Annotated in this window: 51 protein-coding genes, 4 tRNA genes, 1 rRNA gene and 2 pseudogenes (1 of these 58 running past the window's edge); 25 read left to right on the top strand and 33 right to left on the bottom strand. The window is 48.9% G+C overall.

The window, feature by feature from the left end; translation table 11 throughout:
• From hflC to nnr, 9 genes are all read right to left on the bottom strand, one after another.
• A protein-coding gene (gene hflC / locus DRI82_RS03185; protein WP_114192066.1) for a protease modulator HflC crosses the window boundary here: on the bottom strand, nt 1–9 show its 5' end (the start). It extends 990 nt beyond the left edge of the window; the window shows 9 of its 999 coding nt (coding positions 1–9); the start codon lies at nt 7–9; the stop codon falls past the left edge of the window.
• Between the two features lie 3 nt (nt 10–12).
• Nucleotides 13–1,275, bottom strand: coding sequence for an FtsH protease activity modulator HflK (gene hflK, locus DRI82_RS03180; RefSeq protein ID WP_114192065.1), 1,263 nt, complete (start codon nt 1,273–1,275; stop codon nt 13–15).
• Between the two features lie 58 nt (nt 1,276–1,333).
• Nucleotides 1,334–2,614, bottom strand: a complete 1,281-nt coding sequence (gene hflX / locus DRI82_RS03175; RefSeq protein WP_114192064.1) for a ribosome rescue GTPase HflX — start codon at nt 2,612–2,614, stop codon at nt 1,334–1,336.
• Between the two features lie 98 nt (nt 2,615–2,712).
• Nucleotides 2,713–3,024, bottom strand: a complete 312-nt coding sequence (hfq, locus tag DRI82_RS03170; RefSeq protein WP_114192063.1) for an RNA chaperone Hfq — start codon at nt 3,022–3,024, stop codon at nt 2,713–2,715.
• A gap of 114 nt (nt 3,025–3,138) precedes the next feature.
• The gene (gene miaA, locus DRI82_RS03165; RefSeq protein ID WP_114192400.1) at nt 3,139–4,080 is read right to left on the bottom strand and encodes a tRNA (adenosine(37)-N6)-dimethylallyltransferase MiaA; all 942 of its coding nucleotides are present in this window, start codon (nt 4,078–4,080) and stop codon (nt 3,139–3,141) included.
• Nucleotides 4,073–6,013 carry a DNA mismatch repair endonuclease MutL gene (mutL, locus tag DRI82_RS03160; RefSeq protein ID WP_114192062.1) on the bottom strand — a complete coding sequence of 647 codons (1,941 nt, stop codon included), beginning with the start codon at nt 6,011–6,013 and terminating at the stop codon, nt 4,073–4,075. Before mutL ends, miaA begins: the two co-directional genes overlap by 8 nt.
• A gap of 19 nt (nt 6,014–6,032) precedes the next feature.
• Nucleotides 6,033–7,838: an N-acetylmuramoyl-L-alanine amidase AmiB gene (gene amiB / locus DRI82_RS03155; protein ID WP_170138663.1), complete on the bottom strand. Its 1,806-nt coding sequence runs from the start codon at nt 7,836–7,838 to the stop codon at nt 6,033–6,035.
• 16 nt (nt 7,839–7,854) lie between these two features.
• Nucleotides 7,855–8,316, bottom strand: a complete 462-nt coding sequence (tsaE, locus tag DRI82_RS03150; protein WP_114192061.1) for a tRNA (adenosine(37)-N6)-threonylcarbamoyltransferase complex ATPase subunit type 1 TsaE — start codon at nt 8,314–8,316, stop codon at nt 7,855–7,857.
• A 13-nt stretch (nt 8,317–8,329) separates the two neighbouring features.
• Nucleotides 8,330–9,841, bottom strand: coding sequence for a bifunctional ADP-dependent NAD(P)H-hydrate dehydratase/NAD(P)H-hydrate epimerase (nnr, locus tag DRI82_RS03145; protein WP_114192060.1), 1,512 nt, complete (start codon nt 9,839–9,841; stop codon nt 8,330–8,332).
• Between nnr and queG the strand changes: the two genes are divergently transcribed.
• Nucleotides 9,840–10,979 (top strand): tRNA epoxyqueuosine(34) reductase QueG, encoded by a 1,140-nt coding sequence (gene queG / locus DRI82_RS03140; protein WP_114192059.1) that lies wholly within the window; start codon nt 9,840–9,842, stop codon nt 10,977–10,979. The genes nnr and queG overlap by 2 nt on opposite strands.
• A 300-nt stretch (nt 10,980–11,279) precedes the next feature.
• Here queG and DRI82_RS03135 read toward each other — a convergent pair.
• From DRI82_RS03135 to orn, 4 genes are all read right to left on the bottom strand, one after another.
• Nucleotides 11,280–11,355, bottom strand: a tRNA-Gly gene (locus DRI82_RS03135).
• A gap of 46 nt (nt 11,356–11,401) precedes the next feature.
• Nucleotides 11,402–11,477, bottom strand: a tRNA-Gly gene (locus DRI82_RS03130).
• A 53-nt stretch (nt 11,478–11,530) separates the two neighbouring features.
• Nucleotides 11,531–11,606 (bottom strand) — tRNA-Gly (locus tag DRI82_RS03125).
• 204 nt (nt 11,607–11,810) lie between these two features.
• Nucleotides 11,811–12,356, bottom strand: coding sequence for an oligoribonuclease (gene orn, locus DRI82_RS03120; RefSeq protein ID WP_114192058.1), 546 nt, complete (start codon nt 12,354–12,356; stop codon nt 11,811–11,813).
• A gap of 187 nt (nt 12,357–12,543) precedes the next feature.
• Between orn and rsgA the strand changes: the two genes are divergently transcribed.
• From rsgA to mscM, 3 genes are all read left to right on the top strand, one after another.
• Nucleotides 12,544–13,587, top strand: a complete 1,044-nt coding sequence (gene rsgA, locus DRI82_RS03115; protein WP_114192057.1) for a small ribosomal subunit biogenesis GTPase RsgA — start codon at nt 12,544–12,546, stop codon at nt 13,585–13,587.
• 218 nt (nt 13,588–13,805) lie between these two features.
• Nucleotides 13,806–14,687 (top strand): archaetidylserine decarboxylase, encoded by an 882-nt coding sequence (asd, locus tag DRI82_RS03110; RefSeq protein WP_114192056.1) that lies wholly within the window; start codon nt 13,806–13,808, stop codon nt 14,685–14,687.
• Between the two features lie 38 nt (nt 14,688–14,725).
• On the top strand, nt 14,726–18,064 hold the full coding sequence (gene mscM, locus DRI82_RS03105) for a miniconductance mechanosensitive channel MscM (RefSeq protein WP_114192055.1): 3,339 nt from the start codon (nt 14,726–14,728) through the stop codon (nt 18,062–18,064).
• Nucleotides 18,065–18,119: 55 nt separating this feature from the next.
• Here the strand turns inward: mscM and epmA are convergent, their stop codons facing one another.
• Entirely contained in the window at nt 18,120–19,097 is a 978-nt protein-coding gene (gene epmA, locus DRI82_RS03100) for an elongation factor P--(R)-beta-lysine ligase (protein WP_114192054.1), read from the bottom strand.
• A 374-nt stretch (nt 19,098–19,471) separates the two neighbouring features.
• On the opposite strand from epmA, the gene frdA reads away from it, so the two are divergent.
• The 5 genes from frdA to blc all read left to right on the top strand — a co-directional run bounded on the left by frdA (nt 19,472) and on the right by blc (nt 23,475).
• The gene (gene frdA, locus DRI82_RS03095; RefSeq protein ID WP_114192053.1) at nt 19,472–21,268 is read left to right on the top strand and encodes a fumarate reductase (quinol) flavoprotein subunit; all 1,797 of its coding nucleotides are present in this window, start codon (nt 19,472–19,474) and stop codon (nt 21,266–21,268) included.
• Complete coding sequence (locus tag DRI82_RS03090; RefSeq protein ID WP_114192052.1) at nt 21,261–21,995, top strand: succinate dehydrogenase/fumarate reductase iron-sulfur subunit; 735 nt, start codon at nt 21,261–21,263, stop codon at nt 21,993–21,995. The genes frdA and DRI82_RS03090 overlap by 8 nt, the downstream gene beginning before the upstream one ends.
• 16 nt (nt 21,996–22,011) lie before the next feature.
• Nucleotides 22,012–22,404 carry a fumarate reductase subunit FrdC gene (gene frdC, locus DRI82_RS03085; protein WP_114192051.1) on the top strand — a complete coding sequence of 131 codons (393 nt, stop codon included), beginning with the start codon at nt 22,012–22,014 and terminating at the stop codon, nt 22,402–22,404.
• Between the two features lie 13 nt (nt 22,405–22,417).
• A complete protein-coding gene (gene frdD, locus DRI82_RS03080; protein WP_170138670.1) occupies nt 22,418–22,777 on the top strand; it encodes a fumarate reductase subunit FrdD in 360 nt (119 codons plus the stop codon).
• A gap of 173 nt (nt 22,778–22,950) precedes the next feature.
• On the top strand, nt 22,951–23,475 hold the full coding sequence (blc, locus tag DRI82_RS03075; protein WP_114192049.1) for an outer membrane lipoprotein Blc: 525 nt from the start codon (nt 22,951–22,953) through the stop codon (nt 23,473–23,475).
• A gap of 55 nt (nt 23,476–23,530) precedes the next feature.
• Here the strand turns inward: blc and sugE are convergent, their stop codons facing one another.
• The 4 genes from sugE to efp form a co-directional block, all read right to left on the bottom strand.
• Entirely contained in the window at nt 23,531–23,848 is a 318-nt protein-coding gene (gene sugE, locus DRI82_RS03070; protein ID WP_114192048.1) for a quaternary ammonium compound efflux SMR transporter SugE, read from the bottom strand.
• Between the two features lie 205 nt (nt 23,849–24,053).
• Complete coding sequence (locus tag DRI82_RS03065) at nt 24,054–24,185, bottom strand: entericidin A/B family lipoprotein (protein ID WP_114192047.1); 132 nt, start codon at nt 24,183–24,185, stop codon at nt 24,054–24,056.
• Between the two features lie 140 nt (nt 24,186–24,325).
• On the bottom strand, nt 24,326–24,457 hold the full coding sequence (locus tag DRI82_RS03060) for an entericidin A/B family lipoprotein (protein ID WP_114192046.1): 132 nt from the start codon (nt 24,455–24,457) through the stop codon (nt 24,326–24,328).
• An 80-nt stretch (nt 24,458–24,537) separates the two neighbouring features.
• On the bottom strand, nt 24,538–25,104 hold the full coding sequence (gene efp, locus DRI82_RS03055; protein ID WP_114192045.1) for an elongation factor P: 567 nt from the start codon (nt 25,102–25,104) through the stop codon (nt 24,538–24,540).
• A gap of 36 nt (nt 25,105–25,140) precedes the next feature.
• Here efp and epmB point away from each other — a divergent pair, with 36 nt between their 5' ends.
• Nucleotides 25,141–26,169, top strand: a complete 1,029-nt coding sequence (gene epmB / locus DRI82_RS03050; protein WP_114192044.1) for an EF-P beta-lysylation protein EpmB — start codon at nt 25,141–25,143, stop codon at nt 26,167–26,169.
• A gap of 70 nt (nt 26,170–26,239) precedes the next feature.
• Here epmB and DRI82_RS03045 read toward each other — a convergent pair whose 3' ends face one another.
• The 4 genes from DRI82_RS03045 to DRI82_RS03030 all read right to left on the bottom strand — a co-directional run bounded on the left by DRI82_RS03045 (nt 26,240) and on the right by DRI82_RS03030 (nt 29,548).
• Complete coding sequence (locus tag DRI82_RS03045; RefSeq protein WP_114192043.1) at nt 26,240–26,584, bottom strand: DUF4156 domain-containing protein; 345 nt, start codon at nt 26,582–26,584, stop codon at nt 26,240–26,242.
• Between the two features lie 259 nt (nt 26,585–26,843).
• A complete protein-coding gene (gene groL, locus DRI82_RS03040; protein WP_114192042.1) occupies nt 26,844–28,493 on the bottom strand; it encodes a chaperonin GroEL in 1,650 nt (549 codons plus the stop codon).
• Nucleotides 28,494–28,539: 46 nt separating this feature from the next.
• Nucleotides 28,540–28,833 carry a co-chaperone GroES gene (locus DRI82_RS03035; protein ID WP_114192041.1) on the bottom strand — a complete coding sequence of 98 codons (294 nt, stop codon included), beginning with the start codon at nt 28,831–28,833 and terminating at the stop codon, nt 28,540–28,542.
• Nucleotides 28,834–29,062: 229 nt separating this feature from the next.
• The gene (locus DRI82_RS03030; RefSeq protein WP_114192040.1) at nt 29,063–29,548 is read right to left on the bottom strand and encodes an FxsA family protein; all 486 of its coding nucleotides are present in this window, start codon (nt 29,546–29,548) and stop codon (nt 29,063–29,065) included.
• A gap of 364 nt (nt 29,549–29,912) precedes the next feature.
• Between DRI82_RS03030 and aspA the strand changes: the two genes are divergently transcribed.
• The 6 genes from aspA (at nt 29,913) to DRI82_RS03000 (ending at nt 35,803) form a co-directional block, all read left to right on the top strand.
• Nucleotides 29,913–31,349 carry an aspartate ammonia-lyase gene (gene aspA, locus DRI82_RS03025; protein ID WP_114192039.1) on the top strand — a complete coding sequence of 479 codons (1,437 nt, stop codon included), beginning with the start codon at nt 29,913–29,915 and terminating at the stop codon, nt 31,347–31,349.
• Between the two features lie 139 nt (nt 31,350–31,488).
• Nucleotides 31,489–32,790, top strand: coding sequence for an anaerobic C4-dicarboxylate transporter (locus DRI82_RS03020; RefSeq protein WP_114192038.1), 1,302 nt, complete (start codon nt 31,489–31,491; stop codon nt 32,788–32,790).
• 145 nt (nt 32,791–32,935) lie between these two features.
• Nucleotides 32,936–33,259, top strand: coding sequence for a divalent cation tolerance protein CutA (gene cutA, locus DRI82_RS03015; RefSeq protein WP_114192037.1), 324 nt, complete (start codon nt 32,936–32,938; stop codon nt 33,257–33,259).
• On the top strand, nt 33,235–34,971 hold the full coding sequence (locus DRI82_RS03010) for a protein-disulfide reductase DsbD (RefSeq protein WP_114192036.1): 1,737 nt from the start codon (nt 33,235–33,237) through the stop codon (nt 34,969–34,971). Before cutA ends, DRI82_RS03010 begins: the two co-directional genes overlap by 25 nt.
• Before the next feature lie 43 nt (nt 34,972–35,014).
• Entirely contained in the window at nt 35,015–35,590 is a 576-nt protein-coding gene (gene dicD / locus DRI82_RS03005; protein WP_114192035.1) for a division control transcriptional repressor DicD, read from the top strand.
• 137 nt (nt 35,591–35,727) lie between these two features.
• Nucleotides 35,728–35,803 (top strand) — tRNA-Phe (locus tag DRI82_RS03000).
• A gap of 175 nt (nt 35,804–35,978) precedes the next feature.
• Here DRI82_RS03000 and DRI82_RS24645 read toward each other — a convergent pair.
• Nucleotides 35,979–36,047: pseudogene (locus DRI82_RS24645) on the bottom strand (hypothetical protein); the annotation flags it as partial.
• 53 nt (nt 36,048–36,100) lie between these two features.
• Nucleotides 36,101–36,562, bottom strand: a complete 462-nt coding sequence (locus DRI82_RS02995; RefSeq protein WP_114192034.1) for an Lrp/AsnC family transcriptional regulator — start codon at nt 36,560–36,562, stop codon at nt 36,101–36,103.
• 154 nt (nt 36,563–36,716) lie between these two features.
• On the opposite strand from DRI82_RS02995, the gene DRI82_RS02990 reads away from it, so the two are divergent.
• The 6 genes from DRI82_RS02990 (at nt 36,717) to DRI82_RS02965 (ending at nt 44,563) form a co-directional block, all read left to right on the top strand.
• A complete protein-coding gene (locus DRI82_RS02990) occupies nt 36,717–37,103 on the top strand; it encodes a RidA family protein (RefSeq protein WP_114192398.1) in 387 nt (128 codons plus the stop codon).
• Between the two features lie 28 nt (nt 37,104–37,131).
• Entirely contained in the window at nt 37,132–38,334 is a 1,203-nt protein-coding gene (gene dpaL / locus DRI82_RS02985; protein ID WP_114192033.1) for a diaminopropionate ammonia-lyase, read from the top strand.
• 116 nt (nt 38,335–38,450) lie between these two features.
• Nucleotides 38,451–39,857, top strand: coding sequence for an alanine/glycine:cation symporter family protein (locus tag DRI82_RS02980; protein WP_114192032.1), 1,407 nt, complete (start codon nt 38,451–38,453; stop codon nt 39,855–39,857).
• A 143-nt stretch (nt 39,858–40,000) separates the two neighbouring features.
• A complete protein-coding gene (locus tag DRI82_RS02975; protein ID WP_114192031.1) occupies nt 40,001–41,164 on the top strand; it encodes a M20 aminoacylase family protein in 1,164 nt (387 codons plus the stop codon).
• 261 nt (nt 41,165–41,425) lie between these two features.
• Entirely contained in the window at nt 41,426–41,857 is a 432-nt protein-coding gene (locus tag DRI82_RS02970) for a Globin (RefSeq protein WP_114192030.1), read from the top strand.
• Nucleotides 41,858–41,866: 9 nt separating this feature from the next.
• Nucleotides 41,867–44,563 carry a response regulator gene (locus DRI82_RS02965; RefSeq protein WP_114192029.1) on the top strand — a complete coding sequence of 899 codons (2,697 nt, stop codon included), beginning with the start codon at nt 41,867–41,869 and terminating at the stop codon, nt 44,561–44,563.
• A gap of 5 nt (nt 44,564–44,568) precedes the next feature.
• Here the strand turns inward: DRI82_RS02965 and DRI82_RS02960 are convergent, their stop codons facing one another.
• The 7 genes from DRI82_RS02960 to gltP form a co-directional block, all read right to left on the bottom strand.
• Nucleotides 44,569–45,021, bottom strand: coding sequence for an ATP-binding protein (locus DRI82_RS02960; RefSeq protein WP_157967999.1), 453 nt, complete (start codon nt 45,019–45,021; stop codon nt 44,569–44,571).
• 30 nt (nt 45,022–45,051) lie between these two features.
• Nucleotides 45,052–45,396, bottom strand: coding sequence for an STAS domain-containing protein (locus tag DRI82_RS02955; RefSeq protein WP_114192027.1), 345 nt, complete (start codon nt 45,394–45,396; stop codon nt 45,052–45,054).
• A gap of 95 nt (nt 45,397–45,491) precedes the next feature.
• Nucleotides 45,492–46,763, bottom strand: a complete 1,272-nt coding sequence (locus DRI82_RS02950) for a PP2C family protein-serine/threonine phosphatase (RefSeq protein WP_245956760.1) — start codon at nt 46,761–46,763, stop codon at nt 45,492–45,494.
• 38 nt (nt 46,764–46,801) lie between these two features.
• Nucleotides 46,802–49,243, bottom strand: a complete 2,442-nt coding sequence (locus DRI82_RS02945; protein ID WP_245956759.1) for a glycogen/starch/alpha-glucan phosphorylase — start codon at nt 49,241–49,243, stop codon at nt 46,802–46,804.
• A gap of 205 nt (nt 49,244–49,448) precedes the next feature.
• Nucleotides 49,449–50,042, bottom strand: coding sequence for a pentapeptide repeat-containing protein (locus DRI82_RS02940; protein WP_157967998.1), 594 nt, complete (start codon nt 50,040–50,042; stop codon nt 49,449–49,451).
• A 37-nt stretch (nt 50,043–50,079) separates the two neighbouring features.
• Complete coding sequence (locus tag DRI82_RS02935) at nt 50,080–50,802, bottom strand: 4'-phosphopantetheinyl transferase family protein (protein WP_114192025.1); 723 nt, start codon at nt 50,800–50,802, stop codon at nt 50,080–50,082.
• 141 nt (nt 50,803–50,943) lie between these two features.
• Complete coding sequence (gltP, locus tag DRI82_RS02930) at nt 50,944–52,260, bottom strand: glutamate/aspartate:proton symporter GltP (RefSeq protein WP_114192024.1); 1,317 nt, start codon at nt 52,258–52,260, stop codon at nt 50,944–50,946.
• Between the two features lie 855 nt (nt 52,261–53,115).
• On the opposite strand from gltP, the gene acs reads away from it, so the two are divergent.
• From acs to actP, 3 genes are read left to right on the top strand one after another with little or no spacing between them, the layout of a single operon-like run.
• Nucleotides 53,116–55,074: an acetate--CoA ligase gene (gene acs / locus DRI82_RS02925; protein ID WP_114192023.1), complete on the top strand. Its 1,959-nt coding sequence runs from the start codon at nt 53,116–53,118 to the stop codon at nt 55,072–55,074.
• Between the two features lie 54 nt (nt 55,075–55,128).
• Entirely contained in the window at nt 55,129–55,440 is a 312-nt protein-coding gene (locus tag DRI82_RS02920) for a DUF485 domain-containing protein (protein WP_114192022.1), read from the top strand.
• A complete protein-coding gene (gene actP / locus DRI82_RS02915; protein WP_114192021.1) occupies nt 55,437–57,092 on the top strand; it encodes a cation/acetate symporter ActP in 1,656 nt (551 codons plus the stop codon). The genes DRI82_RS02920 and actP overlap by 4 nt, the downstream gene beginning before the upstream one ends.
• A gap of 42 nt (nt 57,093–57,134) precedes the next feature.
• Here actP and DRI82_RS24200 read toward each other — a convergent pair.
• Both DRI82_RS24200 and rrf read right to left on the bottom strand, forming a co-directional pair.
• Nucleotides 57,135–57,269 (bottom strand): annotated as a pseudogene (locus DRI82_RS24200) (hydrolase); the annotation flags it as partial.
• Between the two features lie 280 nt (nt 57,270–57,549).
• Nucleotides 57,550–57,665, bottom strand: a 5S ribosomal RNA gene (rrf, locus tag DRI82_RS02905).
• Nucleotides 57,666–57,671 lie beyond the last annotated feature (6 nt).

Genomic DNA, 57,671 nt, shown 5'->3' with positions numbered 1-57,671 from the left:
CTTACGCATTGGTTATTCTCTCCCTACGCGAACGTTATCGTCACGCTGTGCGTTGGCACGGCGCTGGTCCATAATAGTCCCACGTGTATTGCTGGCACTGCCTGGCGTCGCGCTATTGGCCGCAGCCGCAGCGGAGTTGGCAGAATTCAGGCGAATCAGACTGTCCGAATCGTCATTTACTGCATCACCCGCTTTTGCGCCACGGAACATCTGCTCCAGCGGCAACACCATCAGACTATTGCCCTTGTCATTCACCAACACCTTACGGGTATGGCTCAGGACTTTTTCCATTGTTTCGATATACAAACGCTCGCGGGTAATTTCCGGGGCGGCTTTGTATTCCGGCAACAACTTGGCAAAACGCGCTACTTCACCCTCTGCTTCCAGAACGGTACGTGAACGGTACGCTCTGGCGTTTTCAAGCAGACGCTGCGCCTGACCATTTGCCCGAGGTTGAACCTCGTTCGAATAGGCTTCGGCTTCACGGATGTATTGCTGTTCGTTTTCACGTGCGGCAATCGCATCATCAAATGCGGCTTTCACTTCTTCAGGCGGACGTGCGGCCTGGAAGTTGACGTCCAGAAGAGTGATCCCCATGTTATAAGGACGGATCGTCTCTTCAAGTACACGCTGCGTATCACTACGGACGATCGTACGACCTTCGGTCAGGATCTTGTCCATCGTGTATTTACCAATGACACCACGCAAGGCGCTATCGGTAGCCTGACTCAAACTATCGTCGGCATTGGTCACACTGAACAGATACGCCCTTGGATCGGTCACGCGGTACTGCACGTTCATCTCAACGCGTACCACGTTCTCGTCAGAGGTCAGCATTACGCCTGAAGCAGCAAGTTCGCGCACTGATTCGACGTTAACCGGAATCACTGCATCAATGAAGGTAGGTTTCCAGTTCAGACCCGGTTGAACCAGGTGACTAAACTGACCGAAACGCAGTACCACGCCCCGCTCTGCTTCTTTGATGGTATAGAAACCGCTGGCTGCCCAGATCACCACGACAGCAACAGCAGCAATACCGACGATCCGGCCGCTGAAACTACGTTGAGGTCCTGGGATGTTACCGTTCCCGCTGCCTGAGCCTTTCCCGCCGAAACTACTCAGTTTTTTACTGAGTTTGCGGAAAATGTCGTCCAGATCCGGTGGCCCAGGATTACGGCCACCTTTATTATTACCGCCAGAGTCGCCGCCATTATTATTGCTGCTCCCCCACGGGTCGCGGTCCTGTCCGTTATTACCGGGCTGATTCCACGCCATGTTTTAGCTCCATTCTTCTATGATTGGTGTTCTTCAGGCTAAATCTAACAGGCTCTGATCAAACGATAAAGTCGATCAGTTCCGGTTCTTGTTTGCAGAGGCGACGCCAGTCAACGATGGGCATTCGCACCACCAGACCCACACTTCCATCCTCTTCAATCCACTCTTTTTCAATCGCCTGAAGCTGGTAAAAACGGCTGCGAAGACGGCCAGCCTGCGGTGGCAGGCGCAATTCATACTGCGCAATCTCACCGGAAAGACGCTCCGTCAACGCCTGTAACAGCAACGGGATCCCTTCACCAGTGACGGCTGACACCCACACCCTGACCGGTAAATTCTCATCGTTGCGATCAATACGTGGAACAAAATCGTCCAGCATATCAATTTTGTTCATTACTAATAGTGTAGGTATTTCATCGGCTTCGATCTCTGCCAACACCGTGTTCACCGCGTCAATATTCTCCTCGACACGTAAATCGGCAGCATCAATCACATGCAATAGCAAAGCAGCCTGTCGCGTCTCCTGGAGGGTCGCTTTGAATGCGGCCACCAGGTCGTGCGGCAGATGACGAATAAAGCCTACTGTATCCGCCAGAACCGTATCCCCCACGTCAGGCACATTGATGCGGCGTAACGTAGGATCCAGTGTGGCAAATAGCTGATCGGCAGCATAAACTTCCGCCGACGTCATTCGGTTAAACAGGCTGGATTTACCGGCGTTGGTATACCCTACCAGTGAAACAGTGGGAATGTCCGCTTTAGTACGGGAACGACGGCCTTGCTCACGTTGTTTCGACACGCGCTCGAGACGGGAAAGAATCAAACTGATGCGATCGCGTAACAAACGGCGGTCAGTTTCAAGCTGGGTTTCACCCGGCCCACGCAAGCCAATCCCGCCACCCTGGCGTTCAAGGTGCGTCCAGCCACGAACCAATCGTGTGGCTAAATGACGTAGCTGAGCCAACTCGACTTGCAGCTTACCTTCATGGGTACGGGCACGCTGGGCAAAGATGTCGAGAATCAACCCGGTGCGATCGATAACGCGGCACTCGCACAATGCTTCAAGATTTCTCTCTTGGGCAGGCGAAAGCGCATGATCAAACAGGACAACAGATGCGCCACTGGATTTAACAGCATCTGCAATTTCTTCGGCCTTTCCTTCACCAACAAAGTATTTGGGATGCGGGGCTTTGCGGCTACCAGTTACCACTTGCAAAGCGTCCACGCCCGCAGAAGAGACCAGCGATTCAAATTCACTGAGGTCTTCTGTATCTTTGTCGCGCGAGAAATAGATATGAACCAGTACGGCCTGCTCACCGGCTTCATAACGGTCAAACAAGCGTGCAACCTCTCAAACGGATCAATACCGCTAGTTCGGGGGGCATAAGCAGAGTTTCTCTACTTATGAACCCCGTCATGGTTGACTGGCAATGCGCTTTATTCAGCGTCATCGCTATCCTGCTGCGGCTGTTGCTGCGCAGACGGTGTACTACCATGATGATAATTACTGGTGGTGCCAGCGCTCGGATTATTACTATGATGCGACACCGGGCGTGAAGGCACAACGGTAGAGATAGCGTGTTTATACACCATCTGGCTGACCGTGTTTTTCAACAAAATGACAAACTGATCAAAAGACTCAATCTGGCCTTGCAGCTTAATACCATTCACCAAATAAATAGAAACCGGAACACGTTCGCGACGCAATGCGTTCAGGAACGGATCTTGCAAAGATTGCCCCTTAGCCATTCTATCTTTTCCTTATTTGCTTGTTGTTTGTAACTAAGAACCTGACGGCTCTAAAATAAACTACTTAAAAAAAATGCGCGATGAGTACTCATCAATTGTACACAATCACTCAACCTATGCACTAACAACCTGAATTACAGTGTCCAAAGCCTCTCCCGGCTTTTCGGTGTCGAGCCAATTCACCGAGCTCCAGCCACGTAACCAGGTCATTTGGCGCTTGGCCAACTGACGTGTCGCGCAAATACCACGATAAACCATTTCATCGTAACTTATCTCACCAGTGAGATATGACCACATCTGGCGATAACCCACGCAGCGAATGGAAGGCAAATCCGTATGTAAATCACCACGTTTTAACAGCGCCTGAACTTCAGCCTCAAAGCCAGCCGCCAGCATCTGGTGAAACCGTAACTCGATGCGTTGATGCAACAACTCACGATTTTGAGGTGCTATCGCAAACTGATGAACCTGATAAGGCAACGTTTCGCCCGAAATTTTAGTCAGTTCCGATAAAGTTTTACCCGAAATAAAAAAAACTTCCAGTGCTCTGGAGAGTCTCTGGGGATCATTCGGATGAATACGTGCTGCCGAAACTGGATCTATGTCACGTAACTGCTGATGTAACGCCTCCCAACCCTGCTCGGCAGCCTGCTGCTCTATGCGCTCACGCACAGCGGCATCGGCCGAGGGAAGAGGTGATAAACCTTCCAGTAACGCTTTGAAATATAACATCGTACCGCCAACAAGCAGCGGAATTTTTCCTTGCGCCGTGATCGCGGCCATCTCTTTTAGTGCATCTGCACGAAAGTCAGCGGCGGAATAGGCATCTGAAGGATCACGGATATCAATTAAACGGTGGGGAGCCTGGGATAATTCAGCAAATGTCGGCTTGGCGGTGCCGATATCCATACCCCGATAAATCAGCGCAGAGTCAACGCTTATCAGTTCCACGGGCAAACGCTGGCGAAGTGCCATTGCAAGGGCCGTTTTCCCAGAGGCTGTTGGCCCCATGATAAAAATCGCCGCGGGTGCGGTCTTGTCTGTTGTCTCAGTCATCATTCAAAGCTGCAATAGCAGCATGTAACTCAATAGGTTGCAGCAAGCCCGATGGCGGTGAACTCACCAGATGCGGGCAAAGCCGCTCAACATCGGTCAATAATTGTATGGCCTGCGAACTGTTCCATATTTGATGCTCGCTGCCCAGATGCCGTGCCAACCATGTTGCCACACTTTCCACCTGAATTGTCTGATGCAAGCTCAGATAGCCTAACAGTTCCGGTATCAGTTTTTGTAAATTTTGTTGGCGTAATGGTAAAGGTACCGCACTCAGGGTGGTTCGGCCCTGCTCGGTCACCAGTGTAATCCCTAAGCTTCCCAATAGGGACTGATGACGTGCCAGTGCGGCAGTTTCAGATTTTTCCAGTGTCAGTTTTACCGGGATCAGCAATGGTTGTGGGCGTAAACCCTCTGCTGGGGGAATAAGTTGGCTCTGTTTCAACCAGCGTTCCGCCACGGGCAGTGACAGCAGACAAATCTGATCCTCACGTTCGAGCAGTGCATAGCTGGGTGGATAAACGGTCAGAACACGCCCAAAACTGTGGCTGTGCCCTTTTAGCGCATCGGAGCGCACAGGTTTGGCGGACGGCGCTGATTCTTCTTTCGCCGGGCTGACCATCCGTTCTTCAACCACGGCGGGTTGTAACAGTTTCCGATACAACTCACCCTGTGGCCGGGTATAGGCTGGCGAATCTGCCGGACCACGGCCACCAGGAAAGGGCTCACGCGCCTGGCGACGTTGACCCGCTGCTGCGGAGGCACTGATGTTGTCACGTGCTTTGTCATGGGCATCACCGCGCCCAGTTTCACGCGATGCCCCAGAAGGCTGGGAAAACTGATTGCCGCCCGCGGCCTGCCGATTTTCAGGCTGCCAGCGCGGTGCCGGTTCCTGAATTTCGCCTGTCGCCTCATCCACCAGCGGCAGTGCAGGCGATCCGGCCTGCTGCAAAACAGTCATTACCGCCTGATAAATAAAGTCATGCACCAGACGGGCTTCATGGAAGCGGACTTCATGCTTGGCGGGATGGACATTGACATCGACCTGATGCGGGTCGATCTCCAGATAGAGCACGTAAGCGGGCAGTTGCTCGTCTTTCAGTTGATCCTGATATGCCTGACGGATCGCATGATTGATGAGACGATCTTTCATCATCCGACTGTTAACGTAGCAATACTGCATTTCGGCCAGCGCACGCGACCCGGCAGGATCGGCAACCCAACCCCGGATCGTTAAATCCCCATGTTGCCAGGAAACGGCCAATGCATGCTGTAGGAACGCAGGTCCACAGATTGATCCCAAACGGCGCTCATGCTGCGACGGATCACCGGCAGCACGGTACTGACGCATTAATTTGCCGTTATGGCTGAGATTAATCGCCACATCAAAACGCGCCAATGCAATGCGCCGCACGACTTCGTCGATATGACCAAACTCGGTTTTTTCGGTACGCATGAATTTGCGGCGTGCAGGCGTGTTGTAAAACAGATCGAGCACTTCAAGCGTTGTGCCAACGGGGTGGGCGGCAGGTTTGACGGTGACGGCCATATCGCGCCCTTCAGCATACGCCTGCCAGGCCTCTGGTTGTTCGGCGGTGCGGGATGTCAGGGTCAGGCGAGATACAGAGCTGATACTCGCCAGTGCTTCGCCACGAAACCCCAGGCTAACAATGGCCTCGAGATCGTCCAGCGTACTGATCTTGCTGGTCGCATGGCGGGCCAGAGCGAGCGCCAGCTCATTTTTACCGATACCGCAGCCATTGTCGCGGATGCGAATCAGTTTTGCGCCACCTCGGTCGATATCAATATCGATCCGCGTGGCTCCGGCATCCAGGCTATTTTCCACCAGTTCTTTCACTACTGAAGCCGGTCTTTCGACCACTTCACCAGCGGCGATCTGATTCGCTAACTGTGGCGGTAACACCTGAATGGGCATGGCGACTCCTGTATACCGGTTACTGCGTAATGGTTAGCGTCTGGCCGAGCGGGACGTTATCCGACTTTAATTTATTGATGCGTCTGATCTCACTCATACTGACACCGTAGTTCGCGGCGATAGCCGATAATGTATCCCCACGTTTAACAGTATGCCTGATCGGTTTTTTCACTGCCGTTGATGCTACCGCTGTTGATACAGTTGTGCCGGATGCCGGTATTTTCAACCGCTGTCCCACCCATACGCCGTCTTTTTTCAGTTTATTCAGATCGCGGATGGCCGTCATCGTGGTGCCATACTGCTGGGCGATGCCTGATAATGTTTCCGCACCCTTCACTGTATGAACTGTCCCCGTATGGACTGTCGCCTTGCCGCTGGCTGATGAGCGCGCAGTGGAGGACGTATTCATGATAGGTCCCGGTTGCGAGAGGCCGCCAGACAATGAGCTGGAATCAACCACCGTTGATGCCATAAGCGGACGGTTTTCGACCTTTGGGTCGGATTGTAACGGATGCGTCAGGAAATAACTGCGCAGCCCATTGTAAATGGACGTCGCAATTTTATCCTGATATGCGTTGCTGCCGAGCAGTCGCTCCTCCGTACTGTTACTGATGAAGCCGGTTTCCACCAGCAACGAGGGGATATCTGGCGAGCGTAATACGCCCAGACTGGCATGCTCAGGCCGACGCTTGTGCAGTGATCCGACGCGTTGCATTTCACGCAGCACCTTCACCGCCACATCATATCCAACCCGTTGGGAGTGACCGAACTGCAAATCGAGAACAGCCTGGCTGAGATATTTATCCGCCGAACTGTTAGCCAGCAGATCACCCGCGCCACCCAGTAATTCGGACTGTTTCTCATGCTGCTCCAGCCAGTTACCCATTTCGCTGTTGGCACGACGGTTTGACAGAACCCAAACCGATGCGCCATTGGCACTGCGGTTTGGCGCGGCATCCGCATGAATGGACACCAGCACGTTCGCGCCCTGTTTACGGGCAACATCTGACCGGCCCATAACAGAAATGAAATAGTCTCCAGTCCGGGTTAAAACGGGCTTGAACATGGGATCGCTATTCATTTTGTCTTGCAGCTTGCGCGCAATGGCGATCGTGACATTTTTCTCTTTCAGGCCGTCCTGCCCGATGGCACCGGGATCCTGTCCACCGTGACCGGCGTCGATCGCCACAACGATACGATCGCCCGATGATGATGACGCACTGGTACGCAGGGTGCTATTAGCACTGCTTGCTACATTGCTGGTAACCGTACTGGTCACAGCCGTCGTTTTATCGTTATTGAAAGGATTGCTCACACTGGAACTGGCTGCCGCAGTGCGGCGCGCAGGCGTGGTGGCTTTGGTGGCAGGTGCAGCCTGTTTGGCTACCGTATTCGAACTCAGGGTAAACACTACCGTCGATAGACTGCCATTTTTCTGCGTTGTCGCGCGGGTTTTCGCACCCTGTGTCAACTCCAGAACCAAACGGATGCTTTGCGCATCTTGCGCTGTACTGGAGCGGATGCGACGCAGCAGATTTTGGCCATTGAAGTCAAGGGGAAGTCCGGAAATAACCCCGGTCTGGCGGATATCTATCACAACCCGTTCAGGGTTGTGCAACGGGAAAAATGCGTAGACTGGCGCGCCGTCAAAACTGAGATTTACTGTCGATTTCGTCGCACCGTTGGTGACCTGAATATCTTTAAGATTGGCGGCGACAGCCTGTCCAGTCACGATCAGTCCGGCAATGAGTGCCAGCACGGAAACCATCCCCGCCGCGACATTTTTTATCTTTTGCCATCTGCTGATGGAGAAATGTTTCATCATCGCGTGATTATCCTTGTTACGTGGCTACACGATGTAAAAGTTGCATGCCATACTCAGAAAGCGCGTTCAATCTTGCCTGTCGCCCCTCAGAAACGTACGCCAGATGCAATTCAATATCCGGCTGCGGGAGAAATCCTTCGCCCTGCTGCGGCCACTCAACCAGACAGACTGCATCTTGCTGAAAATAATCGCGAATTCCCATGAACTCCAATTCTTCCGGATCGGCCAGACGATAAAGATCAAAGTGATAGACAGCCAATGGCGTCAGCATATAAGGCTCGACCAGCGTATACGTCGGACTTTTAACGTTCCCTTGATGACCCAGCGCCTGCAGAAATCCGCGGCTGAAGGTCGTTTTCCCGGCACCCAACTCCCCCAAGAGATAGATAACGGTGGAACGATCGCATACGCGGGCGAGTTTGGCGCCCAGTTCAACGGTTGCTGCCTCATCTGGCAGAGATAAAACAAGTTCATTCATGCTTTTATATCTGTTATTGCAACTCTGGATTGACACATCTTGTGATTACTGGCAGCAGATCTGTTGCCAGTAATCCGCGGGTTCCCTGTTCGTCAGCGACGATATCCGCCGCAGCGCCGTGTACAACGCAGCCGATACAGGCGGCAGGGTATAACGTAAATTTTTGCGCCAACAACGCGCCAATGATTCCTGACAGCACATCGCCCATTCCACCCGAGGCCATACCCGTATTGCCTACGTCAGCAATGCTCAATTCGCCCTCTTCGCTGGCGATAACCGTACCTGCCCCTTTAAGCACCACCGTGCCGCCGTAGCGCTGCACCAGCTTCCGGGCTGAAAGTAAGCGGTTACTCTCAATGTCTGCCACGGAACAGTTTAACAGACGCGATGCCTCACCGGGATGCGGCGTCAGGACGCGATTCTGACGCTTCTGCTGATTGATTGCCAGCATGTTTAGCGCGTCTGCGTCCCATAAAGCGGGTTTATCGCTGTGTGCAAGCTGCCCGAGGGCATTTTTACCCCATTCACCTTGCCCCAGTCCCGGCCCGATAACGACGACATCCGCCCAGGATTCCCCTTGCGCCAGCGAAGAATCCGTCAGCTCCTGCACCATTAATTCAGGTCTGGCTGTCAGTAACGCGGAAATATTCTGTTTGTGAGTAAGTACTCGCACCATTCCTGCACCACTGCGCAATGCGGCTTCTGCCGCCATTCTGATTGCGCCTGCGTAGCCATGATCGCCCCCCACCACCAGCAATCGCCCATGTTCACCTTTATGCGAGCAGGGGCGTCTCGGTTTCAGCCATTCACTCAATTGAGACGCATCAAGCCGCTCCAGCAGAGGGGTTTGTTTATGCAGCCAGTCATTCAGACCCAAAGATGAATGATGAAGTTCCCCGACACAATCACGCGCCTGCCCAGTAAGCAGTCCCGGTTTCAGCGCCACGAAGCAAAGCGTCACTTCCGCTTTCACTGCCACACCCGGCGTCGTACCTGCCTGCGCATCCAAACCAGAAGGAATATCCAGCGCAATTACCGGGGCGCGATGACGGTTTATGGCCTCGATAAGTGCATCGTAAGGTGTCCGGGGTGCGGAGGCTAAACCGATACCCAGCAACGCGTCCACGATCAGATCAACATTCTCAGGCCAGGCACTGCCAGATGCTGCAATCTGTCCCCCGCTTGCCAGCCAGGCTTGCCGCGCCATTTGGGCTTCGTCAGGCAACGGCCTCTCTCCTTCCACAGCAAGCAGCGTTACCTGCAGGCCAGCGGCGGCAGCTAGTCGAGCCACCACATAACCGTCACCGCCGTTATTGCCATGGCCGCAAAGAATCAGCCAGTGGCGGGTATCGGGCCAGGTGGTACGGGCCAGTTCAAAGGCCGCATGCCCCGCGCGCTCCATCAATTCATACAGTGAGAGACCGGCTTGTTGAGCTGCCGAGCGTTCAGCCTGCCGTACCCAGTCCGCAGAAAAGACAGAGTGTGGTAAACTTACTCTGTTTAGTTTCTTACGTTGGTTTGTCATGACACTCCCCCTCGATCTCAATCAATTAGCCCAACATATCAAGCAATGGGGGCAATCGCTAGGTTTCCAGCACGTAGGGATCTGTGATACCGATCTCTCCACGGAGGAACCAAAACTCCAGGCGTGGCTTGATAAGCAGTACCATGGCGAGATGGAATGGATGGCGCGCCACGGGATGCTGCGCGCCCGCCCCCATGAACTCTTGCCCGGCACATTGCGGGTCATCAGCGTAAGAATGAATTACCTCCCCGCCAAAGCCGCGTTCGCCAGCACGCTGAATAATCCCCAATTGGGTTATGTCAGCCGCTATGCGCTGGGCCGCGACTACCACAAACTCCTGCGCCAACGGCTGAAAAAACTCGGCGATAAAATTCAGGCGTATTGTGGTGAACTGAATTTCCGCCCTTTTGTCGATTCCGCCCCCATCATGGAACGTTCACTTGCAGCTAAAGCGGGCATCGGCTGGGTTGGCAAGCACTCACTAATTCTTAATCGAGACGCAGGTTCCTGGTTTTTTCTTGGGGAGTTGCTCATCGATATTCCTTTACCGGTAGATGCGCCCCAGCAGGAACAGTGTGGGCGATGTGTTGCTTGCATAACAACCTGCCCAACGGGTGCCATTGTTGCCCCTTATACTGTAGATGCGCGACGCTGTATTTCCTATCTGACCATTGAACTTGAAGGCGCTATTCCCGAAGAGTTCAGGCCGCTGATGGGGAATCGCATCTACGGGTGTGATGATTGCCAGCTCATTTGCCCGTGGAACAGATTTTCACAATTAACCGATGAAGAAGATTTCAGCCCGCGTGCAGCACTTCATGCACCACAACTGCTGGATCTGTTTTCTTGGAATGAAGAGAAATTCCTGCGCATCACTGAGGGGTCGGCGATTCGTCGTATTGGTCATTTGCGTTGGTTGCGGAATATTTCGGTCGCGTTGGGTAATGCGCCTTATCAGGCGGAGATTATTCTCGCCCTGCAGCAACGTATCGGTGAGCACCCCATGTTGGATGAACATATTCAATGGGCTATCGATCAGCAGTGGGCAAGACGCAGTGAGAATGGGGTGGAAGTGATGTCTTCACAGAAGAAACGGCTGATTCGAGCTGTTGAAAAAGGATTGTCGAGAGACGCCTGAAAAACGAGTTATCCCCGTTACACTTTTTATCCCCCGTCTGTGCATAAAAATAAAAATGCTTTGTCTATCAACTGCAACAAAAAGAGCAAGTGATCGTCATAACGTTTTAATATAAAAATATTAATAACAAAATCAGCACGTTATTTTTTAACAATAGGAATAGCGCAAAAAGTATACAGGTCAATTAAACAACGAAACCTGTGGATAAGTCTGTTCAAGAAAGTACTACAGCATGTAGGAAAGACACAATATGAACAATCTCTTCAGGGAGAGAAGAGGAATCTGGATGAGTATGAAAATTGGAGCGGGAAACGAGACTCGAACTCGCGACCCCGACCTTGGCAAGGTCGTGCTCTACCAACTGAGCTATTCCCGCATTGAGATGCTTGGTGCACCCTGCTGTAAATACAGCATTTGAATTTTGGAGCGGGAAACGAGACTCGAACTCGCGACCCCGACCTTGGCAAGGTCGTGCTCTACCAACTGAGCTATTCCCGCGTCGCATGGTACTTCTATTTTTCATTGAGCCGCTAAAAGCGACGTTTGAATCTTGGAGCGGGAAACGAGACTCGAACTCGCGACCCCGACCTTGGCAAGGTCGTGCTCTACCAACTGAGCTATTCCCGCCCTGCGCACCAGTACAAAATTCGTATCGGTACGGGGTGCGCATTATACGAGAAATCCTTTCTGCCGCAAGCCCCTGAAAGCAAAAAAAGCGCTTTTTATTTAAGTGTTGATGATAGGTGCCGATAAAAAGAACAACTCGGCGAATTAAGCATCAACTCTCTGAACATGCTGGTGCCCAGGCCGACTGGGGCCAGCAAAAAACGTCTACAACTGAATGAAATGCTCGCGATAATAGGCCAATTCAGCGACCGACTCACGGATGTCATCCAGCGCCTGATGCGTATTCTGTTTCTTGAAACCAGCGAGAATTTCCGGTTTCCAGCGACGAGCCAATTCTTTCAGCGTACTCACATCCAGATAGCGATAGTGGAAATAGGCTTCCAGTTCCGGCATGTATTTAAACAGAAAACGACGATCCTGCCCGACGCTGTTACCGCAAATCGGTGATTTACCTGCAGGTACCCAGTGTTTCAGGAACTCAATGGTTTCGTGCGCCGCCAGAAAATCGTTATACGGGCTGGTTTTTACCCGCGCAACCAATCCACTCTCACCGTGCGTGCGCGTGTTCCACTCATCCATCAAAGCCAGTTGCTCAGCAGATTGATGCACTGCCATCACCGGACCTTCAGCCAGAATATTCAGATTAGCATCCGTCACCAGAGTCGCTATCTCAATAATGCGATCGCACTCAGGATCCAGACCTGTCATCTCCAGGTCTATCCAAATCAGGTTATTTTCGTCGCCAGCCATAATATTTCCTGCTTGCCGACCGGCGCAGTGAACAGAGCGGTGACCTTGCTCTTGACGCTGTTTACCGGTTTGTTAACGGGGAGTGTAACTAACAGTCCACTCAGGAACGGTTAATTAGTATAAAATAGCGTGTATCATAGTCGTTTTGCTCGCACCGAGCGATAAAAGCCGAATTAAGTGAGGCGCAGTGAGTAAGAACAAACTGTCAAAAGGGCAACAACGTCGTGTTTCCGCAAACCATCAGCGTCGTCTGACAAAAACAGACAACAGAAAAGAGTTGGATGACTCGCTGCATGGCGATCCGCAAGAGGGGATCGTCATCAGCCGCTTTGGTATGCATGCCGATGTGGAAGCCGCAGACGGTAGTCAGCACCGCTGTAACATACGCCGCACGATTCGATCGCTGGTTACTGGCGACCGCGTTGTCTGGCGTGCTGGCAAAGAAGAGAATGCCAGCCTGAAGGGTATTGTTGAAGCGGTACATGAACGCACTTCCGTTCTGACTCGCCCTGATTTTTATGATGGGGTGAAACCCATCGCCGCCAATATCGATCAGATCGCCATCGTTTCCGCTATTTTACCGGAACTTTCCCTGAATATCATTGACCGTTATCTGGTGGCCTGTGAAACGGTTGAAGTGGAACCGTTGATTGTTCTCAATAAAATTGACCTGCTGGATGACGAAGGTCGACGCTTCGTTGATAAGGCGATGGATATTTACCGTCATATTGGTTATCGCGTGCTGCAAGTCTCCAGCCAGACCGGCGAAGGCATGAAAGCCTTTGAGGAAGCGCTGACCGACCGGATTAGCATCTTCGCCGGTCAGTCCGGCGTGGGTAAATCCAGCCTGCTGAATGCCCTGCTGCCACCGGAAGAAAAGCAAATTCTGGTAAATACGGTGTCGGATAACTCAGGACTGGGGCAACATACCACCACGGCGTCTCGCCTTTATCACTTTCAACACGGCGGTGATGTGATTGATTCGCCGGGCGTTCGCGAGTTTGGCCTGTGGCATCTGGATGCCGAGCAGGTCACGCTGGGCTTCAAGGAGTTCCGCGAATATCTGGGCAGTTGCAAGTTCCGTGACTGCAAACACGGCAGCGATCCTGGTTGCGCCATTCGTGATGCCGTTGATCGCGGCGACATTGCCGAAGAGCGATACGACAATTACCATCGCATCCTCGAAAGTATGTCTGAAATGAAAAACCGGAAGACATTCAACGATCAGTGATGGTTGATTTTGGTTCTTCACTGCCCTGCCCAAAAAACGGCCGTTATCCTGTAACGGCCGTTTCTGCTGAATCGGCGGTGGTCAGTGAACTAACGTTGAATGGGGGGTGAACCATCGCTACAATTCGCCCCCTTTTTATTTATTCTACGCAAGCATTCCAAGTAAGCATTTCAGGTAAGACGTATGCCTGGAAGGATCAATTCAAACGAGAGGTTCCCGTGCTGGACAGCATTAAAATAAAACTACAGTACCTCCTCCCTAAACAGGGACTCACCCGCCTTGCTGGCTGGGGTGCAGACAAACAGGCCGGTTGGTTGACCCAGTTGGTCATTAAATTATTTGCACGCCACTACAAAGTGGATATGCAGGAAGCGCAGGAACCACAATTTTCCTCATACCGTACATTCAACGAATTTTTTGTCCGCCCTCTGCGCAGTGATGCCCGTCCGGTAGTCAGCGAACTGCATCAGATTGCTCTGCCAGCCGATGGTGCAGTGAGCCAACTCGGTGCCATTGTCGATGGGAAATTATTTCAGGCAAAAGGTCATGAGTTCACGCTGGAAGCCTTGTTAGCCGGTAATTACCTGCTGGCCGCAGAATTTAACCACGGTATTTTCGCCACTACCTATCTGGCCCCGCGTGATTATCACCGCGTGCATATGCCATGCGACGGCACGCTGCGTGAGATGATCTATGTGCCTGGCGATCTTTTCTCGGTAAATCCATTAACCGCAGCCAATGTGCCAAATCTTTTTGCCCGTAATGAGCGGGTGATTTGCGTCTTTGATACCTCTTTCGGTCCAATGGCACAGATTCTGGTTGGAGCCACCATCGTTGGCAGCATCGAAACCGTCTGGTCGGGAACGATAACCCCACCGCGCCCAGGTATTGTGCAGCGCTGGACCTACCCTACTGCAGGGAACGAAGGGGCGATCACACTGGTCAAAGGCCAGGAGATGGGTCGCTTTAAACTCGGTTCCACGGTAATCAATTTGTTCCCAGCCGGAAAAATAAGTTTGATGCCTCAACTGGTTAGCCGCAGCGTCACCCGTATGGGCGCGCCGTTTGCTGAAATATTGGATCGGGTTCCGACCCAATAAACCAATTTATTGCCTGGCTTGATGAAAGGAAATGCCCCGTGCGTGTGATAACCGCCTTCCTGCTTAGCTTCTTATTGGCGTTGCCGCTCAGCGCGCTTGCCCAGCCTGACAGAGCTCAGCTTGAACAGGAGCTAAAGCAAGTGGAGTCCAACAAAAATCAGGCCAATCAGGCTGAAATTGTTGAGTCACTGCAAGGGGCGCTGAACTGGCTGACCGAAGCCAAGGATTCCACTGAACGTGCGGCGGAATTCCAGAAAGTTATTGATGATTTTCCTAAACTGACGCAAACCCTGCGTCAGCAACTCGCCAGCGAGTTGGATAAACCCTTGCCGGTTAACGAGTCCCAGCCTACCTCCGACCTTGAACAGCAAGTCTTGCAGGTAAGCAGCCAACTGCTTGAACAGGCCCGCCAGCTTCAGCAGGAGCAGGATCGCTCACGCGAAATCAGCGACTCACTCAGCCAGATTCCCCAGCAGCAATCCGAAGCGCGCCGTTTGCTCAGCGAGGTGAATCAGCGCATACAGTCAGCAGGGTCTATCAGTTCACCACTGGCTCAGGCGCAACTCTATGCGCTACAGGCTGAAGCCGCAGCGCGTAAAGCGAAAGTGGATGAACTGGAACTGGCACAGCTCTCGGTCAATAATCGACAGGAGCTGTCACGTATGCGTTCGGAACTGTACAGAAAGCGGCACGATCGCCTTGATGTACAGCTTCAGTCGCTGCGAAATATTCTCAATGGTCAGCGTCAGCGTGAAGCAGAACAGGCGCTGGAGCGTACAGAATTGCTGGCTGAACAAGGTGGCGATTTACCGCATGTCATCAGCAAGCAACTGCAAAATAACCGCGAACTTTCACTGGCGCTGAACCAGCAAGCGCAGCGCATGGATTTAATTTCGTCCCAGCAGCGTCAAGCCGCAGCACAAACGTTGCAGGTTCGTCAGGCCCTGAGCACCATCCGCGAACAGGCGCAATGGCTGGGATCCTCCAATGCGCTGGGTGAAACATTGCGGGCCCAGGTAGCCCGACTGCCAGAAATGCCCAAACCGCAACAACTGGACAACGACATGGCGCAACTGCGGGCTCAGCGCCTGCATTTTGAAGACATGCTCGACAAGCAGCAACAATACCGGCAGGGCAAGCAAGATGACGGAACGCCATTGACCGAAGGCCAGCGGCGGATTCTCGACGCACAGCTTCGCACCCAACGCGATCTGCTAAATTCGCTGCTTTCCGGCTGTGATACCCAGATTCTTGAACTGACCAAACTCAAAGTTGCCAACAGCCAATTGGTGGATGCGTTAACAGAAATTCGGGACGCGACACACCGTTATCTTTTCTGGGTAGCGGATGTCAGTCCGATTGAGCTCTCCTATCCGTTGCAGGTGGCCCATGACCTGAAACGGTTACTGTCACTGGATACCCTTGCCCAGTTAAGCGGGGCCTTCATGATGATGGTAACCAGCAAGGAAACGCTGATCCCGATTTTCGGGGCCGTCATTCTGGTTATCATCAGTATCAGTTCGCGACGCCACTATTACTCTTTCCTCGAACGTGCCAGCAGTAAAGTGGGTAAAGTGACGCAGGATCACTTTGCTTTGACGCTGCGCACCGTTTTCTGGTCAATCCTTGTGGCGTTGCCGCTTCCCGTGCTTTGGGCGGCGCTGGGTTATGGCTTGCAACACTCCTGGCCTTATCCCGTTGCCGTGGCGATAGGCGACGGTGTGACCGCAACATTGCCGATTCTTTGGGGATTCATGATCAGCGCCTATTTTGCGCACCCCAAAGGGTTGTTTATTACCCATTTTGGCTGGCCGCAAAGTCGCGTATCCCGCGCGATGCGTTACTACAGTATGTCGATCTGGTTGATCGTTCCCCTGATTATGGCGCTGATTACCTTTGATAATCTGAACGATCGCGAGTTTTCCAATACGCTGGGTCGCCTATGTTTCATCTTGCTGTGTATCGCGTTAAGCGTGGTTACGCACAGCCTCAAACGTGCCGGTATTCCACTCTATCTCGATAAAAAAGGGTCGGGTGAAAATAGATTCAACAGCACGCTGTGGTGGTTACTCCTTAGCGCACCGATGATTGCCGGGCTGGCTTCCATGGTCGGTTATCTCACGACCTCCCAGGCTTTGTTGGCACGGCTTGAAACCTCAGTCGCCATCTGGTTCCTGCTGCTGGTCGTTTACCATATTATTCGCCGGTGGATGCTGATTCAGCGTCGCAAAATCGCGTTTGACCGCGCCAAACAACGGCGGGCAGATATGCTGGCGCAGCGGGCGAAAGGTGAAGAAGATCCCGCCCATGCGGGCAGTGGGGAAGGCACCATTGAGATTGATGAGCCGGTGGTGGATCTGGACGTGATCAGTGCCCAGTCGTTGCGTCTGGTACGTTCCATTCTCACGCTGATCGCCTTGGTATCGGTCATTTTCCTGTGGTCTGAAATCCATTCAGCCTTTGGTTTTTTGGAAAATATCCATCTGTGGAATGTCTCATCCACCGTTCAGGGTATTGAGGTCATTCAACCGATCACCCTGGGGGCGGTATTGATCGCCATACTGGTGTTGATTATCACCACTCAGTTGGTGCGTAACCTTCCGGCATTACTTGAGCTGGCTCTGCTGCAACACCTCGATCTTACGCCCGGTACGGGCTATGCGATGCTGGCCATTACCAAGTATGTGCTGATGTTTTTTGGCGGGCTGACCGGCTTTTCCCTGCTTGGGATTGAGTGGGTAAAACTTCAGTGGCTGGTTGCTGCACTCGGTGTCGGTCTTGGCTTCGGCTTACAGGAGATCTTCGCCAACTTTATCTCTGGCCTGATTATTTTGTTTGAGAAACCGATCCGTATTGGCGATACCGTTACCATCCGTAATCTCACGGGTAGTGTGACCAAAATCAATACCCGCGCTACCACCATTGCTGACTGGGATCGCAAAGAGATCATCGTTCCAAACAAAGCATTCATCACCGAGCAGTTCATCAACTGGTCGCTATCGGATTCCGTGACGCGTGTGGTATTAACCGTCCCTGCCCCCGCCGAGGCCAACAGTGATGAAGTGGTGGGTATTCTGATGAGTGCCGCCAGACGCTGTTCACTGGTACTGGAGACCCCGGAACCCGAGGTCTATCTGGTCGATTTGCAGCAAGGTATTCAGATCTTTGAATTGAGGATGCACGCTGCAGAAATGGCGCACCGTATGCCGCTGCGCCATGAGATTCATCAGCTGATTCTGGCCGGTTTCCGCGAGCACGGCATCACCCTGCCATTCCCACCTTTCCAGGTGCGAATGGAAACATTGCGTCGCTCGCAAAATGGTTCAACAACGATGAGTTCAGTCAGTCGCGTACCGCGATCGCCAGGCGATCTCTGAGTACAGGCGCAGTAAGGAAAATGAGCCGGGGCGGCAGAACGTCGCCCCATAATGATCAGGCACGATCGACAGGAAAAGCCATCACTTCGCTGATGCTGCTTGCACCCAGTGCCAGCATAACCACGCGATCCACACCCAAAGCAACGCCCGCGCAATCAGGCATGCCGTGCTTCAGCGCTGCCAGTAGATTCTGATCGATCGGTTGCTGTGGCAAACCCCGGGCAGCACGCTTGCGGTTATCCTGCTCAAAGCGTTGTAACTGCTCATCGGCATCCGTTAGTTCATGGAAACCATTCGCCAGTTCGATACCCTTGTAATAGACCTCAAAACGTTCGGCTACCCGATGGTCTTCAGTGCTGATCTCGGCCAATGATGCCTGTGTCGCCGGGAAATGGTAAACGAAGGCCGGCTTATCGCGCCCGATGTGTGGCTCAACACCGAAGACAAACAGCATTTGCAGCAAAGTATCGCGGTCTTCTTCTTTAGCCGCCAACTCTTCCAGATCGATTTTTTTCGCCGCCTCGCGCAATTGCGTCTTATCGGCAGTAAGCGGATCGACCTCCAGATGGCGCAAGAATGCCTGCTGATAGGAGAGCGTTTCCGCATTTTCACAATCAAGAATCTGCTGAAGCAAGTCATCCACTTCATTCATCAGCCGGTACATGTCGTAATGGGGGCGATACCATTCGAGCATGGTAAATTCAGGATTATGGTGCCGCCCGGCTTCTTCATTGCGGAAACTGCGACCGAGTTGGTAAATCGGTCCACTGCCTGCGGCCAACAGACGTTTCATATGATATTCCGGACTGGTCATCATGTATAACGTCAGGCCGTCAGCAGCTCCCGGCCCTACAAAACGCGTCTGGAAAGGGAACAGGTTGATGTCTGTTACCGTCGCCTGGCTCATTGCTGGCGTTTCCACCTCTAATACGCCGCGATCGGCAAAAAAACGCCGTATCTCAGCCATTATCGCGGCGCGTTTCAACAAATTGGCGATGGGCGCACTTGGTTGCCAGCTTGCCGTTTCGCTCATGATCGATCACTCCGAAGTCAAACAGGGGATGCAGTCTACCCGTATCATCGCCAGCAAACAAATCTGTGCATTAAGGTACGGAATTCGCCTTAGTAATTTTCATAGAAAAATGCTAAAAGTCACATTTAAATCAGTAGGTTAATATTCACCCAACCAATTGATTAATACTGCTTACTTATTCATTTCGTCACAAAACTATCGACCACATCAAGTTTCAGTCTCGTCCCTTTGGCTATAATCAAATCCATATAAAGTGTATGAATTTTTCTGTCTTGCCACTCGCTTTAGTCATACAAGACATTACTTGCAGGTTTTAATTCCAACTTGCCGATACAAGACAATTTTTTAGCTTATAAAAATATTGGAGGAACGCAGTGCAAACCTTTAACGCCGATCTTGCCATTATAGGGGCAGGTGGGGCTGGTTTACGTGCAGCGATAGCCGCAGCGGAAGCCAACCCTCAATTAAAAATAGCGTTGATCTCGAAAGTATACCCGATGCGCAGCCACACGGTGGCCGCAGAAGGGGGATCAGCCGCAGTAACTCAGGATCACGATTCCTTCGAATATCATTTTCACGATACCGTTGCCGGTGGCGACTGGTTGTGTGAGCAGGATGTTGTCGATCATTTTGTCCATAACTGCCCAACAGAGATGACACTTCTTGAGCAATGGGGTTGCCCATGGAGCCGTAGGCCTGATGGTTCAGTCAACGTCCGCCGTTTTGGCGGGATGAAAATTGAACGTACCTGGTTCGCCGCTGACAAAACCGGCTTCCACATGCTGCACACCCTGTTTCAGACATCACTGAAATATCCACAGATCCAACGCTTTGATGAGCATTTTGTTCTGGATATCCTGGTGGATGACGGTCAGGTACGCGGATTGGTCGCGATAAATATGATGGAAGGCACCCGCGTTCAGATTCGCGCCAATGCCGTCGTCATGGCGACCGGCGGTGCCGGACGTGTTTATCGCTATAATACCAACGGCGGGATTGTGACCGGCGATGGTATGGGAATGGCGTTCCGACACGGTGTTGCCCTGCGTGATATGGAGTTTGTCCAGTATCACCCGACCGGTCTGCCGGGTTCAGGCATACTCATGACCGAAGGTTGCCGCGGTGAAGGCGGAATCATGGTCAACAAAGATGGCTACCGTTATCTGCAGGATTACGGCATGGGGCCAGAAACCCCACTGGGTGAGCCGAAAAACAAATATATGGAACTGGGTCCGCGAGACAAAGTGTCCCAGGCTTTCTGGCATGAATGGCAGGCCGGGCGCACGATCCCCACTCCGCGTGGTGACGTGGTTTACCTTGACTTGCGCCACCTCGGCGAGAAAAAACTGCTTGAGCGTCTGCCGTTTATCTGTGAACTGGCCAAAGCCTATGTCGGCGTTGACCCGGTGAAAGAACCGATCCCTGTACGCCCCACTGCGCACTACACCATGGGCGGCATTGAAACCAATCAGCAATGCGAAACCCATATTAAAGGATTGTTCGCCGTGGGCGAGTGTTCCTCCGTGGGGCTGCATGGTGCCAACCGCCTCGGTTCAAACTCACTGGCAGAGCTGGTGGTATTTGGCCGCGTAGCCGGTGAACAGGCGGCAGCTCGCGCCGTTGAAGCCGTCTCGGTGAACTCCGCACTGCTGGATGCACAGGCCAATGATATAGAAAATCAGTTGCACACCCTGATGAACCAGAAAGGCACTGAGAAATGGTCTGACATTCGTGATGAGATGGGGCTTTCCATGGAAGAAGGCTGTGGTATCTACCGCACCCCAGAATTGATGCAGAAAACCATGGATAAACTGGCGGAACTGAAAGACCGCTTCAAACGCGTAAAAATCACGGATACCTCAAGCGTATTCAATACCGATCTGCTCTATACCATCGAACTGGGGCATGGCCTGGATGTTGCCGAATGTATGGCGCATTCTGCCTTCAACCGCAGGGAATCACGCGGAGCCCACCAGCGTTTGGATGAGGGTTGTACGGAGCGTGATGACGTCAATTTCCTCAAGCATACCCTGGCCTTCCATAATCCTGACGGTGCACCGCGTCTTGAATACGGCGATGTGAAGATCACTACCCTACCGCCGGCCAAACGTATGTACGGTGGCGAGGCTGAAGCACAAGATAAAAAGGATAAGGAGCAAGCCAATGGCTGAGATGAAAACCCTCAAAATGGAGGTCATGCGCTATAACCCTGAAAGTGATAGCGAACCTCATTTAGAGATGTTTGATGTGCCCTACGATGAGCAGACCTCATTGCTGGATGCGCTGGGTTACATCAAAGACAATCTGGCTCCTGACCTGTCTTATCGCTGGTCATGCCGTATGGCGATTTGTGGTTCTTGCGGCATGATGGTTAACAAGGTGCCAAAGCTGGCCTGTAAGACTTTCTTGCGGGAATACACCGAAGGCTTGCGTGTTGAAGCGCTGGGCAATTTCCCGATCGAGCGCGATCTGGTGGTCGATATGACCCATTTCATCGAGAGCCTCGAAGCAATTAAGCCTTATATCATCGGGAACAACCGCAAACCTGAGCAAGGGCCGAACGTGCAAACCCCAGCGCAGATGGCCAAATACCATCAGTTCTCGGGCTGCATCAACTGCGGATTGTGTTATGCCGCATGCCCGCAGTTTGGCCTGAATCCAGAGTTCATCGGCCCGGCAGCAATTACCCTGGCGCATCGCTACAATCTCGATAACCGTGACCATGGTAAAAAAGAGCGCATGCCGCAGCTCAATGGACCAAATGGGGTTTGGAGCTGTACGTTCGTTGGCTACTGCTCTGAAGTGTGTCCGAAGCATGTCGATCCAGCCGCAGCAATCCAACAGGGCAAAGTCGAAAGCTCGAAGGATTTCATGATCGCGATGCTGAAGCCGCAATAAGGGAGGGCAGAAAAATATGACAACCAAACGTAAACCCTATGTCAGGGAAATGGCACCCAGTTGGTGGCAAAAACTCGGTTTCTATCGTTTTTATATGCTTCGTGAAGGCACCGCCGTTCCCGCGGTGTGGTTCAGTATTGTGCTGATTCACGGTATTTTTTCGTTGAAAGCGGGGCCTGCTGGCTGGGACAGCTTCGTTAGCTTCCTGCAAAACCCGTTAGTCCTGCTCATCAACGTGATAGCCCTGGCAGCAGCGGTACTTCATACCAAAACCTGGTTTGAGTTGGCGCCAAAGGCCACCATCGTCATCGTGAAAGATGAAAAGATGGGACCCGGCCCCATTATCACCACCTTGTGGGTGGTTGCTATTGCCGCCACCCTTATCATTCTGGCCGTCGCCTTACTCTAATAAATAGGAGAACATCATGAATCCGACTCCAAAGCGCTCTGATGAACCTATTTTCTGGGGACTTTTCGGCGCGGGCGGTATGTGGACCGCTATTGTTGCACCAGCAATTATCTTGCTGATAGGTATTCTATTGCCACTCGGCGCATTCCCTGGTGATGCATTGAGCTATGAACGCGTTTTAGCTTTCTGCCAAAGCTTCATTGGCCGCGTTTTCTTGCTGCTGATGGTCATTCTGCCGTTGTGGTGTGGCTTACACCGCATGCATCATGCAATGCATGATCTGAAAATTCACATTCCCGCCGGGAAGTGGGTCTTCTATGGTCTGGCCGCGATTTTAAGCATTGTGGGCGCTATCGGGATTATTACGCTTTAATCCCTGCGCTTTTATTCATAAGTTTTATCTACACATAAGGGCTCCTGTATTCAGGGGCCTTTTTTAGTTCTCCTCTCTTTTGCTCTCTGAAACATCTGTTTTCTCGTGTACGCCTTCTCCTTTTTTGCCTTTTTTACCTACACTTAGACCATGTCGTATATCAAGGAGCCTCTATGCGTATCTGGTCAAGATTGTGTGTCATGATGACAGCCCTGCTTTCCGTAGCCTGTAGTGTTAAGCCACCACCTGACGTTGAAGTGGTGAACAACTTCGAAGTAAAACGTTATCTGGGCATTTGGTATGAAATTGCCCGGCTGGATCACCGTTTCGAGCGCGGACTGGATCACGTAACGGCGAATTACAGCACAAGGGACGATGGCGGAATACGGGTGATTAACCGTGGCTTCAACGTTAAGAAACAGGAGTGGGAACAGAGTGAAGGTAAAGGATACTTTATTGGCTCTCCGGCTCAGGCGTCGTTAAAAGTCTCTTTCTTCGGCCCTTTCTATGGCGGCTATAACGTCATTGAATTAGATAAAGAATATCGCTATGCCCTGGTGTGTGGTCCGAATAAAGACTATTTGTGGATTTTATCCCGCACGCCAACCCTGGACGAAGGCACTCGTGAAAAATTGCTGGAGACGGCAAGAAAATATGGATTTGATACCGACAAGCTTATTTGGGTAAACCAGTCATAAGATAACGCCGCTAACTGTGATGGTGCATTAGCGGCGTAAATCTCCAACGGGGGATTTAGTGACTGGAAAATTTAAGGCCAATGATACCCGCCACAATTAAGCCCAGACTCATGATACGCCAGATATTAGTGGACTCACCAAGCAGAATCATCCCCATCACCGCCGCCCCTACCGCTCCAATACCTGTCCAAACGGCATAGGCGGTACCCGCGGGTAAGGTTTTCATGGCATGGGCCAGCAGAACCATACTGACAACCATCGCAGCAATGGTTATGAGTGAAGGGGTTAATCGGGTAAAACCATGGGTATATTTCAGGCCAATAGCCCAGACTACTTCAAGCAATCCCGCAACCAGCAAAATTATCCAAGACATAATAAATAGAGTCCATTCGATGGGGTCGTCCCCGGATTCTGGAAGCGTGCACTGGTCGTCCCGTGCAGCAATAAAGCAGTGATAAGGGTACGGTCACAGAGGTTTACGTGCCCGTACCTGAGAATAGCATTAACTACATAATAGTATTAACTATAGACGGCAAAAGTTTCATCACCAAACAGCCTATCGTCCTGAAAGGATGATTTTATTGAGCGCTGCGCTGAATGGCCTTGCCACCCGCCGAAACGTCTTCCCCAACGCCGCGAGTAGTATTACAAGCGGTCAATGAGGACAGAATCATCAGCGAAAAGAGAGCAATAATACTTTTCTTCAACATAAGAATTTCCTTCTTTCTGAGAAAATAGAAGTGGTGCCTTCTTAGTCTAGTAAAGATTACCGGAAACATTTATCTGTCGATGCTTTTTCGGACTATTTAACGGTAGGAGAATAATTATGCTTTCGTCAAGCCGAATGAAATCAGCTGGCACCGCGAGAAATCACCCCACCCAAATGCTGAATGTCTTCACCAAAGCCGCGAGCAGTATTACAACCACTCAGCGAAAGCAGCATCAACATGGAAACAACGATCAGGATCGCCTTTTTCAACATTGTAAACTCGGGAGATAATCCAGAAAAAGCACAGAGAAACCGCTGGCGACAGGGTAGTGACAGCGGCTCCTGCCGGGTGATTATTTTACGCGGGAAACGTATTCACCTGAACGCGTATCAACGCGGACAACTTCGCCAATCTGCACGAACAATGGAACTTTGACAACGGCACCGGTGCTCAGGGTAGCAGGCTTACCGCCGGTACCGGCAGTATCACCTTTCAGGCCTGGATCGGTATCAGTGACTTCCGCTTCGATGAAGTTCGGCGGCTGAACAGCGATAGGACGGCCATTCCACAAAGTGATGATACATTCCGCATTATCCTGCAGCCATTTTGTCGCGTCAGAAACGGTTTTTTCTTCAACCTGATGCTGTTCGAAAGTCTCAGGATGCATAAAATGGTAGAACTCACCGTCGTTGTAGAGGTAGTTCATATTGGTATCTACAACATCTGCACCTTCGCAAGCGTCAGTAGATTTAAAGGTTTTCTCTACACGGGAACCGGTCAACAGACGACGCATCTTCACGCGTGCGAAAGCCTGGCCTTTGCCCGGTTTTACAAACTCACTGGATTCGATTGCATAAGGCTCGCCCTCGAACATGATTTTAAGACCGGGACGGAAATCGTTGCTAGAATAAGTCGCCATGATGGCCCTCTAATTTAAACTGGTATTAGCCAAAAAATGGCAAGCATTGTAACCCTAAACACCCCATTTAGAGAAGATTGGTTGTATCAACTGGGTGATGTTATTACCGACCCAGATGAATTACTGCATCTTCTGTCACTGAATCAACATCCTGTACTGCCTGAAGGCCGTGATGCGCGCCGACTTTTCCCGCTGCGTGTGCCTCGTGCTTTTGCCGCACGCATGAAGCCCGGTGATGCCAATGACCCACTATTGCTACAGGTATTAACGGTACGGGAGGAGTTTATCGCGGCACCGGGCTTCACGACTGACCCGCTTGATGAACAACAGAGTATCGTGCCCGGATTGCTGCATAAGTACCGCAATCGGGCCCTGCTGCTGGTTAAAGGCGGTTGTGCGGTGAATTGCCGGTATTGCTTCCGTCGCCATTTCCCTTATCAGGAAAACCAAGGTAATAAAACCAACTGGCGGCTCGCTCTGGATTACATCGCACAGCATCCTGAACTGGACGAGATCATTTTCTCCGGCGGTGATCCGCTCATGGCGAAAGATCACGAGATCGACTGGTTGATCGGCCAGATCGAACTGATTCCGCACATCAAACGTTTAAGGATCCACAGTCGCTTACCGGTCGTGATCCCTGCGAGGATCACGCCTGAACTCTGCCAGAGATTCTCTGATAGCCGACTGCAAATATTGCTGGTAACACACATCAACCATCCCAATGAGATTGATGTGTCATTATGCAAGAGTATGGCAAAACTTCGCGCGGCGGGCGTTACTCTGCTTAATCAGAGCGTTCTGCTGCGTGGCATCAATGACGATGCTGATGTCTTGGCTGCACTCAGTAATGCCCTGTTTGATACCGGTATATTGCCGTACTACCTTCATGTTCTGGATAAAGTACAGGGGGCAGCCCACTTCATGGTCGATGATGATGAAGCGCGGGCCTTGATAAAAGCGTTATTGTCTAAAGTTTCCGGATATCTTGTGCCAAAACTGGCCAGGGAAATCGGTGGTGAGGCAAGTAAGACCCCGCTGGATTTACGACTTAGACAACAATGAATAACTCGTAAAACCAAGAGGGACGCTGATAATTGGCGTCCCTCTTTTTATATTCATGATCTGGCTGTCGCTATGGACACTTGTAGACTTGCCCAATCATTTTGCTGTCTGCTGGAATAAAGCTCGACCAGAAGTTTTCGGTCGGGCTGGTTGCACCATAAATAACGTTTCCGCCCATTGCGGCGGCTTTATTACGCAGATCGTTGGCAGCACCACGCATTGAGCTGCCATCACCGCCGGTACCAGAGAACCAGTTGCTTTGTGCACCCGTCACTTCACCAAGCAAACGGCACTCGCTGCCCGGCTGAGCGTCTGTAAATTTGACCTGTTGGCCAGAGGTATCCAACTGCTGAGTTGTGCTGCAACCCGCCAGCAACAACGCGGCTGAAAGTCCCAGTAACACATTAATCCGCATCTCTTTCCCCATTTGATGTTGAGAATCACGCAAAGCTTATCAGAAAGCCGGGTATTCTCTTAGGCATCCGTTGCCACGTTTGCCTTTTATTAAGCCAAGTGACCCGCAGATAATTGCACATCGACAGTATTCAGTTTACAACCAAACCCGCCCAACGGTAATTAATATACATCGGCAACGACATTAAGTGGCATACAAATAAAAACCCCCAGCCTGTTAAGCCGGGGGTTTTTACACACAAAGACAGTGTGGGGGATGATTACATCATGCCGCCCATACCACCCATGCCGCCCATACCAGCGCCGCCCATATCGCCTTTATCATCTTTCGGCAGGTCAGTGATCATACATTCAGTAGTGATCATCAGACCTGCTACAGACGCTGCATATTGCAGGGCTGAACGGGTAACTTTGGTTGGATCCAGAATACCCATGGCGATCATGTCGCCGTATTCTTCGGTAGTCGCGTTGTAGCCGTAGTTACCGTTGCCTGCTTTCACTGCATTCGCAACAACAGAAGGTTCTTCACCACAGTTTTCAACGATCTGACGCAGTGGGGACTCCATTGCACGCAGAGCGACTTTGATGCCCACGTCCTGATCGGCGTTATCACCTTTCAGGCCTGATTCTGCAACAACATTTGCAGCGCGAATCAGGGCAACACCACCACCAGCAACCACGCCTTCTTCTACTGCTGCACGGGTAGCGTGCAGAGCGTCTTCAACGCGTGCTTTCTTCTCTTTCATTTCAACTTCAGTTGCTGCGCCAACTTTGATAACGGCTACGCCGCCTGCCAGTTTAGCCACACGTTCCTGCAGTTTTTCACGATCATAATCTGAGGTCGCTTCTTCGATCTGCTGACGGATCTGGGTAACACGACCCTGAATGGTCGCTTCATCGCCAACACCGTCAATAATGATGGTGGTGTCTTTATTGATAACAACGCGTTTTGCCTGACCCAGATCTTCCAGAGTCGCTTTTTCCAGCTCCAGACCAATCTCTTCAGAGATAACGGTTGCAGCGGTCAAGGTTGCAATGTCTTGCAGCATGGCTTTACGACGATCGCCGAAGCCAGGCGCTTTAACAGCAGCAACTTTCACGATGCCACGCATGGTGTTAACAACCAGGGTAGCCAGCGCTTCGCCTTCAACATCTTCAGCGATGATCAGCAGAGGTTTGCCTGCTTTGGCAACAGCTTCCAGAACCGGCAGCATTTCGCGGATGTTGGAGATTTTCTTGTCAGCCAGAAGGATGTATGGCGTTTCAAGTTCAATAGAACCTGTTTCTGGTTTGTTGATGAAGTACGGGGACAGGTAGCCACGGTCAAACTGCATACCTTCAACCACGTCCAGCTCATCTTGCAGACCGGTGCCTTCTTCTACAGTGATAACGCCTTCTTTACCGACTTTTTCCATCGCTTCTGCAATCAGTTTACCCACGGTGTCATCGGAGTTTGCAGAAATGGTACCTACCTGAGCGATAGCTTTGAAATCAGAGCACGGTACAGACAGTTTTTTCAGTTCTTCAACGGCAGCGATAACTGCTTTGTCGATACCACGTTTCAGGTCCATCGGGTTCATACCCGCAGCGACCGCTTTCAAACCTTCAGTGATGATAGACTGAGCCAGAACAGTTGCAGTGGTGGTACCGTCACCTGCCGCGTCATTCGCTTTAGAGGCAACTTCTTTCACCATCTGCGCACCCATGTTTTCGAACTTGTCTTCCAGTTCGATCTCACGAGCTACTGATACGCCATCTTTAGTAATCGTTGGCGCACCAAAAGATTTGTCGAGTACTACGTTACGGCCTTTCGGGCCCAGGGTAACTTTTACTGCATCAGCCAGCACATTTACGCCGCGTAGCATTTTTACACGAGCGTCATTACCGAATTTTACGTCTTTAGCTGCCATTGTACTTTCCCTTAAATTCGTTCAGTTCAGATAATTGCGCGCGGAATTACGCTTCAACAATCGCCAGGATGTCGCTTTCGGACATGATCAACACTTCTTCATGGTCGATCTTCTCAGCCTTCACTCCGTAGCCATCGTTGAAAATAACGATGTCACCAACTTTCACATCCAGTGGCTTGATTTCGCCGTTGTCCAGGATGCGACCATTGCCGACGGCCAGTACTTCACCACGGGTAGATTTGCCCGCTGCGGAGCCAGTCAGAACGATGCCGCCAGCAGATTTAGATTCAACTTCTTTACGCTTGACGATAACGCGGTCATGCAATGGGCGAATTTTCATTGATAGCTCTCCTATGAGAAAGTCCATATCTGATTCAGGATTGGATGCCTGGTATGCCGTCATACCGGCCTCGTGGTTTTCTAGATGGGGGCATAACACTCCCCTTCAAGGGAGCAAATGAAAAAAATTTGTTTTTTATTTGCTTCCCAAATACTCGTGGTAAGTCCCCGTAAGCAGGAGATATGCCACGTCGGAGAGGTTTTGAACCCCCTCCTGTGGTGGTGCAGTATTACCGCCACTTGTCGTCTTTAAAAGAATTATCGTCGCGGTCGGGCCTATCCAGCCGGTCATGCTGTTCGTCTTTACGCTGGTATTCACCTTCAAACGTGTTGCCATTCGCCGCCCCGCCGCCGGGTCGGTAAATGTTCAGGTGCGGCATCAACTTCAGCGTCAGGCGTTTTTGCACCGGTGGCAGCAACAGCAGCAATCCCAGGAAATCGGTAAAGAAGCCGGGAATCAACAGTAGGAAACCAGCCAGTACCAGCGAAACACTTTTCACCATTTCGGCTGCCGGGCTTTCCCCACTGGCCATTTTCTGCTGCATCTGAAGGAATGTTTTCACTCCCTGATTACGCACCAATGACACACCGATGCACGAGGTAAAAACTACCAGCAGCAACGTAATCGCCACGCCAAAAACAGCCGCGACCTTGATAAACAAAGATATTTCAATGTAAGCCAATAGAAATATTAACAGTAACGGTAACCAGCGCACCGCTCACTCCTTTTAGCAGACATCCCGGTTCGACGACGTTTTTTCACCGTGATGTAAAATTAAGGGGTCAGAATGCCTGGGGCATCAAGACCGACTACAAACAAATTGGGGCAGCATTCGGCATTTTCAACCAGAAGCGAGGGTTTTATTCTGCACGACGGTGAATTGTGAAAGGAATCACAGATATCAAATCCAATTCATCCCTGTCGTTACATATAGTGATCTGGGGACGTGCATTTAGATGAAAGCAGCATATGATCGGGAAAGCAACAAGGACGATGGTTGATACGTTTGCAATTATTGTGATTGGCAACATGATTTTTCCAACCAAAATTTCATTACGGCACTAAAAAAGAAGGTTCTAATGTCAAATACTATTCGTATCGAGGAAGACCTGCTCGGAACTCGTGAAGTCCCTGCAGATGCCTATTATGGTATTCACACTCTGCGTGCGATTGAAAACTTTTACATCAGCAACACTAAAATCAGTGATGTTCCGGAATTTGTCCGTGGCATGGTCATGGTGAAGAAGGCGGCCGCATTAGCTAACAAAGAACTTCAAACCATTCCCCGTGCCATTGCTGATATCATCATCAAAGCCTGCGATGAAGTACTCGACAATGGAAAATGTATGGATCAGTTCCCGATTGACGTCTTTCAAGGCGGCGCAGGAACGTCCCTAAACATGAACACCAACGAGGTATTGGCGAATATCGGCCTTGAATTGATGGGACATCAGAAAGGTGAATATCAATTCCTTAACCCTAACGATCACCTGAATAAATGTCAGTCCACCAATGATGCCTATCCGAGCGGTTTCCGTATCGCCGTTTACGCATCCATCCTGAAGCTGATTGATGCTATCAGTGAACTGGGTGATGGCTTTGAACGCAAGGCCAAGGAGTTTGAAACTGTCCTGAAAATGGGTCGTACCCAATTGCAAGATGCAGTTCCAATGACCCTCGGTCAGGAATTCCACGCATTTAATGTGCTCTTGAGGGAAGAGACCAGAAACCTGCTTCGTAATGCCGAGTTACTGCTGGAAGTTAACCTGGGTGCGACGGCAATTGGTACCCGACTGAATACACCGGATGGATATCAGGTGCTGGCCGTTCAGTATCTGGCTGAAGTCAGTAATCTGCCCTGTGTTCCGGCTGAGGATCTCATCGAAGCGACGTCAGACTGTGGTGCCTATGTCATGGTGCATAGCGCCCTGAAACGCCTCGCTGTGAAGATGTCCAAGATTTGTAATGACTTACGCCTTCTCTCTTCTGGGCCGCGTGCCGGTCTGAATGAGATAAATCTGCCAGAATTGCAGGCAGGTTCTTCTATCATGCCAGCCAAAGTTAACCCGGTTATCCCTGAAGTAGTAAACCAGGTTTGCTTTAAAGTGATCGGCAATGACATGTGCGTGACGATGGCGGCTGAAGCAGGGCAATTGCAGCTCAACGTGATGGAACCTGTCATTGGTCAGGCCATGTTTGAGTCTATTCATACTCTCACCAACGCCTGTTACAATCTGCTGGAAAAATGCATTAACGGCATCACAGCAAATAAAGAAGTCTGTGAGTTCTATGTATTCAATTCTATCGGTATAGTCACGTATCTAAATCCATTTATCGGGCATCATAATGGGGACATTGTCGGTAAGATATGCGCAGAAACCGGCAAGAGTGTACGTGAAGTCGTTCTTGAACGCGGTTTACTGACAGAAGCTGAGCTAGACGACATATTCTCAGTTCAAAACCTGATGCATCCTGCTTACAAGGCAAAGCGTTACACGGATGAAAGTGAACAATAATAGAGTAGCTCTTTTATAGCACTGGAAAGCACGTTAATCCCCAAGATAACGTGCTTTTTTTATACATACAAAAAACAAAAAATTAACATATGGGCTTTATTTTTTTAAGGATAATTACTATGTCGAGCGGGGTTAGATCATGATATTAATAGAATTAATCATTGTATTACTGGCGATATTCCTGGGTGCACGCCTGGGCAGTATTGGCATCGGTTTCGCCGGGGGACTGGGTGTATTGGTTCTCGCCGCGATCGGCGTCAAGCCAGGGAATATTCCTTTTGATGTTATTTCAATCATCATGGCTGTTATTGCCGCCATCTCTGCCATGCAGGTCGCTGGCGGTATGGATTATCTGGTACAGCAGACTGAAAAACTGCTGAGGAAGAATCCCAAACACATCACCATCCTTGCGCCAATTGTGACATATTTCCTGACCATTTTTGCTGGTACCGGGAATATCTCCCTCTCCGCGCTTCCTGTTATTGCCGAGGTTGCCAAAGAACAAGGAATAAAACCTTGCCGTCCGCTCTCGACGGCTGTCGTTTCTGCGCAAATCGCTATTACCGCCTCACCTATTTCCGCTGCGGTAGTTTATATGTCATCAGTCATGGAAGGTCAGGGTGTGAGCTATCTGCACCTGTTGATGGTCGTTATCCCATCAACCTTCTGCGCAATTATTCTGATGTCCCTGCTGGTAAGCTGGCTGTTCAACTCCAAGCTTTCAGACGATCCCGTTTATCTGAAGCGTCTTGAAGAAGGCCTTGTCACATTGCGTGGCGATACCATCGTCAACATCAAGCCACGTGCAAAACTGTCAGTGTTGTTGTTCCTGCTCGGGGTTCTGAGCGTTGTGTGTTATGCCATCATCAACAGTCCGAGCGTTGGACTGGTTGCTACTCCAATCATGAATACCACCAGCGCAATCCTGATCATCATGCTTAGCGTGGCGACCTTGATTACCCTGATGTGTACCATTGAAACCGATGCAGTCCTCAACTCCAGTACGTTCAAAGCGGGTATGAGCGCCTGTATCTGTATCCTTGGTGTAGCCTGGTTGGGTGATACTTTTGTTCAGGCAAATATTGACTGGATCAAAGAGACTGCAGGTACGGTGATTCAAAGCCATCCATGGTTGTTGGCAGTGATTTTCTTCTTCTGCTCTGCGCTCCTTTATTCACAAGCAGCAACGGCTAAAGCGTTGATGCCTATGGCGCTGGCACTGAATGTCACCCCATTGACGGCTGTCGCCTCTTTTGCTGCCGTTTCTGGTCTGTTCATCCTGCCAACCTACCCAACCCTGGTTGCAGCTGTACAAATGGATGACACGGGCACAACCCGCATTGGTCGTTTTGTCTTCAACCATCCGTTCTTTATCCCCGGCACAATGGGTGTGGTCTTCGCAGTCATATTCGGTTTTCTGTTGGGCAGTATCATTCTTTAACACAATTACCAGGGGGAGAAATCCCCCTGTTCTCTGTCCTCCTGCCATAAAGCCCGCCAAACTGACGATCACTTCTTCTGAACCCGCCGCCTTCGCGTTATAGTGCCCTCTACTGGAGTATTTTTGCACATTGACCGAGGTTTACATGCCCGACACGGATGCAATCGTAGTGCTCTGCACTGCCCCAGATGAAGACAGCGCACAAGATTTGGCAGCAGTCGTTTTAGGGGAAAAACTGGCTGCCTGTGCAACTTTTCTGCCCGGTGCTACCTCTCTCTACTATTGGGAAGGTAAACTTCAGCAAGAGTATGAAGTGCAAATGCTGTTTAAAAGTGACAGCCACCATCAAGAAGCACTGCTGACTTGTTTAAAACAACATCACCCTTACGAGACCCCGGAACTCCTGGTTTTACCGGTAAGGGCAGGAGATAAAGAATACCTCTCATGGATCACCGCTTCGTTAAAATAATCCTGTTAGTTCTCGGTACCCTGCTGTTCTCTCAGGGAGCTCAGGCATCCTTGTTCAATCAAGGTACACAAACACAATTTGTGACAGCGGATCAGGCATTCAGCTTTGATTTCCGCCAACAGGGTTCTGCACTTAAACTCGATTGGCAAATTCGTCCTGGGTATTATCTCTACCGTCAACAACTCCACATCACGCCCAACCAGGCCAGTATTGGAAAGATTCAGCTTCCTCAAGGGTTGTCGCATAAAGATGAATTTTTTGGCGAAGTAGAGATTTACAAGCAACAGCTCAGTATTACTGTTCCCCTTATTCAGGCAGATTCTCAGTCAAGCATCACCGTCACGTATCAGGGATGCGCTGAAGCTGGTTTTTGTTACCCTCCTGAAACGCGGGTGATTCCTCTCACCGCCTTGGTTACAGAACAGAGCTCTCCTGAGACGACCAGCCCAGTATCCGCGGAACAGAGCTCTGCTCAAGAAAGCAAACCCGCAGGAATGCCATTTTCTCCCCTGTGGGCGCTATTAATCGGTATTGGTATCGCCTTCACGCCCTGTGTATTACCCATGTACCCGCTGATCTCAGGTATTATTCTGGGCAAGGAAAAACCGCACAGCAGTCGTCGTATACTTTTGCTCTCCGTCGTCTATGTGCAAGGTATGGCGCTGACGTATACATTGATGGGCTTGGTCGTGGCTGCCGCCGGTTTGCAGTTTCAAGCAGCATTACAACACCCTTATGTCCTGATTGGATTGTCAGTACTTTTTGTTGCCCTCGCTATGTCTATGTTTGGCATGTATAGCTTGCAGCTCCCCTCCTCCTTACAGACACGTTTGGCTTTGTGGAGTAATAAACAACAGGGCGGCTCACTGTTTGGTGTGTTCATTATGGGCGCATTGGCTGGCTTGATATGTTCACCCTGCACAACCGCGCCATTGAGCGCCATTCTGTTGTACATCGCCCAAAGTGGAAACATGTGGGCGGGCGGCGGAACGCTTTATCTGTACGCATTAGGCATGGGGATACCGCTCGTTTTGGTTACTCTCTTTGGTAACCGCTTACTGCCGCGAAGCGGTCCGTGGATGACATACGTTAAAGAAGCCTTCGGATTTATCATTTTGGCGCTGCCCGTGTTTTTGCTTGAACGGATAGTAGGTGATATCTGGGGACTACGGCTGTGGAGTGCGTTAGGTATTGGTTTCTTTGGCTGGGCATTCATTCTCAGCCTGAGGAGCTCACGGGGCAGCGTCCGGGTATTACAGTTACTGTTATTGGCCGCGCTGCTTGTGGCTGCCAGACCTTTGCAGGACTGGGCTTTTGGTTCTGCTCTCCCTCAGCAGTCTTCATCGCAGCATTCACTTGGTTTTCAGCGAATTGAAAACCTTGACCAACTTAACGATGCACTACGTCAGGCAAAGGGGAAACGCGTGATGCTCGATCTCTATGCCGACTGGTGTGTCGCCTGTAAAGAATTTGAGAAGTACACGTTCAGCGATAAAGCCGTTCAAACTGCGCTTTCCGACACAGTGCTGTTACAGGCCGATGTCACAGCCAATACGCCACAGCATGCCGAATTGCTGAAACATTTACAGGTGCTGGGATTACCTACGATCCTTTTCTTTGGCGATAACGCAAAAGAAATGCCACACTCACGAGTCACCGGATTTATGGATGCCTCTGAGTTTCAGCAACATTTGCAGAAAATGCAGCCGTAAACGACACTATTTGTCAGAGTCAGATAAATGAGAGGAAGCAAACGTGCAACGTGAACAAGTGCTGGATCATGCACTGAATATTTTAGAACAGCGCGGATTGGCAACCACAACTCTGGAAATGGTCGCTGAACATACCGATAAATCAGTCAACGATTTACGCCGATTTTGGCCCGATCGCGAAGCTTTGCTTTATGATTGCCTACGCCATCACGGTCAGCAAATTGATACCTGGCGACGCCAGCTAATTCTCGATGAAACCCTCTCACCTCAACAGAAGCTGTTGGCTCGTTATGAGGTGCTTGAGGATCAGGTTAAACAATTACGCTATCCGGGGTGTTTGTTTATTGCTGCATGCAGTTTTTTTCCTGATACGTCACATCCTATTCATCAATTGGCAGAACAGCAGAAGCAGGCGTCACTGCAATATACGCTGGAATTGCTGCAAGAATTGGATGCCGATGATGCGGGCATGGTCGCGGAACAAATGGAACTCATTCAGGAAGGTTGCCTGAGTAAGTTGTTGGTAAAACGACAATTACATGATGTGGCGGTTGCCCGCAGACTGGCCGAAGACATTCTGCAAGTTTCACAGTGTCGTAAGAATGGCGCGCTGGGGTAAATTCCCCCATCAGTTCAGTAAAATGACAGCACTACGACAGGTTTTGCCTGAAAAGTCAGCAGTCAGACAGTTTTAGGGGAGTTTCCAGCATAAAGCCGTTGACGTTCGTCAGCCAATACGGTTTAATGCGCCCCGTTGCCCGGATAGCTCAGTCGGTAGAGCAGGGGATTGAAAATCCCCGTGTCCTTGGTTCGATTCCGAGTCCGGGCACCATCATTTCGAACCCTCGCCTAGGCGAGGGTTTTTGCTTTATAGCTCAATAAGATTTTGTTTTACCTGCATTTCATCTTATTCAAAGTGAACATCTCCGCCCGCAAATCTACATGCTGTCAGTTGCCACCACCTACGTCGCCTCCGACTATCTTGAGCATATCGCCCGGGAACAACACAAAGAAAAACCGACCAGACCCGTGGTAACAATCATGATGATGGAATACAACCTATCGCGCATTAACGTATTTCCTCACTGAGGTGAGATGACCAGAGCGAGAATGGGCAGAATGATGATATTCAGTCAAGCACGACGGTAAGCTCCTGCTTCGCGTTCTGCATTGAGACAATTGTTCGGAAATTTTTAATATTCTCCGACGTAAAAAAGAGTTCCCGCGTTAATCCTTCATATTCTTCCATATTACGAACATTAAAGATAAGTAAGAAATCAAAATCCCCCGTAACATAATAAACATGCTGCACCTGTGGGCATTGAATAAAGCGCTTTTTAAGTTTTTCTAATAAATCCAAGCGTTCATTAATCAAACTGACTTCAGAAATGATGGTGATTGGGCGGCCTACCTTATGAGCGTCAACAACTGTCACGTTGTTTTTTATAATCCCTTCTCTTTCCATAGCAGCGATACGACGATTGATAGCTGAGGCCGACAGGCTAATTTCAGATGATAATTCACGTTGAGATATGCGGCTATCTTTCTGTAATAGCGTTAAAATTTTTTTATCAAACACATCCAGTTTCATACCAACCAATCCTTAGCATCTTCACCAGACGCAACGTTGTTGCATTATTTTCTCATATTAGCACTTTTGTTGCGTTTATCGCGCAAAAATTAGCGAATTTTAGGCGTTAACAATGACTATTATCGATTCATGAAAGAAATAAGTAGGAATGGATATGAAAAAACAAATCAATACAAACAACGCACCTGTAGCGATCGGACCATATTCTCAGGCGATATCGTTAGATAAGTTGGTGTTTACCTCAGGCCAATTACCGTTAGATCCTCACAGTATGACTATTGTTGAAGGAAAAATTACTGAGCAGGCTCGCGCCTCATTAGCCAATTTAAAAGCAATTTTAGAAGAGTGCGGAGCATCAATCGATTCTGTAGTAAAAACAACCTGCTTTTTAGCTGATATTAACGACTTTGCTGCCTTTAATGCGGTGTATACCGACGTGTTTGGCAGTGAACTTGCTCCAGCACGTTCCTGTGTTGAAGTCGCCAGATTACCTAAAGATGCATTAGTTGAAGTTGAAGCCATTGCTTATATCAAGAACTAACTATCATTATAAATAATAAGGGACTTTCATGCTTAGCAAGATCTTATATCATTTCAATTTACGGAAAAAAGACTATAAGCAAGGGACTGATTTGTCCTTTTTAAATCAAAATGTTGGCAATGAAGTTAAATCATTTCACAGCAAATTTAATAATTATCAGCCAACGCAGTTAAGAGAACTTAACTATTTAAGCCAAAAATTGAGCGTGGCTTCAATTAGTGTAAAAGATGAATCCAAACGTTTTGGATTAAATGCCTTCAAAGGGTTAGGTGGTTCGTTTGCCATTGGTAAATATTTAGCCAGAAAATTAAATCGCGACATTAACTCATTAAGCTTTGCTGAACTCTCCTCGGCAGAAATAAAAGCACAAATCGGCGATATTACTTTTGTTACCGCTACTGATGGCAACCATGGTCGTGGCGTAGCCTGGGCAACCGAGCAGCTAGGCATAAAAGCTATAGTTTTCATGCCAAAAGGCTCATCTGAAATCCGTGCGCAGAATATCCGCAATCACGGCGCGCAATGCACCATCACTGACCTGAATTATGACGATACCGTCCGCCTCGCAAATAAAATGGCTGAGCAAAATGGCTGGGTCTTATTACAAGATACCGCTTGGGATGGCTACGAAGATATCCCAACATGGATTATGCAAGGCTATATAACACTAGCGCTGGAGTCTGTTGAACAGCTAAAACAACTGCCAACACATATTGTGTTACAGGCTGGAGTTGGCTCATTTGCCGGTGCCATTATGGGGTATTTCGTTGAGTTAATGAGCGATAACATCCCAACCATGATTGTTGTTGAACCCCATAAAGCAAACTGTCTTTACCAATCTGCCGTTGCAAACGATGGTGAACCACACAGCGTTGACGGCCCGATGAACACCATCATGGCAGGTTTAGCCTGCGGTGAACCCAATACCATCAGTTGGCCTGTTCTGCGTGATTATACGGATATCTTTATTTCAGCAGATGACCAGCTTGCCGCAAACGGAATGCGTATTGCCGCGGCTCCTCGCCCAGAGACAGATGAACCTTTTATTTCTGGTGAATCCGGCGCGATTGGCCTTGGCTTAGTGTATGAATTAATGACTCAACCAGAACACCAAACGCTTTGCAAAAAACTTAACCTGAATAACAAATCACACATATTACTTATTAGTACCGAGGGCGACACTTCACCGGACATCTATGAAGAAATTGTCTGGTTGGGTAGGAGTGAATAATTTTTAGAAACAGTAAAAGAGCTGTGACTGTATGGTTTTCTTAAGCAATTTCAACCGGCTTTAGAAAATCCAGTCTGTAGTTTGCAATGCTGTCAAATGACAATAAGAGGTACACCATGGAATTCTTACAAACAATTAATAATATCTTTTGGGGATGGCTCGTTGCCGGTTTGCTGCTGGGCACTGGCATTTTTTTTGCTTTCCGCCTTTCGTTTCCTCAAATTCGTTATTTTCCTCAATTATTCAATGCATTAACCAACAATAAAAAATCAGTAGATAAAAAAGGCGTATCGGGTTTTGGCGCCCTGTGTGCGGCATTAAGTAGCCAGGTCGGAACAGGAAGTTTAGTGGGTGTAGCAACAGCGTTGGCTTCCGGTGGGCCAGGTGCCATTTTTTGGATGTGGATGACGGCTATTTTAGGGATGGGGATCAGTTTCAGTGAAGCGATACTCGCTATTTTATTCCGTGAAAGTAATGGCGATGGAACATATCGTGGAGGCCCGGCATATTACATATCTCGGGGCTTAAATTGCAAACCGTTAGCCATTGCATTTTCAATCAGCATGATTATCGGCATGGGCTTTTTTTACGCCATGGTTCAAGGTAACTCAGTAATATTAGCCACAAAAGGGGTAATTGATGTTCATCCCTCACTGATAGGTTTTGTTCTCGTCGCCTTGGTTTCTGTTATTATTTTTGGCGGTGTTAAACGCATTAGTGATTTTGCTTCATTTTTCGTTCCTTTTTTATCAGTGGGTTATATTTGTTTATCGCTATTCATCATATCAACTAATGTCGAAAAACTGCCTGAGATATTAGCATTAATTATAAAACAAGCCTTCAATTTCGATTCAGCGGCTGGGGGTGCCGCCGGATATACAATTTATATGGCTTTTCGATATGGCGTTGCCCGCGGACTGTTTTCTAATGATGCCGGTAACGGGACGACACCGAGTATGCATGCGACCGCAATTGTGAACCATCCAGTAACACAAGGCTTTACCGCCATGTTTGGCACCTTCTTTACCACAATAATTGTCTGTAGTTGTACAGCATTTACCATTCTTCTTACGGGTTCTTTAAGTAGCGGAAAAACTGGGGTTGAACTGACTCAATTTGCGTTTAATCTTGGTGTAGGCGATTGGGGAAAACATGTTGTTTTCATTGCAATGGTGCTTTTTGGCTTTAAATCAATCATTGCAGATATCTATTATGGTGAAGTTAATCTTCGGTGGATTATCGACAATAAGGTTATTACCCAGCTTTATCGTCTGCTTTGTTGCTCACTTGTGATTATTTGCGGAATGATCCCCGTCGCAACAATTTGGGAACTTGTCGATTTTGCTGCTGCTATGTTGATTATCTTTAACGTGCCTGCCCTACTGCTTCTTTCAAAATACGTCATTTTCGCACTTCGTGATTATGTGCAGCAAAAAAAGAGTGGCATTAAAGATCCAAAATGGGATTACGAGACTGATGTCAAAACTCGTGTGATGAGTAAACAGATCAAGGAGTTGTCATGATTAAAACATATAAAGCCAATCAACACGTTTAATGATTACCTTATTTTAATTCGATCAGACACCTGAAATTTTAGTCAACGGTGCTAATATTTTACTTAATGTTATTCTTAAAAAATCGCAACTCGTTAAGAAGGATAGATAAAATGAGCCAAGAGCAATTAAAAAAGCAAATGATAGAATGGCGACATCATCTACACGAAAATCCAGAAAGTGCATTTGAAGAAACGGGAACAGCTGATTTTGTTGCTGACAAATTAACTGCAATGGGCCTGGAAGTTCATCGCAATATTGGTAAAACAGGCGTGGTAGGAATATTAAAATGTGGTGATGGTGCTGATGTTATCGGTCTTCGTGCAGATATGGATTGTATCCAATTAACCGAAACCAGTAATTTATCTTATGCATCAAAAACACCCAATAGAATGCACGCTTGTGGTCATGACGGCCATACCTCCGTTTTACTGGGTGCCGCTAAGCTCCTGGCAGAAAGAAAAAACTTTAATGGCACGGTTTGTTTTGTATTCCAACCTTCAGAAGAGCCTGGATGGGGAGCCAAAGCAATGATTGCTGATGGAGTCATTGAGCGATTTAATATTAAAGAAATCTATGGCATGCACAATATGCCTGGTATTAAAAAGGGAACTATTGCCACTCGCGTTGGTGGCATTATGGGAAGTGAAGATAATTTTGTTATTCGCATCAAAGGATTCGGTACGCATGCCTCTCGTCCGCATATGGGAAAAGATCCGTTGGTGATTGCGGCAGAAATAATTTTGTGCTTACAAACTATTGTTTCCCGTAATATTGATCCTAGTATACCCATTGTTATCTCCTGTACCGAGTTACATGCCGATGGTGTACGAAATGCTATTCCAACACACGTTGAAATCAAAGGGGACACTCGTAGCTACGATCCTGAAGCACAAAAGCTCATTGAAGAACGCATGCGTTCTATTTGTGAACATATTTGCGCAATGAACAATGCTGAATGTGAATTCGAATATACTCATGAATTTGCGCCAACGGTTAATTGGGCCGAATGCGTTGATGTCGCTCTTGAGGCTGCACAAAATATAGTCGGTAAAGATAATGTTGACCGTAATGTGCCAGCAATGATGGCATCAGAAGATTTTGGGACTTTCTTACAAAAAGTACCAGGATGCTTTGTATTTATCGGTAATGGCGTTGAGGAAGATGGCGCAGGTTATATACCCTTGCATAATTCGTTATATGACTTTAATGATGAAATATTAATGGTTGGCGCAGAATTCTTTACTGAAATAGTGCGTATTCGGTTACCAGAATAGGCGTAATTGGTTATGAACGTCTGGACCTCCGTATAGCCGGAGGTCTGGGCATGATGGCTTTCTGCCCATCTCTGACTGTCGAACCATTATTCTGCTCATCTTGCCAATTCGGCTCGTCCGCATCTATCCTTTGAATAGACCGGCCGATGATGGCACCTATCGTACTGATCTTGCGCTGCTGTTCGCACGGAGGAAGCATATCTTTAATTGGCCAAATCATTGCCTGCCTAGAAAATACCCCAAAGGCTGAAGGAAAATGATATGAGCACAAATTATGAAGTGTTGTTCAATAACAGCTATGACCGCATTACTGCGGCGGATCAAGGGGAAACGTTCTTCTCCCATTTCTATTCGCTGTTTATCGAAAGCACTCTGGAGCTTAATGACCTGCCGAGCCCTCAAATGCATGAGGAACGGCAGAAAATAATCTATAAATCATTTTTCTACATGCTGTCTGTCGCTACCACCTACATCGCCTCCGACTACCTTGAACATGTCGCCAGGGAACAAAATGAGCAAGGCCTCAATCTACCTGCTTCCGTTTTTGCCTACTGGCGCCGGGCGGTGTTGCAAACCGTACGCGATCTGGATCCTTTGTGTGATGAGGAGATACTCACGGCGTGGGCGATTTTTATGGCTCCCGGGCTGGAATTCATGCGGCGCCAGGCAGAACTGCATCATGATGCCAATTAAAGGGAGGTCATGATGAAAAATAACCTTTTGTTATCCGCATTGGATTCCACCCAGACTGCACTGATGGTGTATGACCAGGAAGAGCGGTTGTGCTACTGGAATAGTAAGGTGGAAGAATACTACCCCGGAATAAAAGGGCATCTTCAGCAAGGTATTTCATTGAAGGACGTCATCGATTCCGTTATCAACTCCAACCCTACCTCTCCACACCTGCAAAATAAGTCACAACTGGCTGAAGCAACGCTCAATAACTATCGGCTAGAGAGCTATCATGAAGTGTGTAACCTGCCAGAGCGCACTCTTTATCTGCAACATCACCGTATACCTGATGGCGGTATTGTCAGCCTGCATACCGATATCACCCATTATGCCAGGATCGCCAACTCCTGGCAGATGCTGCATAACGATTTCATTTTGGCGGCAGAAACGTCTCATATTGGCGTGTGGGATTGGGAATGTGCCCAGGATCGCTTACAGGTTAACGATGCGCTGTTACTGCTACTCGGCGTGGGTCGCGAGAGTAATGTATTTACCTCAGCCCTTTGGCAACAGGTGGTTCATCCCGATGATTTACCGCAGGTGCTGCATTGCCTTCATCAGGCCAACAGCGCGGTTTTGCCCATGTTTGACTGTGAAGTTCGCGTCAAACACCGTGGCGGCGACTACCGCTGGGCGTTGATTCAGGGGCAAATCATCAGTCTTGGCATACAAGGCGAGGTACAGCGGGCAATCGGTACTTTGCAGGATATCACTGAGCGCAAAGAGGCCGAAGTCTCATCCCAGCAGTCCGTCGAGCTTGCCCATGCGGCCAATAAGGCCAAGAGTGAATTCCTCGCCAATATGAGCCATGAAATACGGACGCCGATGAACGGTATTCTGGGGATGACCCAGTTGTGTCTGGAGACCAACCTGAGCAGTGAACAACGCGACTACATTAATATGGTGTATTCCTCCGCACGGGCGTTGCTGAAGATCATTGATGATATCCTGGATTTTTCAAAAATTGAGGCGGGGAAAATCGCCCTGGAGCCAGAGGACTTCACTCTGCGGACCTTGATTCATGAAATCACCCGGCCCCTGATGTCCAAATTCTCAGAAAAGGGGCCTGAGTTGATTGTGGATATCGATCCAGATGTCCCATTGACGCTCCACACAGATGCGCTTCGTTTGCGGCAGATCCTCACCAATCTGATTGGCAATGCGCTTAAATTCACGCATGAAGGCGAAGTGGTGCTTCGCATCGTCCCCTCGCTTTCACCACCCGGCATGCTGACGTTCAGTATTACCGATACCGGCATCGGTATTGCTGAGGATAAACAGGCGATCATCTTCGAGTCCTTCAGTCAGGCGGACAGTTCGACCACGCGCAAGTATGGTGGGACTGGCTTGGGGCTGACTATCTCTGCCCGGCTGGTGGGGATGATGGGGGGGAAATTGCAAGTATCCAGCCGACCGGGGCACGGGAGTTGCTTTTACTTTTCCCTGCCACTCAGCACTGGTTCTGATCTGAGCTCTTTACGCCCGATAACCGCATTGCCTGCAGCACTGAAAGGCCTGGACATTTTGGCGGTGGATGACAACGAAACCAACCTGCGACTGCTGTTTGATATGTTGCGCAATATGGGGTTCAAGCCTCGCACAGTAAACTCTGGCCGGGCGGCATTGGAGTTACTGGGTACGGGTCAGCGCTTTCCCTTGATTCTGCTGGATTCACAAATGCCGGAGATGGATGGCATGGCGTTAGCGCTGGAGATTATGTCCACGCCCAGCCTGCGCCAATGCAAATTGATCATGCTCAGTTCCATGGGCAATCGGATTGACACCGCCGTACTGAAAAAAGTCGGTGTATCGAGTTTCCTGACCAAACCGATTGATGCCGCCGAACTGCAAGAGGCCATCATACGCACTCTGATATTGGAAGAGACCAACAAACCCCTGCCAGTAATAACGGAGTCGGTGCCGGAAGTGGGCAGCCGTTCTCACATTCTGGTTGCCGAAGATAATCTCATCAATCAACAATTGGCGATCAACTTCATCCGCAAGCTGGGCCATACTTCAGAGGTCGTGGGCAATGGCAAACTGGCGCTACAGAAATTGGAGCAAGGCCATTATGACGTGGTTCTGATGGATCTGCAGATGCCTGAAATGGATGGGATTGAGGCCGTACAGCATATTCGTGCCAATGAAAAAGAGCGACAAGGGCGACACCAACCCATCATTGCCATGACCGCACACGCCATGAAAGGCGATAAGGAAATGTGTTTGGCCCACGGATTTGACGGTTATATCAGTAAACCCATTTTACTGGAAAATCTGGCCATTGAAATTCAGCGAGTACGGAACATCAGCCTGGAAATACCAGAGCTCCCGCTTTTCGACTACACCCAAGCCTTGGCGCAGTTGGACAACGATAAAACGTTATTTAACCAACTGGCGATGATATTTATCGATGAGTTGCCTTCTCTCTTGGCATTACTGCACGCCGCCATAGAAAAACAGGACTTTGAAGCTATCCGGCGTAGCGCCCATCAGCTAAAAGGTGAATGCCTCCACTTTGTTTGTACACCGCTGGAATACAGATTGAGCCAGATAGAACAGGCTGCCACGGCAAGCAATCTGCCTGGAATTATGGCGCAAAACATCGGCCTGGATGAACTGTGTGAACAGTTACGGGCCTCGCTCGTCACGGTAAAAGAAGCCGAGTGAAAGGTTTATGGACCTTTATTGGGTAAATGTTTGGTTAATCTAAGAATGTTATACCCATCTTCCGTTTTATAATTGATGTCGTCCATCATGGACTGAATCAATATCAGCCCCATTCCACCTTCTGGCCAGGTGGATTGGAGAAGTGGGTCGGGCAAAAGATTCGATGAGCGCGGCCATTGACGCAGGATCTTGTCTGGGATCGCGACCCCCGCATCAGACAACGTTAACGTCAGATGGCAACCGTCATGGCCAAGAGTTACAATAATCTCCTGATTTTCATCATATTTCACCGCATGTTTGACGATATTGGTAAATGCTTCACATGAAGCCAGATCTACCTGATAAACCAGAGAGGGATCAAGCGCAAAGGGAGCAACAAAGTCATAGAGCGCATTGCTCAGTGCCGCCAGACTGTCCAGCGATGCCGGTAAACATAGTGTGGTGCTGACACTTGTCATACGCCCTCCCCCCATGGATCGTAGCTTGTTTCAACGAGTCATTACTTGCAGCGTTGACGCACGATCGTTACCAATAGTAAAGATTCTGTCCATCCGCGTCAGCTTGAACATATGCTGAATATTGCTGTTCAGTGAGCAAAGCGCCAGTTCGCTATCGCCATTACCATTGATGGTTTTGAGTATTGACACCAGGGCGCCAAGACAACTGCTGTCAATAAAGTCGACGTGGCTAAAATCCAGCAGGATATCGTTTTTTCCTTGCTGAATAAAAGACAGTATCTCCTGCTTAAACACACCTGCTACCGAAGCATCGAGGCGACGTACCAGCGGAACAATAATTTCGATCCCATTTTCAGACTGAATATCAAAGTTCATTATAACTCCTTAAGCGTAATCTTGCGGTTGATATGCCTTTCGCACCTGTAGCAGCAGGCGATTTGCCTATTCATTCAACTAGTTCAGAAGTTCAATTAGTTCATACGTTCAATCGCCATCAGGGATATATCATCGTTAAAAGAACGGGTGGTTTTTATATCCTGTTCCTGCCGGTTTTCGGGTTCACGACTGCGCCAGATATTCAGCGCATTCTCCACACGATCAAATACCTGACTTTTAGGTAATATCCGATACTCGCCTAACAATTGCTGTAATCGTTGTTCACCGTAAAGTTCCTGCTGGTCATTTTCGCACTCAATAATCCCGTCACTGTACAGATAGAGACGGTCACCGATGTCGAGGGAGAAATGACAGTCTTCGTACTCTGCGTCAGAAAATAGCCCTACAGGCATTCCCCCAAGTCCGACAGTACATAGCTCACCTGCGGCGCGAATAATAAAAGGCGTCGGATGCCCAGCCTGACAGAGAATCCCCTGACCATTAGTCGTATTTATCACACCATAAATCAGCGTGTAATAGCTGAAGACCTCGTCATTATCCATGCAAAACCGCTGATTCAGTTCCCTCACCACCTGATGGGGTGCGACCGGAAAGCATTCTCCTGCTGCATTTTGGCTCACCAACAACTGGTTGCTAATACGGCCAGTCATAAACTCCCGCGCGACGGCCAAAGAAAGCATAGCTGCACTGACGCCATGGCCTGCTACATCAACACTGAAAAATGCGATATGCCGTTCGTCCAGCGAGAAGTAATTCAGTAGGTCCCCGGAAACATACGCCGAGGGAAGAAACATCCAATCGGCCTCAAACCCTTCCAGAACCAGGTTATGGGCTGGCAGAACGCTATGCTGCAGTTTTGCTGCAGCCTGCAAATCGGATTCGATTTGCCGATAAGCATAGGAAATTTTTTCGTTGCGTGCTGCCAACGTATTCTCAAGCAACAGTACGCGCTCGGCGGCGTGCAATCGCGCGCGAAGTTGACTCTGATTAACCGGCTTGGATAAAAAATCGTCGGCCCCGGCATCCATGCCCGTCAGCATATCCTCAAGAGATTGCCGTGCCGTCACCAGGATGACATAGATATAATGACCAAAGTCGCGGCTGCGGATAGCCCGACACAAGTCAACGCCGTTCATCACCGGCATTTCCCAGTCGCTGATCACGATATGCACGGGTTGTTGTTCCAACTGGCGCAACGCATGCTCTCCATCTTCCGCCTCGCAGACCTTGAATCCCCATTTCGTCAACGACGTTGCCATCAAATACCGATAGCTTTTTGAGTCATCTACAATCAGTACCGTCACCTCCATCGCCTCGGATGGATGACTATGGATAAACTGTTCCATAAGAGATCCTTTGCCTCAGGAAGAAACGAGGGGTTATATCAAGAACGTATCCCCCAAATTTCCGTGGCGTAACCTTTGATCGTGCGATCGCTGGAGAAACTGCCCATGCTGGAAATGTTCAACAGCGCTCGTCGATGCCATTCCAGTTGCTGAGAAAAGTCAGCCTGTGCCTGGTTCTGGGCAATACGATAACTGTCAAAATCCAGTAAATGACAATAGTGATCGGCTTCGGTGAGCATGTGATATATAGGTCTGAAAACAGAGGTGTCCGGATTAAATCGGCCAGATATCAACGCGTCGACCGCAGCGTTAATCGCTGGGTTGTGGTTTTGATATACCCGGTTATGCGCACCGTTATGCCGATAGGTATTGATTTCATCTGCATCGGCGCCAAACAGGTAAAAATTTTCTTCTCCGACGGCATCGCGAATCTCAATATTCGCGCCGTCCAGGGTTCCAATGGTCAGGGCGCCATTCATGGCAAATTTCATATTACTGGTACCGGAAGCCTCTGTACCGGCGGTAGATATTTGCTCAGAAAGATCGGTGGCGGGAATAATATGCTCGGCCAGTGAGACTTTATAATCCTCAAGAAACAGAACGCTGAGCTGCCCCTTTGCCCGCGGATCGCTGTTGACCTTTTGTGCCACTTCGTTAATAAGTTGAATGATCAACTTTGCCATGGCGTAGCCCGGTGCGGCCTTACCTGCAAATAAATGCACTTTGGGCGTTTGGTTATGACCTGACTCCACAATCTCTAAATACAGATGTATGACATGCAGAATATTCAGCAATTGTCGTTTGTACTCATGGATGCGCTTCACCTGGCAGTCAAACATAGCCAATGGATCAAGCTGAATCCCTTGTTGGAATGCAATATGACGGCAAAGTGCCTGCTTGTTACTGAGCTTAACGGCCTGGATTTCCTCCACGACGCTGCTGTCCTTTGCCAATTTTTGCAGCCGCTGCAACTTGTCGAGATCGGTGACCCAGCCATTGCCTAACTGGTGGGTCAAAAACTGGGCCAGGCTGGGGTTTGCTTGCTGGAGCCATCGGCGGGGCGTGACGCCGTTGGTCTGATTGGTGAATTTTTCAGGCGTAATAAAATAAAAGTCAGGAACAAGCGTTTGTTTAATCAGTTCCGAGTGCAACCTGGCAACTCCATTGACCTTATGACTACCAACGATTGCGAGGTTAGCCATACGAACTTTTTTCTCTGCCCCTTCTTCAAACAATGACAATGAAGCCAGCAGATGGGGTTTATCGGGCCATTTCCTAGCAACTTCAGAAAGAAAGCGATGATTGATTTCGTAGATAATTTGCAGGTGGCGCGGCAATAGCTTTTCAAATAAAGCCACGGGCCAGGTTTCCAGCGCTTCAGGCATTAATGTGTGGTTGGTGAACGCACAGGTTTTTTGCGTAATGTCCCACGCCGCGGGCCAATCCAGACGATGCTCATCCACCAGAATGCGCATCATTTCAACGATCGCCAACGCGGGATGGGTGTCGTTAAGCTGGATGGCAACGAATTCAGGCAGTGCCGTAATGTCTGAGGAGAGTTGTGCATAATCATTAAAAATATCGCGCAATGTACAGGCAACAAGAAAATACTCTTGCGTCAAACGTAGTTCTTTACCCGATTGGATCTCATCCGCTGGATAAAGTATTTTCGAGATATTCTCCGAGGCTATTTTTTGACTGACCGCGCGAAGATAATCACCACGATTAAAGATATGTACATCAAAAGAATCAGAAGCACCCGCGCTGTATAACCTCAGTGTATTTACCGTTTTCCCTCCGTAGCCAGTCACCAGATAATCGTGAGGTATACCAACAATGACTTTCCAATCCATCCACATAGGATTGTAATTCGCTTCATTGTCCTCATTCTCTTCTATATTGCCACCAATGGGGATTAATATTAATTGCGAGTGATGCTCAATCAACCATGGGGAATGTGTGGAGTGCCAATCATCGGGTTGTTCAACTTGCTTATTGTGCTGTATAGCTTGTTTAAATAAACCATATTCATATTTGATGCCGTGCCCCGAGGCAGCGATATCCAGCGTAGCCATGGAATCTATAAAACAAGCTGCCAGGCGACCTAAACCACCATTGCCCAAAGCCGCATCTGGCTCTTCTGCTGTAATCTTTTCAAAATCAAACCCCAGTTCGCTGACCGCTTGCCTGGCGTATTCCAGCAATCCGATATTTGTGAGGTTATTACGCAGAGACTGACCGAGCAAGAATTCCATGGATAAATAATAGAGGCGCTTGGATTTTTCTTTTTTCTGTAATTTCCGCGTATTGAAGAACCCATCAAGCTGATAATCCCTTATCGTGAGTGCCAATGCATTGAAAATGTCGGCATTCGTTGCGGCTTCAACCTCCAGACATAAACTGTACTTTAGTTTACTGATGACATTTTTCTTTATTTCATCGACACTGAGCATCTTGTTACTCGTTAATTCTGTATTCATTTCAGCTCCTAATACGTTCCTGCATCAGAGATTTTTCATCAATACCAGAGGATCAATAGCGAGCAAAGCACTATGCCAAGTGTAGACGGACTCTTACCATATGGTGAATTTTGTTAAGGATTTACGGCATAACCGATTAGCAGATTTTTTACTTTTCATCACCCGGATCATCGTCTGACAGCACGCAACTCAGGGCACGATCCGCCTACTGCAATTCAATGTCCAAACTGTTCAACAGACTCATGGCCTCAGGCAGTTCGAACTTGGCACGGCGAATATCGTTATTAAATATATCAATACGATAATATTCAGCACCGACGAAATTAGCCTCCACCAGCGTGGTATTACGGAATAACGCATCCGATAGATCGCTATAACCGAAATCTGCCGACGTGAGATCCGCCTCGCTGAAATCGACATCGTGCACCTTACAACGACTCATCACCATTCCAGACATACTCAATCCAAAGAAAGTACTGTCGTGTAAGATACATTGTTGAAAATTAAGTGGATCGCTAATCGCTATTTGTGGCCATTTCACCAGAGTCCAATCTACTTCAATCAATTTGCAGCCAATGAAGACCACGCCATTAAGACGACTGCCCTTTAGGTTTATTCCACTGAGATCACAATCGATAAACTCGCATTGGTCAAACTTGCATTCTTGCCACTTTGATAGGCTGAAGTCACAATGGTCGAAACTGCAGCCATAAAATTCAATCTTGCTGAGCACAAGTGAAGGCATTGTTAATTCATGAAAATGTTGATTGGCATAATCACGTTGTTCAAAATGAGTCATTGGCATACCTTTTCCCCTCTCTACAGCCAAGATTTATCTATTCGCAGGTAATAAAGGTGATCACATCATGCTCACCTGCCAGATAGGTTCCCTGAAATACGCGTCCATGCAGGTAGTCCACGTGTAAATCCTTGAGTAGCACCAGTTCGAAATAACCGGCTGATGGATCGATCCGTACCAACTCTGCATCCAGAAAATCAAAGTAGCGTCGAGCCTGAGGATACAGGGCTTTAAAAAGACTCTCTTTGGCCGAGAATGCCACCGTTAATTGATGGGCAAAAGAACCCGAACTGGCGGTGAGGAGACTTTTCTCCTGCTCATTGATAATCATGCCCCATAAGGCTTCAGCGCGCTCTTGCGAAAGGTATGTTTCAATATCCACACCGACCCCACTCGAGGACGAGAGACCGCTATGCGCAGCACAAAGTGCCGTGTTTTCATTATGACTGATAGAACCGCGAATTCTTTCTGGCCACTGTGGCGCGCGATCTTCCCCAGACTGAAGTTCAAACTTCTCCAGCCCCAACTCCGTTAGAACCTGTTCGGCAAGATATCTGCCAGCCAGGAACTCCGCCTGTCTTTTCGGTACTGCTCTATTCAGAGATGCCGGTAAAACAATATCGAATCGCGCAAATAACTCTGGATGATAGGTTTTCACATTAAATCGGCTTCGGGCAATCAGCCCTGGGTAGATCTCGCTTTTTGTGCCCGCGACGGGAATCGAGATCCATTCGAAATTTTCAATGAAAGGAGTGCCCACAGATTTACTCCAGATTAGGAAGTCAGGGGAAGTTTAATCTTTTCGGCAGGGGAACAGCAATGATGGGAGACTTTCTGGCTATCTCTAGCAAGAGGGTACCGTACTCAATAGTACGATACCCCCTAAACTCATCTGTCGTTATTAAGATTGTTCAGCGCTAACAGGGGAACTGGCGAGAAACTCAACCTCATAGGCCCGCGCTTTTTCAACATCAAACTGACCTTCCCATTTGGCAATGACCAGTACAGCAAGGGCATTCCCCACCACATTCAAGGCTGTACGGGCCATATCCAATATCCGGTCGACACCCGCAATGAATGCCAGTCCTTCCAAAGGTATGCCCACACTTCCCAGCGTGGCCAGCAGGACGACAAAAGAGACTCCCGGCACACCAGCAATACCTTTCGATGTCACCATCAGCGTCAGAACCAGGATAATTTCCTGTCCCAGAGATAAATCAATGCCATAAAGTTGAGCAATGAATATCGCTGCGATGCTCTGATAAAGCGTCGAACCATCTAAATTGAATGAATAACCTGTCGGTACCACAAAACTCGTGATCGCCTTAGGAGCACCATACGCCTCCATTTTCTCAATAATTCGGGGCAATACGGTTTCTGAGCTGGCTGTAGAATAGGCAAGAATCAACTCGTCTTTCAGGATACGAATGAGTGTCCAGATCCTCAGTTGGCACATACGCGCAATAATGCCGAGTACAATCAGAGCAAAAAAGAGAATTGCTGCGTACACCAGCACAACCAGTTTGGCGAGAGGTATCAACGAAGCAAAACCGAAATTCGCCACGGTTACTGAAATCAGTCCAAACACCCCGATAGGGGCATAACGCATAATCATATGCGTGACCTTAAACATACTTTCAGAAACAGCTTTGAAGACTTTGAGCAATGGCTCTTTGGTTTCTTTGGGAAGAGATGACAAACCCAACCCAAACAGCACCGAGAAGAAGATAATCGGCAGCATGTCGCCCCTGGCCATCGAAGCAAACACGTTTGCCGGAATCAACGACAGAATCGTTCCGACCAGGCTATGCGTACCACTTTGTACTATTTCTGTCGTTTTTTCATACTGAGAGATATCAACAGCCGAAAGTGTCGACATGTCGATCCCGGTTCCGGGTTGAAAAACATTAGCCAATGTTATTCCCACTACAATCGCAACCGTAGTGACCACTTCAAAATAGATAATGGTTTTCAATCCAATGCGGCCTAACTTCTTCGCATCCCCTACCCCAGCAATACCGACAATCAGTGTCGAAATCACGATGGGCACAACAATCATCTTAATCAACCGGATAAAGATATCCCCAGCCGGACTAAGAATGTTACCAACCAGCCACTCTCTTGATTCAGCTTGGTTATGTAAAATGGCACCAACAATAATACCTAGAAATAGCGCAATAAGAATTTGCCATGCGAGGCTGATCTTTATACTTTTCATAGCGAAAAAAGTCCTCAAGATAATCTTTCACAGAACCTGAACGATGCTGTTAAGAGAATACTTAATCATTACATACGGGCTATAGTTAATAAGATGCACGTTGCAACTTCCCGTCAGTCGCACGCTAATTTTATCAGTATCATTTCAAACCGCTTCTCTGCAAGCCTTCTTTTCTGCTGACTTTTCATCCAATCCGGGCATATACAAAATTTATGCATAACTATAGTTGCCATAAGTTAATGTTATTAAAAAATAATTATTTTTATGTGTTCCGTTGAATATCTCATATAGGAATAGAAGACCAGAAAAAAAAGTGACTCTTTTGCATAATAATTGAACGATGGGGCATGAATAAAATGTATATTTTATGTTATTCAAATGTTTTGTTGTCAGCCGAAATTTTACAACCTTTCTCGTGGCAACGTATTATTCGTCGGAGAGAGATAATTGGAACAATAAGAACGCGAATTGAAATTAATATAGAATATCAGTCAATAATTGGAAATTATTATTAGCTAAATCTGATTCATTAAGAACGTTATAGAACAATCAAATTATCCCTATTTATGACCATTTACTACATGCCGTAATTCACTCTCAAGAATTCTTTCCTTAAAATTTTCCCAAAAACACCTTTCCCATCTTTATGCTGATTTTTCTGTTCAAGATGCTCATTTGCATAACTCAAGCACTTTGCCATGCTCAACGTGTGCGCAGAAGTGGTTAATTTATGTGAAATAAACATACCCTCATCGCTGTTGCGTGATCTGCCGCCCAAAAAAGAAACAAAGAATCAGTGCAGACTACTATTAACCTTTGGTTGACATATTATTAACAACTTCAAGGAGAGCACACATGAGCCAAGTACATAAACACTCTATTCCTGCAAACATTGCAGAGCATGCCCTGATTAACCCTGAACAGTACCAGCACTACTACCAACAGTCAGTACAAGATCCTGAGACATTTTGGTCAGAACACGGAAAAATTGTTGACTGGATCAAGCCCTTCACCAAGGTTAAAAACACGTCTTTTGAACCAGGAAATATCAGTATTCGCTGGTTTGAAGACGGCACGCTGAACCTCGCAGCCAACTGTCTCGATCGGCATCTGGCAGAGCGTGGCGATCAGGTTGCCATCATTTGGGAAGGCGATGATCCCCAGCAGAGTAAGAACGTTACCTATAGAGAACTCCATCACGACGTCTGCCAGTTTTCCAATGTCCTGAAGAAGTTGGGCGTGAAGAAAGGGGACGTCGTTGCGATTTATATGCCAATGGTGCCAGAGGCAGCCGTCGCTATGTTGGCGTGCGCACGCATTGGTGCCATACATTCGGTTATCTTTGGCGGATTTTCACCCGAAGCCGTCGCCGGACGTATCGTCGACTGCAACGCAAAATTGGTGATTACTGCTGATGAAGGCCTGAGGGCTGGCCGCACCATCCCATTAAAGAAAAACGTCGACGAAGCACTTAACAATCCCAACGTTAAAAGCATCACCAATGTCGTGGTATTCAAACGCACGGGTAAAGAAGGTTTCTGGCAGGAAGGCCGCGACCTATGGTGGCATGATCTGATTGAAGGTGAGTCAGCGGAATGCCCAGCAGAAGAGATGAATGCCGAAGATCCCCTCTTTATTCTTTATACCTCAGGCTCAACTGGCAAACCCAAAGGGGTGTTACATACCACGGGCGGTTACCTGGTATATGTCGCTATGACATTCAAGTATGTGTTTGATTACCATCCCGGTGATATCTATTGGTGTACTGCCGATGTTGGCTGGGTTACGGGGCATAGTTACTTGCTTTATGGTCCGCTGGCGTGTGGCGCAATTACGCTAATGTTTGAAGGGGTGCCAAATTATCCGGCGGCCAATCGTCTCGCTCAAGTAGTTGATAAGCATAAAGTGAACATTCTTTATACTGCACCTACGGCGATTCGCGCCCTGATGGCCGAAGGTAACAAAGCCATTGAAGGGACCTCGCGTGAATCATTGCGCATTATGGGTTCTGTCGGCGAGCCAATTAATCCGGAAGCATGGGAGTGGTATTACAACGTGATTGGCAACGGTAAGTGCCCAATCGTTGATACCTGGTGGCAGACAGAGACGGGTGGGTTCATGATCACGCCGCTGCCCGGAGCCACTGCGCTGAAGGCCGGTTCCGCCACGCGCCCATTCTTTGGTGTACAACCGGCTTTGGTCGACAATCTGGGCGAGCCGCAGGAAGGTGTAAGCGAGGGAAATCTGGTTATTACCGATTCCTGGCCAGGTCAGGCACGTACACTATTTGGCGATCATGACCGCTTTGAACAAACTTACTTCTCAACGTTTAAAGGCATGTATTTCAGCGGAGATGGTGCACGACGTGATGAAGATGGCTACTACTGGATAACTGGCCGTGTCGATGACGTGCTAAATATATCTGGCCATCGCCTGGGTACAGCAGAAATTGAATCAGCTCTCGTTTCACATCCAAAAATCGCAGAAGCTGCCGTAGTTGGGATCCCACATAATATTAAAGGACAGGCGATTTACGCTTATATCACGCTCAACCATGGTGAAGAACCCTCACCTGAACTTTATACCGAAGTACGTAACTGGGTACGGAAAGAAATAGGATCAATAGCAACACCGGATATTCTGCACTGGACAGATTCTCTGCCCAAAACTCGCTCAGGAAAAATTATGCGTCGAATTCTACGCAAAATTGCTGCTGGCGATACCTCGAATCTTGGAGATACCTCGACTCTTGCCGATCCAGGCGTCGTTGAGAAGTTGTTGGAAGAAAAACAATCAATGAAAGTAACGTCATAATTTACGCCGCCTGAGCGCGGCGCTATCAATCAATGCCTCACAGGAGACTCTTCGATGAATGACGATATTTATCAAAGGATTGACAAAGATCCGCGTTTCAGGGAATTGGTGCAAAAGCGAGGGCGCTTTGCTTGGCTGCTTTCTCTGATCACTCTGGCTTTATACGTTAGCTTTATTCTGCTGATTGCCTTTTATCCTCAATGGCTGGGTACACCTATTTCTGTGGGTTCAAGTATTACCCGGGGAATACCCGTTGGTGTTGGCCTTATTGTGATCTCTTTTGTGTTGACGGGTATTTATGTCTTTCGCGCGAACGGAGAATTTGATCGTCTTACTAATGAGATTGTCCGTGAGGTGAATAAATGAGGAACCAGAGATTAATACTACTGGCATTGTTTGCCTTTCCCTCATTGACTATGGCTGCTGCCATAGGCGGGGATGTTCAGCGTCAACCGTTGAATATAGAGGCAATAATCATGTTTATCCTGTTTGTGGGTGCGACACTCTATATTACTTATTGGGCGTCCAAGCGTACCCGCTCAAGGCAGGATTACTATACTGCTGGTGGTAGGATAACGGGTTTCCAAAACGGTCTGGCGATCGCAGGTGACTTTATGTCTGCGGCATCCTTCCTGGGTATTTCTGCACTGGTTTATACCTCAGGTTATGACGGTTTGATTTACTCCATTGGTTTCTTGATAGGTTGGCCAATCATTCTATTCCTGATTGCCGAACGTCTGCGAAATCTGGGTAAATATACTTTCGCAGATGTTGCCTCATATAGATTAAAGCAGAAACCTATCCGTACATTATCCGCCTGTGGTTCTCTGGTCGTCGTTGCTCTCTATTTGATCGCACAAATGGTCGGTGCCGGTAAACTCATCCAGTTACTGTTTGGGCTCAATTACCATATTGCCGTAATCCTGGTCGGGATCCTTATGGTGCTTTATGTACTCTTCGGTGGGATGTTAGCCACAACTTGGGTACAGATCATCAAAGCCGTGTTATTACTTGCCGGCGCAAGTTTTATGGCATTGATGGTTATGAAATCGGTGAATTTCAATTTCAATACGTTATTCACTGAAGCGATAAAAGTTCATTCGAAAGGGATTGCAATCATGAGCCCTGGAGGGTTGGTGTCCGATCCTATATCAGCACTCTCATTGGGATTGGCGCTGATGTTCGGTACCGCCGGATTGCCGCATATTCTGATGCGCTTCTTTACTGTCAATGATGCAAAAGAAGCTCGTAAAAGCGTTTTCTACGCAACAGGTTTTATCGGTTACTTTTATATCCTGACCTTTATCATCGGTTTTGGTGCGATCCTGTTAGTCAGTGCAAATCCGGCATTTAAGGATGCATCTGGAGCATTGCTGGGTGGTAACAATATGGCCGCAGTACATTTGTCCAATGCTGTCGGCGGTAGTTTCTTCCTTGGTTTTATCTCCGCCGTTGCTTTCGCTACTATTCTTGCCGTCGTTGCCGGTCTGACCCTTGCAGGTGCTTCTGCTGTTTCTCATGACCTTTATGCCAGCGTCATGAAAGATGGTAAAGCGACAGAAAGGGATGAACTACGGGTTTCCAAAATCACCGTAATAATCCTCGGTATTGTCGCCATCGGATTGGGGATTCTTTTTGAGAAGCAGAATATCGCCTTCATGGTGGGTCTGGCATTCTCTATCGCAGCCAGCTGTAATTTCCCAATCATTATTCTTTCTATGTATTGGGCAAAACTGACTACCCGCGGTGCCATGGTTGGTGGTTGGTTAGGACTGATAACGGCTGTCGTGCTGATGATTCTCGGACCTACTATCTGGGTACAAATATTGGGTCACGCTAAACCAATATATCCGTATGAGTACCCCGCGCTCTTCTCAATGATTGTGGCTTTCGTAGGAACATGGTTCTTTTCAATCACCGACAATTCATTGGTTGGACAACAGGAAAGACTGCGTTTCTTTTCACAATTCGTTCGTTCACAAACTGGCGTTGGGATCTCCCAAAGCTCACAGCATTAAATGCCTACTCTGTAAAAAGGCTCCTTCGGGAGCCTTTCTCATTTATGGCTTCAACCAGTGATCCAGCCAGAGAAATACCATATCCTGTTGCTCTTTATAAAATACATGCCCCAGTTCCGGCCAAATGCATGTCACTAAACGAGCATCAGCATTCTGCGACGTCCACACTGCATGCATAAGCTTCTTCTACTGACTTCTGCTCAAATATCCCAAAGTAGTGAAACCCGTGTAGCACTAAAGTAAAAAACCCCAGTCTTTCGACTGAGGTTCTTTACTTTGTTTGATGCCTGGCAGTTTACGCCGGGCTCCTGCCCTGCGCCCTTCGGGTCAGCGCCATGCGCTGCTCAAATCCGTTCCCGACGGATTTGTCCTACTCTCTGCCCGAAAAGGCAATTACCGGGTTGCAGCAAATAACAAAGCCCCGTACTTGCGTACAGGGCTTTGTTATTTGTTTGATGCCTGGCAGTTCCCTACTCTCGCATGGGGAGACCCCACACTACCATCGGCGCTACGGCGTTTCACTTCTGAGTTCGGCATGGGGTCAGGTGGGACCACCGCGCTACTGCCGCCAGGCAAATT

The sequence above is a fragment of the Edaphovirga cremea genome, from assembly GCF_003332275.1.
Lineage (GTDB): Bacteria > Pseudomonadota > Gammaproteobacteria > Enterobacterales > Enterobacteriaceae > Edaphovirga > Edaphovirga cremea.
Note: the sequence above shows the minus strand (reverse complement) of the source record. Positions and strands in the feature narration are given on the sequence as shown.

Coding starts and splice junctions, on each gene's coding strand:
- aspA (WP_114192039.1), top strand. CDS start 29,913: ATGTCAAATACTATTCGTATCGAGGAAGACCTGCTCGGAACTCGTGAA.
- mutL (WP_114192062.1), bottom strand. CDS start 6,013: ATGCCCATTCAGGTGTTACCGCCACAGTTAGCGAATCAGATCGCCGCT.
- DRI82_RS02955 (WP_114192027.1), bottom strand. CDS start 45,396: ATGAACTTTGATATTCAGTCTGAAAATGGGATCGAAATTATTGTTCCG.
- cutA (WP_114192037.1), top strand. CDS start 32,936: ATGCCCGACACGGATGCAATCGTAGTGCTCTGCACTGCCCCAGATGAA.
- tsaE (WP_114192061.1), bottom strand. CDS start 8,316: ATGAATGAACTTGTTTTATCTCTGCCAGATGAGGCAGCAACCGTTGAA.
- DRI82_RS02980 (WP_114192032.1), top strand. CDS start 38,451: ATGGAATTCTTACAAACAATTAATAATATCTTTTGGGGATGGCTCGTT.
- sugE (WP_114192048.1), bottom strand. CDS start 23,848: ATGTCTTGGATAATTTTGCTGGTTGCGGGATTGCTTGAAGTAGTCTGG.
- DRI82_RS02970 (WP_114192030.1), top strand. CDS start 41,426: ATGAGCACAAATTATGAAGTGTTGTTCAATAACAGCTATGACCGCATT.
- DRI82_RS02990 (WP_114192398.1), top strand. CDS start 36,717: ATGAAAAAACAAATCAATACAAACAACGCACCTGTAGCGATCGGACCA.
- DRI82_RS03045 (WP_114192043.1), bottom strand. CDS start 26,584: ATGCGGATTAATGTGTTACTGGGACTTTCAGCCGCGTTGTTGCTGGCG.
- groL (WP_114192042.1), bottom strand. CDS start 28,493: ATGGCAGCTAAAGACGTAAAATTCGGTAATGACGCTCGTGTAAAAATG.
- dpaL (WP_114192033.1), top strand. CDS start 37,132: ATGCTTAGCAAGATCTTATATCATTTCAATTTACGGAAAAAAGACTAT.
- gltP (WP_114192024.1), bottom strand. CDS start 52,260: ATGAAAAGTATAAAGATCAGCCTCGCATGGCAAATTCTTATTGCGCTA.
- DRI82_RS02975 (WP_114192031.1), top strand. CDS start 40,001: ATGAGCCAAGAGCAATTAAAAAAGCAAATGATAGAATGGCGACATCAT.
- hfq (WP_114192063.1), bottom strand. CDS start 3,024: ATGGCTAAGGGGCAATCTTTGCAAGATCCGTTCCTGAACGCATTGCGT.
- frdC (WP_114192051.1), top strand. CDS start 22,012: ATGACAACCAAACGTAAACCCTATGTCAGGGAAATGGCACCCAGTTGG.
- efp (WP_114192045.1), bottom strand. CDS start 25,104: ATGGCGACTTATTCTAGCAACGATTTCCGTCCCGGTCTTAAAATCATG.
- DRI82_RS03020 (WP_114192038.1), top strand. CDS start 31,489: ATGATATTAATAGAATTAATCATTGTATTACTGGCGATATTCCTGGGT.
- DRI82_RS02995 (WP_114192034.1), bottom strand. CDS start 36,562: ATGAAACTGGATGTGTTTGATAAAAAAATTTTAACGCTATTACAGAAA.
- amiB (WP_170138663.1), bottom strand. CDS start 7,838: ATGATGAAACATTTCTCCATCAGCAGATGGCAAAAGATAAAAAATGTC.
- DRI82_RS02940 (WP_157967998.1), bottom strand. CDS start 50,042: ATGACTCATTTTGAACAACGTGATTATGCCAATCAACATTTTCATGAA.
- epmB (WP_114192044.1), top strand. CDS start 25,141: ATGGCAAGCATTGTAACCCTAAACACCCCATTTAGAGAAGATTGGTTG.
- actP (WP_114192021.1), top strand. CDS start 55,437: ATGAGGAACCAGAGATTAATACTACTGGCATTGTTTGCCTTTCCCTCA.
- miaA (WP_114192400.1), bottom strand. CDS start 4,080: ATGACTGAGACAACAGACAAGACCGCACCCGCGGCGATTTTTATCATG.
- DRI82_RS02945 (WP_245956759.1), bottom strand. CDS start 49,243: ATGAATACAGAATTAACGAGTAACAAGATGCTCAGTGTCGATGAAATA.
- DRI82_RS03010 (WP_114192036.1), top strand. CDS start 33,235: ATGGATCACCGCTTCGTTAAAATAATCCTGTTAGTTCTCGGTACCCTG.
- nnr (WP_114192060.1), bottom strand. CDS start 9,841: ATGACAAACCAACGTAAGAAACTAAACAGAGTAAGTTTACCACACTCT.
- DRI82_RS02965 (WP_114192029.1), top strand. CDS start 41,867: ATGATGAAAAATAACCTTTTGTTATCCGCATTGGATTCCACCCAGACT.
- queG (WP_114192059.1), top strand. CDS start 9,840: ATGACACTCCCCCTCGATCTCAATCAATTAGCCCAACATATCAAGCAA.
- DRI82_RS02950 (WP_245956760.1), bottom strand. CDS start 46,763: ATGGAACAGTTTATCCATAGTCATCCATCCGAGGCGATGGAGGTGACG.
- epmA (WP_114192054.1), bottom strand. CDS start 19,097: ATGAGCGAAACGGCAAGCTGGCAACCAAGTGCGCCCATCGCCAATTTG.
- DRI82_RS02920 (WP_114192022.1), top strand. CDS start 55,129: ATGAATGACGATATTTATCAAAGGATTGACAAAGATCCGCGTTTCAGG.
- acs (WP_114192023.1), top strand. CDS start 53,116: ATGAGCCAAGTACATAAACACTCTATTCCTGCAAACATTGCAGAGCAT.
- blc (WP_114192049.1), top strand. CDS start 22,951: ATGCGTATCTGGTCAAGATTGTGTGTCATGATGACAGCCCTGCTTTCC.
- DRI82_RS03090 (WP_114192052.1), top strand. CDS start 21,261: ATGGCTGAGATGAAAACCCTCAAAATGGAGGTCATGCGCTATAACCCT.
- hflK (WP_114192065.1), bottom strand. CDS start 1,275: ATGGCGTGGAATCAGCCCGGTAATAACGGACAGGACCGCGACCCGTGG.
- DRI82_RS03060 (WP_114192046.1), bottom strand. CDS start 24,457: ATGTTGAAAAAGGCGATCCTGATCGTTGTTTCCATGTTGATGCTGCTT.
- DRI82_RS03035 (WP_114192041.1), bottom strand. CDS start 28,833: ATGAAAATTCGCCCATTGCATGACCGCGTTATCGTCAAGCGTAAAGAA.
- DRI82_RS03065 (WP_114192047.1), bottom strand. CDS start 24,185: ATGTTGAAGAAAAGTATTATTGCTCTCTTTTCGCTGATGATTCTGTCC.
- DRI82_RS02960 (WP_157967999.1), bottom strand. CDS start 45,021: ATGACAAGTGTCAGCACCACACTATGTTTACCGGCATCGCTGGACAGT.
- orn (WP_114192058.1), bottom strand. CDS start 12,356: ATGGCTGGCGACGAAAATAACCTGATTTGGATAGACCTGGAGATGACA.